Raw genomic sequence first — 45,575 nt, 5'->3', positions numbered from 1 at the left:
GGGGTGGCCGCGTGGGCGTTCGGCGCTGCCGGCCTGACCGCCGCCCAGGGCGTCGCCGCCGCCACCGTGTACGGGGTGCTGGCGCTGGTGGCGAGCCTGCCCGGTGCCGTGGTGCTGCTGGTCCGCCGGTTCCCGCCAGCCCCCTCCAGCGCCGGGGCCGCCGTGCCTGCGGCCCCCCGTGCCACCGCCCGGACCGCCTGGTGGGCGTCGCGCACCGGAGTGAGCGGTTGACCGTCCGACGAAGGAGATCGATGTCCGGAGCACTGCCCGTCGCGACCATCCGTACCGAGGTGCCGGTGCCGCTGCGCTTCCCCGACGGCTACACCACCACCGCCCGGGTGTTCTCGTTCCACGGGCTCGTCGACGGCCGGGAACACCTCGCGTTCGGGCTCGGCGACTGGTCGGTCGCGCTGGACCGGGCCGCCGTCGGCGGGCCGCCCCCGCTGGTCCGCCCGCACAGCGAGTGCCTGACCGGGGACGTGTTCGGCAGCCAGCGGTGCGACTGCGGGCCGCAACTGCGCGAGGCGGTCGAGCGGATCGCCGACGCCGGCGGGCTCCTGCTCTACCTGCGCCAGGAGGGACGCGGCATCGGCCTGTACGCCAAGCTCGACGCGTACGCCCTGCAGGACGCCGGGATGGACACCTACGAGGCGAACGAGGCGCTGGGCCGGGGTGCGGACGAGCGGGACTACACCGTCGCCGCGCAGATGCTGGTGGCTCTGGGCGCCGGCCGGGTGGCCCTGCTCAGCAACAACCCGGACAAGGCCGAGCAGCTACGCCGGCTCGGCGTCGAGGTGGCCGAGCGGGTGCCCACCGGGCTGCACCTGTCCGCGGCCAACGCCGGGTACCTCGCGGCCAAGGTGGACCGGGCCGCCCACACCATCGACCTTCCGTTCGTCCGGTGACCGCCCCGACTCCGTCGGACGCCGGACCGGTGCCCGGGCCCGAAGCCACCGCAGCGCCCGGCGGGCGACCGCCGCCGGAGCGGCCGTACGTGCTGCTCAGCTGCGCCATGTCCATCGACGGCTACATCGACGACGCCACCGACCAGCGGCTGCTGCTGTCCAACGAGGCGGACCTGGACCGGGTCGACGCCGTGCGGGCCGGCTGCGACGCGATCCTCGTCGGCGCGGCTACCGTCCGGGCCGACGACCCGCGCCTGGTGATCCGCTCACCGGAGCGCCGGCGGGAGCGAGCCGCTCGGGGTCTGCCGCCGTCGCCGACGAAGGTGACCGTCACCGGAAGCGGTGACCTCGACCCGGCGGCCCGGTTCTTCACCGTCGGTGACGCAGACCGGATCGTCTACTGCGCCACGTCGGTGCTGTCGGAGACCCGGCACCGGCTCGGCGCACTGGCCACGGTCGCCGACGGCGGCGAGCCGGTCGCCCCCCGCCGGGTGCTGGCCGACCTCGCCGCCCGGGGGGTGCGCCGGCTCATGGTGGAGGGCGGGGCGGCCGTGCACACCCTGTTCCTCGGCGCGGGCCTCGCTGACGAGCTGCACCTGGTGGTCGCCCCGTTCTTCGTCGGCGACCGCCGCGCGCCGCGCTTCCCCGGCGAGGGCCGGTTCCCGTGGCATCCCGGCCGCCGCGCCGGCCTCGCGGAGGTCCGCCAGATCGGCGACGTCGTCCTGCTGCGCTACGCGCTCTCCGGTCGCTGCCCCGACGCCTGATCCGGCCCGCGGGCGCGGCGGGCCCGCTCCGACACGGTGCACAGGCCCGGACGCTGGCGGCGCGCCGCACCGTCAGTCGGCCGGTGGGGACACGTGCTCCGCGAGTCGCACGGCGGCGGTGAGCATGGCCCGGCCCCGGTCGGCGAGCCGCCGCCGCCAGTTGTCCAGGGACGCGGCCAGCGGTTCGGTGCCGGCCGCGTCGCGGACCTGCCGCACGACCGTGGCGATGTGGTCCAGCTGGTAGCCGCCGCGCCGGAGCAGATGGGCCAGTTCGGCGTCGCGGACGTCGTCGGCTGAGTACAGCCGGTAGCCGGTGGCGGAGCTCCGGCGCGGCGCGAGGACGCCGGCCCGCTCCCACTTGCGCAGGGCCGCCGACGTCACGCCGATCCGGCGGGAGAGGCCCCCGATCGCCAGCGGACGGTCGGGTCGGCTCGCCGCTGGTGGCCCCGTGAGCAGGCCCACGGCCACTTCGACGGCGTCGAGCGTCTCGCGGTCGCGCAGTAGCTGGGCGTGGCTGCGGTCGATCGCCCGCAGCGCGGTGTCCAGGTCACCGGCGTTGACGGCGCGCATGATCTCGCCGCTGGTGGCGTACCCGTGCGCCGGGATCAGCGCCAGGTAGGCGCGAAGCGCGCTGGCGTGTGCGGTCGTGTAGACGCGGTAGCCGCTGGGCGTGCGCTGGGCCGGGGGCAGCACCCCGTCGCGCTCGTAGTTGCGGACGGACTGCGTCGAGATGCCGTGCTCCCGCGCGAGGTCGGCCGGCCGGTAGGAACTCCTGCCCACCTGTCCTCCCGCTGGATACTCAGCACCGGCAGCACCTCCCGGCTGCCAGCCACACCCTCGCCCGGGGTACGAACATACGGCAGAGGCCCACGGCTCGTTCTCCGCCTCTCAACGCCCGGGGCCGATGACCTGGGGGCCGGCTTCGAGGAAACTTGGCGTAGCCGCCCCGCGCTCAGCACACCGATGTCGCGGGTGGTGTTGTCACACGCGCCTACCACCGAACCTCGTCACCCGGGCCCGGTACGGGCGGCGGGTGAGCGTGGCGTGCAGCATGTTCGTGAGCGTGACGATGTCGAACACCGGCAGGCCGAGCCGGGCCTGGATGGTGTGCGCGAACGGCACCAGGTCGGTGCACTCGATCACCAGCGCCCCGAGGTCCGGATGCGCCTCGGCGAGCCGCTCGACCCGGTCGAGCACCTCCCGTTCGAGCCGGTCGGCGTCGAGGGCGTCGCGACGGCCCTCCAGCATCACCTCGCGGAACTCCGGCTGGCCGGCCATCCCGGTCACCCGTACCGGCACCTGTTCCGCGCCGATCGCGGCGAGGTGGCGCGGGGTGAGCGCGGCTTCGTCGGCGACGAGCAGCCCGACCGGCCGGCCGACCGTCCGGTGCGCCATCGGGAGCTGGAGCAGGCTGGACGACCACAGCGGCACCGACACGGCGGCGGCCAGTTCGGCCTGGAACAGCACCAGGAACCCGCACGCGCCGGTGATCCCGGCGACCCCGGCGGCCTCCAGGTCCCGCGCCGCCGCGACGAACGGCTCCAACAGCGTCGGGTCGGCCTTCCGGACCAGCCGTTGCGGCGTGGCCCCCTCGACCACCCGGTAGACGACGGGAAAGTCGAAGGTGGCCGGGTTGCGGATGTGCCCGGGGATCTTCTCGAAGGAGGTGTCCAGGCACAGCACGCCGATCGGGGCGTCGGTCATCGGGTCCTCCAGGGAGACGAGCGGCGCCGCCAGCGGTCCACGGCGAATCCAGCGAGGTCCAACTCCGGGCGTTCGCCGCCGACGAGCTGGGCGACCAGCCGGCCGCCGGCCGGGGCCAGGCCCATCCCGATGTGGCCGTGCCCGGTGGCGACGCACACGTTCCGGTACGCCCCGGCGCGGCCGATCAGCGGCAGGCTGTCCGGCGTGCAGGGACGCAGTCCGCTCCACACCTGCACCCGCCGGTCGGTGTCCAGCCCCGGCAGGTACGACCGGACGGTGCGCACGATGCCGTCGATGCGGCGCGGCGAGACACCGGTGTCCATCCCGACCAGCTCCAGGGTGCCGGCCAGCCGCAGCCGGTCGCCCAGCGGCATGACAGCCACCTTGCCCTCGCTGAGCAGGATCGGCAGCCGGGGCGGGTGCTCACCGGCGGCGACGGTCACCGCGTACCCCTTGGCGGGCTGGAGCATCAGGTCGACGCCGAGCCGGCGGGCGCAGGCGACCGACCAGACCCCGGCGGCGATCACCACCTCGGCGGGGTACAGGTCGCCGCCGCTGGTGCGCACGGCCCGCACCCGGTCGCCGGCCACCTCGAAGTCGCGTACCTCCGTGTGGGTGCGGATGTCCACCCCGGCGGCCCGCAGCGCGTCGGCGAACGCGACCAGGAACGCGGGGATGCGCAGCGCGGCCCCCTCGGCGTTGAGCAGCGCCCCGGCGACGTCGAACTCGACGCCCGGTTCGAGGGCGGCCAGCTCGCCGGGGTCGAGCACCCGCAGCGGCACGCCCCGGGCCACGGCCGCCGGCACCGAGGCGCGGGCCGCCGCGAAGCCCTCCGGGGTCTTGCAGGCCAGCAGCATCCCCTGTGCGGTGAGGGTGTCGGCGAGCGGGCCCGCCGCGCACACCTCGTGCAGGATGGCGAGGCTGCGCTGCTTGAGGGTGAGCAGGACGTCGAACGCCGCCCGGGCGTCGTGCTCGGTGCAGCGCCGGCGGAAGTGCCACAGCCAGGCGAGCAGGGCCGCGTCGAGGCGGGGCCGGACGTGGAACGGGCTCTCCGGGTTCAGCAGGTAGCGCAGCCCCTTGGCCGGCACGCCGGGCTCGGCCAGCGGCGCGGAGCCCTGCGTGCCGACGAAGCCGGTGTTCCCCGACGAGCAGGCCGCCGGGTCGCCGACCTCGCCCCGGTCGACGACGGTGACCCGGTGGCCGGCGCGGGCCAGGAACCAGGCGCAGAACAGGCCGACGACGCCCGCGCCGACGACCAGCACGTCGGGGTCGTCGCCGGGTGGGCGCGGCGCGGGCGTCGACATCGCGGGCGGCCTAGAGGCTGACCACGAAGAAGCAGGTGGGCAGGTTGAGCACCACCCGCTCGTAGATCTCGGCGGTCAGCGCCACCCCGGGCTCGGCGAACGTGCCGGGCGGTGGCTCGGCGAAGGAGATCATCGACCGGCCGGCGTCGAACAGCAGCGCGCCGTGGCCGAAGTCGCCGACGATCGCGGTGCCCGGGTCGACCAGCCGGGTCCGGACGATGAACACGCCGTTCTCCTCGACGTCGCGCATCAGCGTGCCGGAGCCGAGCAGCCGGTAGTAGTCCGCCGGGTTGATGATCAGGCCGTCGGCGGTGCTGCCGTTCTGCTCCACCTCGTTGCAGGCCGACAGGATGGTGGAGCCGAACGGGCCCGCGTCGGTGAGCCGGGCGATGTCCGGCATGGTCAGCAGCCCGCCCTCGCCGCGCAGGATGGTGACGTTCTCGGCGGTGGCGAGCCGCACCACGAGCCGGTAGTTGATGAACTCCGCGAAGCTGGTCGGGTCGTCCCACAGCCCGTCCGGCACCTGCACCCACGCCTTGGTGGTGTGAAGCGGCGGGATCGGGGAGCGGTGGAAGTGGTTGGCCGCCTCCCGCCGCAGGTCCGCGCCGTCGACGGCCGGGTCGTCCGGGCGGGCGGGGCTCTCGTGCCAGTAGAACTCCTGCGGGTCGCGGGACAGGTCCACCACCTTCAGCATGTTCCGCGACGGGTAGCGCGGCTTGCGCCGGGAACTGGTCAGCGAGTCGGTGATGGTGACGTCGTAGTCGACGCGGGTGTCGAAGCCCCGCTCGGCGAAGGCGTCGACGAAGACCTGCCCCGGCGAGAGCTGCTTCTTCCGGTCCTCGACGACCTCGGCGATCGTGCGCTTGATGACGTCGGTTCGTTGCATCGGGCTCACACCTTCCGGTCGGGTCGGGTCGTCACTGCGCGGCGGGCTTGCGGGCGACGAACATGCCCCAGCCGAACTCGCCCCGGTCGATGGCGGCCTGGATCTCGCCGCAGGACGCGGCGAAGCCGAGGATCCACTCCCGGGCGGCCGGGTCGTCGGTGGTGGCGGCCCGCTGCCGGGCGGTCTCGCCGAGCACCCGGTACGTCTGCCGGATGTGGGTGTCGAGGCTGCGGGCGGTCAGCACCTCGAAACCGGCGGTGGTGAGCGCCTCGGTGTACCCGTCGAGGGAGTAGCCGCCGCTCCACCGCACCCGGTCGTAGACGTGCCGGCGGGCGGCGTCGCCGATCTCGGTGGTGGGCTGGAGGAAGTCGGTGATCGCGAGGATCCCGCCGGGGGCGAGCACCCGGTGCATCTCGGCGTGGCTGCGCGGCTTGTCCGGCACCAGGAACAGCGCGTCCTGGCTGACCACGTGGCTGAAGCCGCCCGGGGCGTACGGCATGGTGGTGGCCGAGCCGTGCCGGAAGGTGACCCCCGGCGTGCCCCGCTCGGCGAGCTTGGCCTGGGCGAACCGGACCCGTTCGATGCTCAGGTCCAGCCCCTCGCCCCGGCAGCCGGTCTGCCCGGCGAGCCGGAGCAGGAAGTTGCCGCAACCGCAGCCGACGTCGAGCACCGTCGATCCGGCGTCGATGCCCGCCTCGGCGGCCAGCCGGTCGGAGGTCCGGTCGGCGGCGGCGTGGTAGTCGGTGTCGGCGTTGTCGGCGAAGTAGCCGGTGTGCAGCACGCCTTCGCTGTCCCAGAAGCTGAGGTACGTCTGGGTGGTCTGGTCGAAGAACTCGGAGACGTCCCGCTCGGTGAACGTGGGGCTGGTCGTGGACATCGCGCACTCCTTCGTGCTGTGCCGCCGGCCGGCGTCGGCCGCCGCCGGGGAGGGGGGACGGTCAAGGGATCAGGCGTAGGTGTCCCTGCGGACGCCGGTGAGGTGCGGCAGGTCCGGGCCGGTGGCGCTCGCGCCGCCGTCGACCAGGTGCAGCCCGGCGGTGACGAACGAGGCCCGCTCGCTGGCCAGGAACGCGGCCACGGCGGCGACCTCCTCGGGGCGGGCCAGCCGGCCCAGCGCGCTGTGGTGGCCCATGGCGGCGAGCTGCTTCTCGACGTCGCCGTCGCCGGCGAGCCGGGCGGCGGCCCGCTCCATCGGCGGGGTGCGCACCGAGCCGGGGGCGAGCACGTTGACGGTGATCTGGTCGCAGGCCACGTCGACGGCGAGGCCCTGGGCGAAGCGGACCAGGGCGGCCCGGGTCATCCCGGACAGCACCAGCGGGGCGATCGGCACGGCGGCGGTCTCCGAGGCGACGAAGATCAGCCGTCCCCAGCCGGCGGCGCGCAGGTGCGGCAGCGCCGCGAGGGCCAGCCCGACCGCCGGCAGCAGCACCCGGTCGACGGCGGCCCGGTAGTCGGCGGCCTCGAACAGCGCGGCCGGACCGACCGGCGGGCTGCCGCCGCTGGCCAGCAGGACGTGCGCCCCGCCGAGGTCGGCGGCCACCCCGTCCACCCAACGGCGGGCCGCGTCGGCGTCGGTGACGTCCACGGCGGTTGCGCTGACCCGGCCGGTGGCCACCCCGGCCAGTTCCCGCTCGGCGGCGGCGAGCCGGTCCGGGTCCCGGCCGCAGATCGCCACGTGCGCGCCCTCGGCGGCGAACTCCTTCGCGCAGGCCAGCCCGATGCCGCTGGACCCGCCCGCGACGAGCGCCACCCGTCCCTCGAGCCCGAGATCCACTTCTGCTACCTCCCGCTGGTCGGTGACGTCCGGGCCGCCCCGGACCGGGCCGACCGGTAGCCGTAGCGGGCGAACAGGGGCTGGGCCAGCGCCGTCGCGGCCAGCCGGTTGGCGGTCGACAGGGTGCGCCGCCAGGAGTCGTCGCTGTCGCGGATCACGGTCGGCCCGGTGCGGAACCGGTCCGGGTTGCCGGTCACCGTGTGGTTCGTGCCCAGCTCGACGGTCCGCCCGCGCACCGGGTTGCCTGCCGGGTCGGCGCCGCACAGCCGCAGCAGCGCGTCGACGGTGCCGGCCGGGTCGGCGGTGAACGTTTCGTAGCGCAGCAGCGTCGACCGCTGCGGGTGCCGCCGGGTGATCGCCGCCGAGGCCAGGTTGAACCCGTGCCAGTACGCGGTGCTGCGCGCCGCCGACATCGCGTACACGTACTGCTTCGGCTCCCGCCAGGAGTGCGCCACGGCGCGCGGATCGCGGACCAGGTGCACGTAGTACGGGGTGATCCCGGGCAGGTACGGCAGCAGCGCCGCCTCTCCGGGGATCTTCGTGGTGTCCACGATGGTGTGCGCGCCGGTGCGTTCGGCGATCGCCCGGTAGACCCGGCCCATCAGCTCGGCGTGGGCGCGCATCTCGGCGTCGTAAAGGCCCCGGTGCAGCACCCGCCAGGTGTGCCGGGTGCGGACCCGCGAGCGCTGGCGGTGGATCACCTGCTCGGCGTGCGCGTCGGGCGACATGCCGGCGGGCCGCCCGACGGGCAGCACCCGCGACCAGACGTCGCAGGCCGTCAGCGCCAGGCCGCAGCCGCACCGGTCGTTGACGCCCCGGCCGGTGGAGTTCTTCCACAGGAAGTGCAGCTCGCCGACGTGGAAGAAGCCGGGCACCTCGTTGAGGACGTTGCCGATGATGGTGCTGCCGTTGCGGCACCAACCGGTGACGCACAGGACCGTCAGGTCGCTCATGCCGCGCGGGCCTCCGTCCGTTCGCCGCCGGGCCCGCCGGTGCCGGCCGCCGGGCGGCCGATCCACGCCGCCGTGGCCGCCGCCGCGACGGCGCAGGCCGCGCCGACGCCGAACACGGCGGGATAGTCGAACCGCCCCGCGACCAGGCCGGTCACCGGCCCCCACACCGCCAGCCCCAGGTCCCAGAACGAGGTGTACGCCCCGATCGCCGCCCCCTGCCGGCCCGGGCCGGCCCGGTTCATCACCATCAGCGCCAGCGACGGGTGCAGCAGCGAGAAGCCGACGCCGGTGACCACCCCGCCGGCCACGGCGACGGGCAGGTTCGGCGCGAGGGCCACGATCGTCAGGCCGACCGCCTCGCCGGCCGCGGACCAGGCCGCCACCCGGCGGGGGCCCAGCCTGTCGGGCAGGTGCCCGATGACCAGGCGGGTGCCGGCGTACACGGCGCTGAAGCAGCTCAGCACCAGCACGCCGGAGCCGATCCCGCGCGCGTCCAGGTGCAGCACGACGAACGCGGCGAGGCCGGCGTACCCGGCGGCGCCGAGGGCGAGCGCGGTGCCGGGCAGCAGCGCCGGGCGCAGCAGCAGCCCGCCGCCGCCCTTGGCCGGGGCGGCCCCGGGCTCCCGGCGAGGCACCGGGACCAGGGCGATCAGGGCGGCGGCCAGCAGGGGAGCGGCGGCGGCGAGCGCCCAGACGGCGGGGTAGGAGACCTGTTGCAGGGTGGCGCCGAGGAACGTGCCGGCGGAGATGCCGCCCCACATGCTGACTCCGTACAAACCGATGAGCTGGCCCCGGCGGTGGTGCGGGGCCAGGGCCACCGTCCACACCGCCCCGGCGGTGAACAGGGCCGCCTCGCCCGCGCCGAGCAGCAGCCGCACCGCGACCAGCACCGGCACCGTGAGCGGCAGGAGGTAGAGCAGCCCGCCGAGGCCCACGACGAGCGCGCCGGTGAGCATCACGGCGCGGTGGCCGTACCGGTCGGCCAGCGCGCCGGCCACCGGCCGCACGAGCAGCGCGGTCACGGCCGTGACCGTGACGACCAGCCCGACGACCAGGTCCCCGGCGTCGTGCCGGTCGCGCAGGTACCCGGGCAGCACCGGGATCACGGCAGTGAGGCCCAGGTAGCCGGCGAACAGTCCGCCGAAGATGCCGACCAGGGCCAGGCGCGGCACGGCGCGGGTGGCGGTCTGCGTCATCGGCCCGCCGGCTCCCCCGCGCCGACCGGTGCCGACGTGGTGCCGGCCGGCGGCGCGGCGGCGGTCGGTGGGGGCGCGGCGGCGGCGACCTTGCGTACGGCCCGCACCAGGTCGTCGCAGTCGTTCAGGGTCAGGTTGGACGACAACGGCACGTCCACCGCCTCGCGCAGGTACCCGGTGGTGCGCGGCAGCATCGCCCGGATCGCGTCGACGTCGTCGGTGTCGTACACGAACCGCCAGTTCCAGAACGCGCGGACGTTGAGGTCGTCGTCGGCGCCGATGTTGCGCGCGTCGATGCCCTCTTGGCACAGCGCGCGGGCGAACCAGTCGGCGTCGCCGCCGGGCACCCGGAACACGAACGCCTCCCCGAGGTACGCGCCCGGGGCGACCGGCCGGCGGATCGCGATGCCCGGCAGGTCGGCCAGCGCGGCGGCGACGTGCCCGTAGTTGCGGTGGAACAACCGCAACCGCTGCGGCAGCCGGGTCATCTCGGCGCGCAGCAGCGCCGCCCGGATCTCGTCCATGCGCAGGCTGAGCAGGGGCAGGTCCAGGCCGGTCAGCGGCGGCTCGCCGTCGGGGAAGTGCCGTCGCAGCCGCCCCTCGTACGCTCCGGACAGCGCCACCGCGCGGGCGAACAGTTCCGTGTCGTCGGTGACCAGGAAGCCGCCCTCGCCGCAGTTGAGCGCCTTGTCCGACTGGGTGCTGAACGCCCCGGCGATCCCGAACGTGCCGAGCTTGCGGCCGTCCAGTTCCGCGCCGAGGGCGGGCACCGCGTCCTCGATCAGCGGCACGCCCATCTCGGCGGCGAACCCGGCGAGGGCCTCGGCGTCGGCGGCGAAGCCGCGCATGTGCACCACGAGGATCGCCCCGATCCCCGGGTGCCAGCGGCGGCGCAGGTCGTCGAGGTCCATCCGCAGGTCCTCGTCGACCTCCACCAGGAACGGCTGGCAGCCGGCCATGACGATCGCGCTCGGCGTGGCGACGAACGTGAACCCGGGGCAGGCCACCAGGGAGCCCGGGGGCACCCGCGCCGCCATGATGGCCAGGGCGAGGGCGGCGGTGCCGCTGGACACGGCGAGAGCGTGCCGAGTGCCGAAGAAGCGGCACAGTTCGTCCTCGAACCGGCCGCACTCGGTCTCGTGCTGCGGACGGTGGTCGTACCGGAAGTAGAGGTGGCTGCGCACGGCCCGGCAGGCGGCCTCCTCGTCCTCGGGGTGGACGAAGACGGCGCCCTTGTCGTATGTGGGCCAGGGGGTACGCCGGACGGGCGCGCCGCCGTGCAGGGCGAGGCGCTCCTCCGGTCGATCAGGGCGCGCCGCCGGCAGTGGCCGGGGCGGCGCGGGAGCTTCGTCGTTCCCGTTCACCGGCGGACTCCTCGCTCGTTCCTGACGGTGTTCCGGCGGCCTTTTCCAGGGCCCGCGGAACGGTGGCCGACACGCGTTGCACGGACCGCACGAATAGTCCCGCTGACGTGGGAAAAGCCGTCGATCCGGAATCGCGATAATCGCAACCCAGTGACAGTCATGATTGCCTTGGGGGTGCGGCCCGTCAACCCGTGACCGTGGTGCCCGGCGGTCCCGGTCGGGCGGCGAGGCGGGCCTCCGGTGACCCACGGTTTCCGTCCGTAGACACTCCGGGCGGCCGATGTGTCGCTGAGCTGTGTCGAAGGCCGGGTGTGCTCCCGGCTGTGGTCACCCTCGGTCAGCGCGACCCGTCGGCATCGGATGGCGTTCGGAATACTTGCCCCAATAATTGCAATTCCCCAGGGGCTGCGTAGCTGTAGCGCGGAATCGATCAGTTCGCCGTCTGGACGATGACGCCCCGGGGCTGGCCGGTCACCTCGGTCGGCAGCTCGGTCACCGGCGGGGGCAGCCGCCGGTGACGACCCGTCGGGGCCAGCGCCCGCGCCACCTCCCTCGCCTGCCTGCCTCGCGCCACCGGGTCGCCGATATCGCGGTGTCCGGCCGCTGGGGTACCGCCGTCGCCGCCCTGCGGGCGGCACAATGCCGGGGTGAGCGAGCGGCGGGTGAGCCTCGACGATGTCTCGGCAGGACCCGTCCCGCAGTCGTCGGCCCCCGTGCCGTCCGCACCGCGCGACGTGGCCGAATGGGTCCCGCAGCGTCCACCAGGGGCAGCTCCTCCCGCGCGCACCGCCTCCGCCCGCCGGTACCGAGCCGGGATGGCCGGCGCGGCGCGTACCCGAGATCGGAGATTCGTGCTGATCCACGTCGTCGTGGCCGAGAAGATGGGACTGCTGCGCAGCGCACTGCGCGCCGCGCTGTCGAGCGAGGAGGACATCGAGGTGATCGCCGACGCCGCCGGCATCGGCGAACTGTGGCCGGTGCTGCGCCGGGAAAGTCCCGACGTGTTGGTGCTGGAGCTGAAACCGGACGCGCCCGAGCCGGCGGCGGCGGTGGTGGCCAGGGTGGTCGCCGAGGCACCGGGGACGGCCGTGCTGGCGATGAGCCACCGCTGGAGCCCGCCGTTGGTCGAGGCGGCCCTGGCCGCCGGGGCACGCGGGCTGGTCAGCAAGGACGTCGCGTTGTCGGAGCTGGTCCGCGCCGTCCGCACCACCGCGGCCGGGGAACGGGTGATCGACCCGTCCGCCGCCGTGGCCGTGCTCAGCCCGCCGGCGAACCCGCTGACCCGGCGCGAGCGGGAGGTGCTGCGGGAGGCCGCCGAGGGCGTACCGCTGAAGGAGATCGCCCGTCGGCTCTTCCTGGCGCACGGGACGGTGCGCAACCACCTCTCGGCGGTCATGCACAAGACGGGGGCCCGCAACCGGATGGAGGCGGTCCGCCTGGCGCAGCACGAGGGGTGGTTGTAGTCGCGCACACGGGGCTGCGGCGAGGCAGGTCGGGGCCCGTCCGCTCGCCGGGCGGCGCAGTGGAATTCGTGTTTAGATGTTCACGATCTGTGATGTGCCGAGACGCCTGGGAGAGGTCCGACGTGATCCGTACCCTGCTTGCCCTGGACGGTGCCCTGGTCCGAGGCGCGTTGTCGCTCGTCCTCGCAGCCGAGGAGGATATCCACGTGGTGGCCGAGGTGGGCCGCGGCGACGCGGTCGACCAGGCCGTCCGCGCCGGTCAGCCGGACGTCGCGGTGGTGGATTTCGATCTGATCAATGGTGACCCGGAGGCGGTGGGGCCGGCGGCGATCCAGCGGTGCCCGCTGCTGGTGCTGGCCGACCCGCGCCGCGTCCGGGGTCTGCACAGCGTGTTCGCCCCGGGGCGGACCGTCGGCATCCTGGCCAGCGACGTGGCCCCGCAACGGGTGGTCGACGGGGTCCGCCGGCTCGCCCGGCGGGAATCGGTGGTCGACGCCGAACTCGTCATGGCGGCGCTCGCCGCCGACTGCCCGCTGACCGCCCGGGAGACCGAGGTGCTGCGGCTGACCGCCGCCGGTGCCCCGGTCGCCGAGGTGGCCGGGTCGCTGCGGCTGTCCTGCGGCACGGTCCGCAACCACCTCGGGCGGATCGCCCGCAAGACCGGGGCGCGCACCCGGATCGAGGCGGTCCGGCTCGCCCGCGAGTCCGGCTGGATCTGAGGCCGGTCGGGCTGCGCGCACGGGGCCGGTGGGATGGTCAGCCCCTCGTGACCGGGGCCGGTCGTCCCGCCGGCCGGTCGTCCCAGTGGCCGACCAGTTCCCGGTACGTCGCCGACCGGGCCAGCAACTCCTCGTGGGTGCCCGTGACCGGGCGCTCGCCGTCGAGCACCAGCACCCGGCGGGCCCGGACGGCCGAGCTGATCCGGTGGGCGATCACCACGAGCGTGCCGGGCCGGCGGGCGAAGGCGTCCTCGACCGTCGCCTCGGTCGCCGGGTCCAGGTGGCAGGTCGCCTCGTCGAGGAGCACCAGCGGGGCGGGGGAGAGGTACGCCCGCACCGCGGCGATCAACTGCCGTTCGCCGGCCGAGAGCGCCGCAGGCGTCACCTCCCCGGCCAGCCCGCCGAGCCGGGCGGCCAGCGGGCCTGCCCCGAGGGCGTCGAGGGCGGCCGTGACCGTGGCGTCGTCGGCCCCCGGCCGCAGGTAGCGCAGGTTGTCGGCGAGGGGGCCGGTGAAGACGTACGCCTCCTGGGGCACCAGCACCCGTAGGCGGGCCAGCGCCTCCGGCGGGGCGTCGGCGACCGGAACCCCGCCGAGGCGTACCGTGCCGGCCTGCGGCGCGAGCAGCCCGGACAGCAGCGCGGCCAGGGTGGACTTGCCCGCCCCGCTCGCCCCGACCACGGCGAGGTGCTGCCCGTCGCTTAGGGCCAGGGTGGCGTCCCGCAGCACCGGCCGGGCCGCGACGCCGTACCGGAAGGTCAGTCCCCGGGCCAGCACGGCCGGTGCGCCGACGGGCCGGGCGGAGGCGTTGTTGGCGTCGTGCCGTCCCGCCGCGTCGTCGCCCGTGTCGTGCCGTCCCGCCGCGCCCGCGTCGTCGCCCCGGTCGTCGCCCGCGTCGTCGGGGCAGGTCCGCAGAATGCGGTCCAGGGTGACCACGTAGCGCAGGCCGCCGCCCCCGATGCCCTGCACCAGCGCGTGCAGGGCGGGCTGGAGGCCCGTGGAGACGTACACCAGCGCGCCGAGCACCGCCCCGGCGGTGAGGCCCCGGTCGACCAGCCACGGCGCGGCGAGCAGCAGCACCGCCACCGGCAGCCAGCCGCCGAGACCGAGGCTTAGGCTGCGCACGGCGGACATCCGGGCCAGCGTCCGCTCGGCGGCGGCCTGGTCGGCCACCCGGACGCCCACGCCGGCGACGACGCGCCCGGCGGCGCCACAGGCCCGCACGTCCCGGTGCCCGGACAGTGTGGCCGCGGCGGCCCGGCCGAGCTCCTCGCCGGCGCGCACGTACCGGCGCTGTTGCCCGGCCATCGCCGGGAGCGCGGCCAGGAACACGACCAGCCCGGTGAGCAGGGGCACGGCGACCAGTGCCGTCACCATCGGGTCGAGGGCGAGCAGCCCGAGCAGGGCCGCGCCGGCGGTGAACAGGAACCCCCGGGTCACCATCAGCAGGCCGGCGAAGGTGTCCCGGACCAGCTCCACCTGGTGGGTCAGCCGGGCCGCCGCGGCGGTATCCGGGCGACCACCGCAGCGGGTGGCATCCCGCAGGGCGGCCCCGACCACCCGGGCGGCGAGGTCGTCGCGGAACGGCTCGACCACCGCGCCGAGGCTGCGGTACGTCCGGCCGGTCGCCACCGCGCCGACGAGCACCGCCGCGGCCAGCGCCGCCAGCCAGCCCAGCCCCGCGCCGAGCCGCCCGGCCAGGAAGCCCCCGTCGACGGCCCGCGCCACCAGGGCGCCGGAGAGCAGCGTGGGCAGGGCCTCCACGGCCGACCAGCCGGCGAGCCGCGCCACGGCCGACCGCCGGGCGCGCAGCGCCGTCCACGTCGCCCGCCCCACCCCGGGCGACGCCGCGCCGGCCCGCCCGGCGCGCTCACCCGGCGCGCTCACCCGGCCTCCCCGTCGGCGCGGAAGACCGCCCGGTACGCCGGGTCGGCCCAGAGCCGCGCGTGCGGGGCGAGGGCGCGCAGCCGCCCGCCGTCCAGCCAGGCCACCAGGTCGGCCGCCGCCGCCGTCGCGGCCCGGTGGGTGACCACGAGGCGGGTACGCTCGCCCGGCCGCCCCGCCACCGCCCGGGAGATCCGGTGCTCGGTGACGGTGTCCAGGCTGGACGTGGCGTCGTCGAGGATCAGCAGCCGCTGCGCCCCGGCGAACGCCCGGGCCAGCCCGAGCCGTTGCGCCTCGCCGCCGGAGAACGGCGCGTCGGCCAGCGGGGTGCGGAAGCCCTGCGGCAGCCGGGCGACGACGTCGTCCACCGCCGCCGCCTCGGCCGCCCGCCGCACGGCGAAGGTGGCAGGGGAGCCGTCGGCCGGCGGCGCGGCCTGCTGCGGGGGCAGCGCCAGGCCGATCGCGTCGTGCACGGTCGCGCCCACCAGGGCCGGTCGGTCGAAGGCGTACCCGACGGCCCGGCGCAGGTCGGCCGGGTCCAGCCGGGTCAGCGGCATCCCGTCGAGCCGCACTTGCCCGGCGTCGGGGTCGTGCAGCCGGCCGGCGACGGCGGCGAGGGTGGACTTGCCGGCGCCGGACGGCCCGACCACGGCCACCGTGGCGCCGGCCGGGACGGTCAGGTCGACGCCGTCGAGGACGGGCCGGCCGTCGTCGCCGTACACGCTCACGCCGTGCAGCCGCAGCGCCCCCCGGCCCGGCGGCAGCGGACGGTCGCCGTCGGCCGGCGCGGGCTGGCTCAGCAGCTCGGCGACCCGGGCGGCACCGGCGCGGCTGCGTACGAGACGGTTCAGGGTGGCCAGCACCGCGCCCAGCCCGGCGCCGGTCGCCGCGTAGCGGACCGCCGAGACGAGCTGGCCGGGGGTGAGCCAGCCGGCCGTCAGGGCGTACCCGCCGACGGCGATCACGGCCAGTTGCAGCAGCGGCGCGACGGCGGCCGTGCGGGCGCTGGCCCGGGCCAACAGCTCCCAGCCGCGCCGGCCGTGCCCGCCCAGCTCCGGCAGGCCCGCGAGCACCCGCGCCTGCTCCCGCCGCCGGGTCCCGGCGGCGGCGATGGTCCGCGCGCCCGCGAGGGACTCCAGCAGCCGGCCGGCGATCCGGTTCAGGGCCCTCTGGTAGCCGGCGGTGGCCGCCGACGCGTCGGTGACGAACGCGCGCATCAGGCCGGCGAGCAGCAGGAGACCGGCGAGCAGGGTGATCCCCAGCGCCGGCTCGATCAGGGTGAGCGCGACGACGCTGCCCAGCGGGGGCAGCAGGGCGATCGCGCCCAGCGCGATGGTGTTGCCGGCCTGGCCGGCGTCGGCGGCCTGCCCGACCAGCCGGCCCACGAGGTCGCCGACCGGGTACCGGCGGGCGGCGCGCACGTCGAGGGCGAACAGGTGCCGCAGCAGCCGGCCGCGCAGCCGGGCGGTGGCGCGGGCGGCACCGTACCCGCTGGCCAGGTCGCCGAGGGTGTCGGTGGCCACGAGGACGGCGACCAGGGCGCAGACGGCCACCGGCCACCAGCGGGTCCCGCCGGTCAGGGCCGCGTCGACGGCCAGGCCGAGCGCCGCGGGCAGCAGCAGCTCGGCGACGGCGCCGGTCAGGGTGACCGCGCCCAGCGCCCAGGTCCACCCCCCGGCGTCGCGGGCGGCCTGCCGGAACAGCCCGTCGCGGTTGCGCATCGGCCCTCCCCGGAAACGGCGGGCGGCCCCGGGTGGACACGTCTGTCCACCCGGGGCCCCGCTGGAACGACCTGGGTCAGTTGCAGGTGGTGACGGAGAGTCCGCTGTCGCCGCAGAGCAGCAGGCTCGCGTTGGAGCCGCCGCCGTTGCGGTCGGCCGGGGCCATCTCGAGGCCCTGCAGGTCGAGGAGCGCCATGTCGGATCACGTCCTTTCGAAGTGGTGCGATGGATGGGGTCAGTTGCAGGTGGTGACGGAGAGTCCGCTGTCGCCGCAGAGCAGCAGGCTCGCGCTGGAGCCGCTGGTGCGGTCGGCCGGGGCCATCTCGAGGCCCTGGAGGTCCAGGAGCGCCATGTCGAATCACCTCCCCCCGTGGGGTAGCGGGTCGTGGTCGCCCCCGCGGCTGCGGGGGAGTTCGGGCGCGCCGGCCAGCGGCGCGAGGAAGGGCAGGGTCGCCGGCTCGTCGTGTCGCGCGCAGGCCAGCGCGAGCAGCACCCCGGCGGTGCCGGTGCCCAGGTCCATGGAGAGCCGCAGGAGCTGCTCGCCGGGGAAGGCGATCCCGCCGCCGTACGGCAGCGCGTGCCAGCCGAGCCGGCGCAGCTGCGCGTCCAGTTCGTGGCGGCCGTCGGCGTCGGGGAACGTGGCCAGGTACGCGATGATCCCGGCCCGGCCGGCGAAGAGGCCGGACTGGGCGTAGAACGGGGACCGGGCGGCCCGGCGCACCCCGGCGCTGGCCTCGGCGAAGCGCTCGTCGGCGCGGTGGCGCAGGTACTGGTCGAGCACCAGGCCGATGCCGACGCTGCCCTGCCCGAGGTACGGCATGGTGCGCCAGCCCTCGTTGACCTCCAGCGCCCCGTTCGGGCGGACCACGCACCGGCGCAGGTCCTGCCGCAGCGCGGTGGCGGCGTGCTCCAGCAGCGCCGGGTCGCCGGTCAGCTCGTGCATCCGCACCAGCAGCAGCGCCGCTCCGGTGCGCCCGCGCAGCAACCCGGCGTACGGGTGCCGGCCGCCGCTGACGTCCGGGCCGGGGTCGTCGGCGAGCCGGTCGACCACGGCGGCGGTGGTCTTGTCGGCGGCGTCGCGCAGCGCGGTCTCCCCGGTGCGCCCGGCCAGCTCGGCGAGGTTGAGGGCGATGCCGGACAGCCCGTTGGCCAGGCTCAGGTCCAGCTCGGTCCAGGACTCCCGCAGGCAGATGTCGAGCACGTCGAGGGCGTCGGAGCGGCGGCCCAGGTGCTCCAGCGCGTACGCCACCCCGTGCAGGCCGTCGTAGAAGCCCAGCCGGGTGCCCGACGCGCGGGCGGTGGCCCGCCGGGCCAGCCACTGTTCGTGCTCGGGGAACCGGCCCGCGCCGCTGACGGCGAGGGCGTGCAGCACCCCGGCCGCGCCGTGGGCGAGGTTGAGCCCGCCGCTGCGGAACTGCTCGATGTCGCCGGGGAAGAGCCGGTCGTCGCGGTGCGGGGTGGCGCTGGCGAGGATCGCGGTGCGGATTCCTCCCCGCACTCCGGGCCAGTCGCCGGTCACGTCGACGGTGTCGCCGCCGCCCGTGCCGCCGTCTGCGTCCTGGCGCTGGGCGCCGGTGATCTCGGTGACCGCCTCGGCCAGCCAGTCGCTGGGGACCGGGAAGTTCTCGGCGACGATGTCGGCGAGGTGGGCGACCTTGTCCGGGGAGAGCCGGACGAGCTGGGTCAGCGGGAGGAACAGCGCCAGGCGCAGGCAGGCCAGCGCGTACCGGTCGACGGCCGGGCCGGTCCGGTCGCCGGGTGCGGCGAACCCCTGGTTGCGCAGGCCGGGCCGGCGGTGCCCCTCGATCGGGGCGGCGACCTCGAAGTCGACAAGCGCCACCCGGTCGTCGGGGCGGACCATGATGTTGAACAGGTGCAGGTCGCCGTAGACCAGCCCGCGCTCGTGGACCGCCGCGACGATCGACTCGACCTGTGCCAGGACGTCACGCGCCCAGCGGGCGTACTCGGCCCGGTCGGCGTCGGTGGCGTCGGCGTCGATCAGCGGGTACCGGTCGACGACCACCTTGTTCAGCGACCGGCCCTCGATGAACTCCAGGGCCAGGAACCGGTGCTCGCCGATGGCGAACTCGTCGTGCACCGCGGGCACCTGGGGCAGGTCGGCGAGGCGGCGCAGGGCGGTGGCCTCCCGGTCCAGCCGGGCCACCGCGTCGGTGCCGTCGGCGTCCAGGCCGGCGTGCGGGCGGGCCTCCTTGAGCACGACCTCGGTGCCGGTGCGCAGGTCCCGGCCCACGTACAGGCCGCCGCCGTTGGAGAAGTGGATGACCTTCTCGATCTTGTACGGGACCTCGGTGGTGCTGGTGGCGTTGCGGGCGGCCAGGTGCGGGGCGAGGAAGTCCGGCAGGGGCACCCACTGCGGCAGGTGGAACACCGGGTCGCGGCGGTCGGGCACCAGCGTGCCGGAGTCGTCGGCGATCGCGGGGACGACCTGCCCGTCCGGGGAGAGGCAGTAGCGGCGGGCGAATCCGCCGTAGCGCACGTGCACCGGCCCCGCGCCGTAGCGCAGGTCGGTGAGGATGTACGGCCCGGCCTCGCCGGCGAGCAGCGCGTCGAGTTCCTTGCAGGCCAGCTCCAGCTCGTCGGTGTCCTGGGGGTAGATGGTGACGAACTTGCCGCTGGCCGAGCGCGAGGCGTACTTGGAGTTGCGCAGCAGCAGGGTGCGCGGCCCGCGCAGGAACTTGAACGACAGCCCGCGCGGCACGCAGTAGTCCCACACCGCGTCGAGCACCCGCTCGGCGTTGGCGAGGGTGGCCGACACGTGGATCTTCCAGCCCTGCTGGGGCAGCGAGCCGCCGTCCGGGGCGTGGATCAGCCAGTCGTCGAGCGGCTCACGACGCCAGCCCGCCGGCACGTCCCGCTCGGCGGCGGCGAACGCCGGCTGGGCCACCGCGCTGCCCAGCGAGTCGTAGAAGAGCCGGTCCGCGGCGCAGTAGTTGTCGTAGCGCTCGTCCACCGTGACCCCCTCCGCGATCTCGGCCGGTTCCGTTGCCCGGCGACGGATACGAGTCTCGTGCGCCGAACCCGTCCGTCCCCAGTGCAGTTAGTCATGACAGCGGATGCGTGCCGCACGGATCCCGATGACAAAAGTCACCGGCGACCCGTGGTAGCTCCAAAAAAAACCGGCCGGCGCCGCGAGGGCGCCGGCCGGTTCCGTGGACCGGGTGCCGGTCAGTCGGTGGCGCGCCGCTGCGCCCGGTACCGGGCGATCAGGGCGCGGGTCGAGGAGTCCAGCCCGGACAGGTCGGCCTCGTCGCCGGCGAGCAGCGGCGCGAGCTGGTTGGCCATCACCTTGCCCAGCTCCACGCCCCACTGGTCGAACGGGTTGATGTCCCAGATCGCGCCCTCGGTGAACACGATGTGCTCGTACAGCGCGATGAGCTGGCCGAGCACGGCCGGGGTCAGCTCCGCGGCGACGATCGAGGTGGTCGGGTGGTTGCCCGGCATCACCTTGTGCTCCGCCAGCTCCGCCGGGGTGCCCTCGGCCTCGACCTGTTCCCGGGTGCGGCCGAACGCCAGCGCGGCGGTCTGCGCGAAGAAGTTCGACATGAACAGGTCGTGCATGTCGCCCAGGTCGTGCGTGGGCCGGCTGAACCCGATGAAGTCCGCCGGGACCAGCCGGGTCCCCTGGTGGATGAGCTGGTAGAAGGCGTGCTGGCCGTTGGTGCCCGGCTCGCCCCAGAAGATCTCCCCGGTGTCGTACGACACCCGCGTGCCGTCCAGCGTCACCGACTTGCCGTTGCTCTCCATCGTGAGCTGTTGCAGGTACGCCGGGAACCGGTGCAGGTACTGCGAGTACGGCAGCACCGCGTGGGTCTGCGCGCCGAGGAAGTTGGTGTACCAGACGTTGAGCAGCCCGAGCAGCGCCGGCACGTTGCGCTCCACCGGCGTGGTGCGGAAGTGCTCGTCGACGGCGTGGTACCCGGCCAGCAGCTCCCGGAACCGCGCCGGTCCGACCGCCAGCATCACCGACAGCCCGACGGCCGAGGGCAGCGAGTACCGCCCGCCCACCCAGTCCCAGAAGCCGAACATGTTCGCCGGGTCGATGCCGAAGTCCCGTACCCGCTGCTCGTTGGTGCTGACCGCGACGAAGTGCCGGGCCACCGCCGAGGCGTCGCCACCGAGGCCGGCGAGCAGCCAGTCGCGGGCCTGCCGCGCGTTGGCCAGCGTCTCCTGGGTGGAGAACGTCTTCGACACCACCACGAACAGGGTGCTCGCCGGGTCCAGGTCGGCGGTCGCCTCGGCGATGTCCGTGGGGTCGATGTTGGAGACGAACCGGCAGACGATCCCGGCGTCCCGGTACGCCCGCAGCGCCTCGTACGCCATCACCGGCCCCAGGTCGGAGCCGCCGATGCCGATGTTGACCACCGTGCGGATCCGCTCGCCGGTGTGCCCGACCCACTCGCCGGAGCGGACCCGCTCGGCGAACGCCGCCATCCGGTCGAGCACGGCGTGCACGTCGGCCACCACGTCCCGGCCGTCCACGGTCAGCGTCGCACCCGCCGGCTCGCGCAGCGCGGTGTGCAGCACCGCCCGGTCCTCCGTGGTGTTGATGTGCGCGCCGGAGAACATCGCCGCGATCCGCTCGGTCAGCCGGGCCCGGCCCGCCAGGGCGGCGAGCAGGGTCAACGTCTCGTCGGTGACCAGGTTCTTGCTGTAGTCGACGTGCAGGTCCGCCAGCTCACCGGCCAGCCGCTCACCGCGGTCCGGGTCGGCGGCGAACAGATCGCGCAGGTGCGCGTCCCGCAGCTTCTCCGCGTGCGCCGCCAGCGCCCGCCACTCGTCGGTGGTGGTGATGTCCTCGGCCATTCCCGGCTCTCCTCCCGCACCTGCTCACAAACCGTTGCGCGCCGTAACCGTACTGCGCGGGCCCGGCCGCCCGGGCCAGACTGCCATCAGCCGGGACGTGTCGCACCCCGGCGCGCGCACGTCACCCGGGGGTAGGCACGCCGCTGTTGACGCGGCCGGTCACTCTTCGTCCGGGCGGCCGAGTCTCCAGTAGCCCATGAACGCCACCGACCGTCGGTCGATCCCGCATTCAGACACCAACAGCCGTCGCAGCGTGCGTATGACGCCGGCTTCACCGGCGAGCCAGGCGTACAGAGGCGCTGCGGCCCTGGCAGTGGGTACTTCCCACAGGATGCCGGTGTCGACGTCGACGTCGTCCAGTGGTGCCGCGGGTGCCGTCGGCCGGGTGAGCGGTCGGGTCGCCGCGGCGGTCACGGCCGGTACGAGGCGGCTTCCGTGGGTACCGGCGTCCCGGACCAGCCACGTCACGCAGATGCCTGGTGGCGCCTGCGTCGGCAGAACGTCGGCGCGGTCCGGGACCTCCAGGAAGGCCTCGCCGTAGGCGTTGCGGGGTAGCCGTTCGAGGATGGCGCCGATGGCCGGTACAGCCGTCTCGTCGCCGGCGATCAGCAGCGACCCGACGTGCTTAGGCGGGCGGAACTCCACACCGCCGTGGTCGCCGTCGTAGCCGGCGTCGGGGCCGAGGATCGCCAGCACGTCGCGGGGTCGCGCCCGCAGCGCCCACCGCGACGCGGGACCACTGTCACCGTGGACGGCGAAGTCGACATCGACCTCGTTGAGGTGGGGGCGGACCGCACGGGCGGTGTAGGTCCGGATCGGGTTGCGGGTCGTTTCGGGCAGTGACCGCCACCGCTGGTACCAACCTTCGCCGGTGGGCAGCCCGGCGAATCCGGAGCCGGGCAGGGGGAAGACGAGCTTTACGCGTTGGTCGTAACCGTTGTCGCAGAAGCGGTCGAGGTCGGGACCGGTGAACGTGACACGTACGAAAGACGGGCTGAGTCGGCGAACCGTTCGCACGTCCACCGTGAACAGCCGCCACGGGGCGACGGTGAGGGTTGCCATGTTTTGCAGTCCTTCCTGTCGCGACTCCGGCGTGACCGCCCGGCCGGCGAGGCCCGCTGGCCCGCCGGCCGGGCGGCACGGTCAGCGCAGCGGTTCGACGCCGGCGGCCTTGGCGATGTCGTCGAGGATGAGGTGGGCGCCCTGGATGCCGATGCCGGTCATCCAGGTGTCGTCGCTGACGTTGGTGACGCGGTTGTTCTTGACCGCGGTCAAGTTGGCCCACAGCGGGCTGGCGAGGAATGCCTTCTGCTGGGTGGTGGCGGGGTCGCCGTAGGTGCAGACGAAGACGTAGTCACCCTCGGCGCGGTCGATCAGCTCCGGTCCGATCTCGGTGATGACCTCTTTGGGGTCCTGCTGAGAGGCGGGGCGGGGCAGGCCGGTGTCGGCTACGACGACACCGCTGAAGCTGCTGGGCTGGTAGAGGCGGGTCGGTCCGTCGACGAACCGGACGACGGAGATCGTGGGCGCCTTGCCACCGTTCTTGGCGGTGATCGCCGCACCGATCTTCTTGGCCCGCTCCTGGTACGCGGCGATCGCCGTCTCGGCTTCCTTGTCCTTGCCGAGGGCCTTGGCGAAGAGGGCGACGTTCTCCTTCCAGCCGTCACCGGGGGCCTCGGCGAAGACGGTGGGGGCGATCTGGCTGAGCCGGTCGTAGATCTTCTCGTGGCGGATCTTGGAGGACAGGATCAGATCCGGCTTCAGCGACAAGATCTTGTCGATGTTGGGTTCCTCCAGCGGCCCGACGTCCGGCACCCCGGTCAGGTCCTTCTGCAGGTGGACCGGGTAGGTCTTGGCGACCGGGTCGACGGAGACGGCGGCGATCGGCTTCACGCCGACGAGCAGCGCCGCTCCAGCTTCCGGTGTGTCGAGCACGACGACGCGCTGCGGCTGCTTGTCGATGGTGGTGGTGCCCATGGCGTGCGTGATGGTGCGCGGGAACGTCCCGGCGCTGGACGCGCTCGCGGCCGGCGCGTCCTTCGAGGTGCCACCGCATGCGGCCGTCAGCGCGGTGAGCGCCATCAGGCCGGCGACCGCGGTGACGCGGCGGAGGGTGAACGAACTTCTCATGGTGGTCCTCTCGAATTTCATGATCTGACCGAGTCGGCGACGTCGCCGACGGCGGACGGGGATGCCGCCGACCGCTCGCGGCGGTCGTGCGGCACCACGAGGGGGGTACCAGTGACCGGGTCGTCGATGACCAGGCACGGCAGGTCGAACACGTCGTGGACGAGATCGGCGGTGAGGATCTCGGTGGGCGCTCCGGCGGCGACCAGCCGGCCGTCCTTCATGACGAGCAGATGGTCGGCGTATCGGCAGGCCTGGTTGAGGTCGTGCAGCACCGCAACCACCGTGCGGCCGTCGTGGGTGAGGCCCGCGAGCAGGTCCAGCACGTCCAACTGATGACGCAGGTCGAGGTACGTGGTGGGTTCGTCGAGCAGCAGCAGCGGTGTGTCCTGGGCGAGGGCCAGGGCGATCCAGGCCCGCTGGCGCTGGCCGCCGGACAGCTCGTCGACCATCCGGGTACGCAGGTGCAGCAGCTCGGTGCGGCCCAGGGCGGCCTCGACAGCGTCGGAGTCGCCGCTGCTCCAGCCGCGCAGCAGCCCGTGGTGCGGGAAGCGGCCCCGGCGTACGAGCGCCTCCACGGTGATCCCGGCGGGGGTCACCGGGGCCTGGGGCAGCAGGCCGAGGCGGCGTGCGACCTGCTTCGTCGGGGTCCGGGCGATGTCGGCGCCGTCGAGCAGGACGGTGCCCCGCCGGGGGGCGAGCAGCCGCGCCAGTCCGCGCAGGAGGGTCGACTTGCCGCACGCGTTCGGGCCGACGATGACGGTGTAGCCGCCGGTCGGGACGTTGACGTCGAGTCCGTCGATGATCACTTTGCCGTCGTAGGCGAGGGTGAGGTCGCGCGCCGAAAGACTTGTCATGTCCGTGCCTTTCCGCGGTGGTGCCGCCAGAGCAGCCAGAAGAACAGCGGTGCGCCGACGGAGGCGGTGACCACGCCGGCCGGCAGGGCGGTGGGCAGCGCATGCTGGGCCGTCACGTCGGCGCCGAGCAGCACCGCCGCGCCGAGGACGAGCGCCAGCACGAACGTGCGCGGGGAGAGCGGACCGGCGATCAGCCGGGCGAGGAAGGGCACCGCGAGCGCGATGAACGGCAGCGGTCCGCCGAGCCCGACGCCGACCGCGGCGAACGCCACGGCAGCGGCGACAATCCCGAGTCGCACCAGTCGCACCCGCAGGCCGAGGCCGGCGGCGAGGTCGTCGCCGAGGTCCAGCACGGCGAGCAGGCGGAGCAGGACCAGCGCCGTCGGCGTCAGCACTGCGACGGCGACCGCGGCGACGGCGACCTCGGTCCAGGTGCGGTTGTACAGGGTCCCGACGGTCCACAACACCGCGGACTGCACCAGGTCGTCGGGGAACCGCAGCACCAGGAAGGTCTTCACCGCGTACAGGGCGGTGTGCAGGCCGATCCCGACGAGTACCAGGCGGTCGGCGCCGATGCCGTTGCGCCAGGCGAGGCCGACGAGCAGGGCCGCCGCGGCGACGGCGCCGAGCAGCGCTCCGCCGGGTACCAGGACCCCCGGTACGCCGATGATGATGGCGGCGACCGCGACCGCCGTCGCGCCCATGTTGACGCCGATGACGTCGGGCGACGCGAGCGGGTTGCGCAGCAACGCCTGCAGCAGCGCCCCGCTGGCGGCGAACGCCGCGCCAGCGAGTACTGCGGCCAGCACCCGGGGCAGCCGCCACTGTTGGACCACCAGGAGATCGGCGCGATGCCCGTCGCCGACGACGGCGCGGGCGGCGTCCAGCATGCTGATCGGATAGTCGCCCAACGTCAACGCCCACAGGCCGAACACGACGGTGCCGGCCAGTGTCACGGTGGTCCACAGCGCAGCCCACAGCACGGGCCGCTTCGCGGGACGTGGTGACGCGTCGACCAGGAGGGGGGTGGCCCGATCGGTGACGCTCATCCGCTCACCAGCCGGACACGACGGACAAGGATGATCAAAACGGGGGCGCCGAGCAGCGCGGTGACGATGCCGGCTTCGAGTTCGAGGGGGAACAGCACGACCCGGCCGATGACGTCGGCGAGCAACAGCAGTGCCGGGCCGAGGATGGCGCAGGCGGGCAGCAGGACGCGGTGCTCCGGCCCGCAGAGCTGGCGCGCCAGGTGCGGTGCGGCGAGGCCGATGAAGGCCAGCGGTCCGGCGGCGGCGACCGCGCCCCCGGCGAGCAACGTGACGGCGACGGCGCCGAGCAGGCGATGCCGCAGCGGGTCGAAGCCGAGGGCCACGGCGGCGTCGTCGCCCAGGGCGAGGGCGTCGAGCGCCCGGACCAGGACGATCGCGAGGACCGCGCCGACGACGAGGAACGGCAGCACCGCGGTCAGCACACCGATCGGTCGGCCGGCGATGGACCCGGCGATCCAGAACCGCGCCTCGTCGAGGGTACGCCGGTCCAGGGCCATCACGGTCTGCGTCCACGACAACGCCGCCGTCGCCAGTACCGTGCCGGAAATGGCCAGCCGGATGGGGGTAGCGCTCCGTGAGCCCGCACCGGCGAGTACGTACACCACGACGGCGGAGACAGCGGCCCCGAGTAGAGCGAACCACACGTACCCCTGCGGGCTTTCGACGCCGGCGAAGTAGATCGCAAGGACGATGGCGAACGAGGCGCCGTGCCCGATGCCGAGCAGTTCCGGTGAGGCGAGCGGATTGCGGGTCAAGCCCTGCATGAGGCAACCGGCCACGGCGAGGGCTGCGCCGACGGCGATGGCGAGCAGCGTCCGCGGCAGGCGGATCTCCCGGACGATGATGTGGTCGCGCTCGCCGCCGCCACCGACAAGGGCGTCGAACGTCACCAGTGGACTGATCGTGCGGGCGCCGACGAACAGGCTCAACGCGATCGCCACCAGCAGCAACCCGCCGCCGGCCAGCAGCCACGGGAAGCGGACCCCCGGCGTGGCGCGCAGGGACGGGCTGGTCATGGACGATGGCTCCGGGGTGTCGGGGGCGTCGAGACGATCACGCGTAGCGTATAAGGTGAGCCTAACCTTGGTCAAAAGGAGCCCCCATGGATCTGCCACCGTCCGCCGCCGGCGCGCCGGCCCTCGCCGCCGACTCGTTGCCGCCGGCCGTGGTTGCCGCGCTTGTGGACCAGGCCGCCGACCGGTCGGATCCCCTCAGCGGGTACCTCTACAGCCCGGCCGTCGCGGTCGCGCGGGCCGACGCACTGCGCGCGGCGCTGCCGGACTGGGCCAAGGTCTGCTACGCGGTCAAGGCCAACTCGTACCGCCCGGTCGTCGCCGCTCTCGCCGGGCACGTGGACGGGTTCGAGGTCGCCTCGGCCGCCGAGGCGACCCTGGCGCGCAGTGTCCGGCCGGACGGGCTCCTCGTCGCCGCGGGCCCGGCCAAGAGCGACACGTTGCTGCGCCACCTCATCGCGCACGGCGTCGACGTGATCAACGTGGAGAGCCTGCACGAGCTGCGCCGCGTCGACCGGATCGCCGCCGAGCTCGACCAACCGGTGGCGGTGACCCTGCGGGTGAATCCGCGCCGCGTCGCGGTCGCGGGCGCGCTGGCGATGGGCGGCAAGGCCACCCAGTTCGGCATCCCCGAGGCCGACGTGCCCGAGGTGCTTGAGCAGGCGCGCGCGCTGCGCCGCACCGACGTCGTCGGCTTCCACCTGCACGTGGTCGGCAACAACCTGGACGCCGCCACGCACGTCGCGTACCTGCGATGGTGCCTGCGGTTCGCGCAGGACACGGCGGCGCGGCACGGCGTGCGGCTACGCGTCGTCGACATCGGCGGCGGCATCGGCGTCTCGTTCGGCCGGGGACCGCACTTCGACGTACGCCGCTTCGGCGAGCTGGTCGCCGACGTCCGGCCGCCCGCCGACTGCCAGGTCGTCTTGGAACCGGGCCGGTACCTGGTGACGGGCTGCGGATGGTACGCCGCCGAGGTGCTCGACGTCAAGCACGCCTACGGCACCTGGTTCGTGGTGCTGCGCGGCGGCATCAACCACTTCGCGCTGCCGGTGTCCTGGGACATCCTGCACCCGTTCACGGTGGTCCCGGTCGCGTGGTGGCCGTACCCGTGGCCGCGGCCGGAGGTCCGCGACGCACCGGTCACCGTGGTCGGTGAACTCTGCACCACCGAGGACACGCTCGTGCGTGACATGACCGTCGACCGGGTGCGCGCCGGCGACCTGGTGGTCTTCCCCGACGCGGGCTCGTACGGGTGGGAGTTCGCGCTGCCTGAGTTCCTCGGTCATCCCCGCGCCGAACGTTGGACGCTGGACTCCCCGGCGGGCGCCGATGCGCTCACAGCCGTTCGAACCCTCGCCTCCGTTCCCAGTCCGTGACGGTCGCGGCGAACGCGTCGAGCTCGGCGCGCGCCGCCGCGGCGTAGTGCGCCACCACGTCGGAGCCGAACCCCATGTGCGCGGCCTCACTGGCCTCCCACAGGGACACCGCCTCGGCGAGTGAGGCGGGCAGCCGGGGTCGGTCGGTGGTGCCGAACGCGTCACCGACCAGGGCGGGCTCCAGGGGGAGCTTGTGCTCGATGCCGTGCAGGCCGGCGGCGATGACGGCGGCGACGGCCGTGTACGGGTTGGCGTCGCCGCCGGGCACCCGGTGCTCGATGCGTAGCGAGTCACCCTCCCCCACCACGCGGATCGGGCACATGCGGTTGTCGCGGCCCCACGCCACTGCCGTAGGGGCGAACGAGCCCGGCGCGAGCCGCTTGTACGAGTTGACGTTCGGCGCCTGCAGCAGGGTGAAGTCGCGCAGGCAGGCGAGCTGCCCGGCGACGAAGTGCGCCATCGTCGGCGACATCCCGGCCAGGTCCGGCCGGTCCGGCGAGCCACCGCCGGCGAAGACCGGGGTGCCGTCCACGTGACGCAGCGACAGGTGAACGTGGCACGAGTTGCCCTCGCCGGCGTCGTACTTCGCCATGAACGTCACCGACAGGCCCTCCTGGGTGACGATCTGGCGTACCCCCGTCTTGTAGACGGCGTGGTTGTCGCAGGTGGTCAGGGCGTCGGCGTAGCGGAACACCATCTCGTACTGGCCGGGGTGGCACTCGCCGCGCGCCGACTCCATCCGCAGCCCGGCCTGCCGCATCTCCCGCCGGATGCGGCGCACCACCGGGTCGATCTCGGTCACGCCGGCGACCGAATAGTCCACGTTGTGCCGGGTCGCTGTGACCAGGCCGCGGTAGTCGCGCTCGTGCGCCTGCCGGAACGTGTCGGTGAACAGCAGGAACTCCAGCTCCGTACCGGCGAAGGCGAGCAGGCCCCGGTCGGCGAGGCGATCCAGCTGGGTACGCAGCACCTGCCGCGGCGCGAACGGCACCGGGGTGCCGTCGGGCCAGCGGGCGTCGGCGAGCACCAGCGCGGTGTCCTCGTCCCACGGCAGCCGGCGCAGGGTGGCGACGTCGGGCACCAGCAGCAGGTCGCCGAAGCCGGCCCGCGCGGCGTCGAGCGCGTAACCCGGGCCGGTGTTCATCTCGACGTCGGTAGCCAGCAGGTACACGCAGGCGGGGAAGCCCACGCGCAGCGTGTCGTCGAGGAAGTGGTGGCCGTCCAGGCGGCTGCCCTGCAACCGGCCCTGCAGATCCGGTACGACGACGATGACGTTGTCGACCGCCCCGGCGGACACGTCTTCGCGAAGCTGCTCGACGGTGATCACAGTGGGTCCTTCTCGTCGTGCAGCGGATTGGGGACGGGGTCCGCGTCGAGGCGGAACGAGGCGTCGCGCTCGGCGCGGTCGTGGTAGCCGCCGGGCAGCAGCCGCTCCCGGTTGAGGCAGGTCCGCGGGAACGCCGGCTTGCCGAGATCGAACAGGGCGAACCGGTCGGCCAGCTCGGCGAACCGTTCCTGGTAGCGGCGCACCTCGTCGCGTACCAGCGTCCAGAAGGTGGCCTCCGGCACCGTCAGCTGCTCCTCGCACAGCGGGGCGAGGAACCGGAAGTGACAGGTCAGCAGCGACTTGACGATCGAGCCGGCCAGCTCGTCGGGGCCGCACCGCATCAGTACGCCACCCGCCTCCGCCGGCAGGTCCGCGTACTCGGGCAGGTCGGTGTGGAGCAGCTTCATGTCGTCCACGAAGTCCTTGACGGCCAGCCGGGTCGGCACGTCGGCACCGTCGTAGACGACGACCGTGTTCTCGCCGTGCGGGTTGAACGCGATGCCGTAGCGGTGCATCAGGTGCAGCAGCGGCGGCAGCACGGCGGCGAACAGCCGGCGCAGCCAGCCGGTCGGCGTCAGGCCCGAGCGGGCCACCAGCTCGGCCACGAACGCCCGCCCGGCGGGATCGACGTGCAGCAGCGCCGCAAGCGTGCGGGCCCGCTCTCCCGGCTCCAGACAGGCGGCGACCGGCTCGCGCCAGATCACGCCGAGCAGTTGCCGGTACCGGTACGGCGCCTGCGGCAGCTGCTCGAACACCGGATGGTGCACGGCCACGGCGGCGACCTCACCGGGCAGGATGACCCGGCACTCGTCGCGCAGGAACGGATCGCCGTCACGCAGCGCGTGCACCCAGGCGGTGCTGTGCGGGGCGGCCCGGACCAGCTCGGTGGGGATGCCGCGGTACACCATCGTGTTGAGGATCGACAGCGGCAGCTTGACGTCGAACCGGTCCGGCCGGTCCACATTGACGAACGTACGGATCGACTGCTGCGCCCGGTACTCGTCGGTCGACTCGCCCAGCGGCACGATCCGGCCGGTCGCCAGCTGCGCGGCGAACAGCGGCACCACCACCTCGTCCCACTGCCAGTCGTGTACGGGCAGCCACACGTAGTCGGTGGGCACCAGCCCCCGGCCGGTGAGCACCGCAGTGAACGCGTCGCGCGTGTCAGGGTCGAGTTCGCGCCCGATGAGGGCGGGCCCGTCGAGTCCGGGCAGGCCGTGGTGCTCGGCGATGTCCCGGTGCGCGGCCATCCACCGCAGCCGGGTGCGGCGGCGCGCCTCCGGGGCGTGCGCGTGCCTGTCCGGGCCGGAGAAGCCGACCCGGCCCTTGTTCGCGAAGATCCACGGGTGGCCGGTCTGGTGTCCCTCCAGCTCGGCGTGCGACAGCTCGGCGAGCTCCGCGACGGGCCGGCCGGTGGCCAGCAGATGGGCGTCGGCCGACAGCGTCGCGGCCAACTCGGACACCGTCAGCGCGGTCACCGCCGGGTCCAGGTCCCAGGCGGCGTGCAGGTCGAGAAGCAGCCGGTACGGGTCGACAGGCTCCCCGTCCGACGCCGCGCGCATTACGGAGGCCGGCTCGATCCGCCAGGAGTCCATCGCGACAGCTCGACCGGTGAACTCGTAGGCGACGGCATCGGTGACGTGCACCCGGTACCGGCCTTCGCCCAGCGGTTGCGGCTGGAGCGCCTGCTCGAACGACAGCTCGGCGATCATCTTGGCGGTCAGCGCCGCCGCGGCCCGCCGCCAGGTGTCGTCGGTCAGCTCAGGAGGGTCGAACACGGGTGGTCTCCGTCAGGGTCGGTGCGGCAGGCTCGGGTCGGTACAGCGGGTTGGCCACGCTGCCGTGCATCAGGTCGAAGTCGGCGTCGCGCTCGGCGCGTTCGTGGAAACCCCCGCCCGTCAGCTGCTCGCGGTTGAGCGCCACCTTGGCGAAACGGGGACCGAGCAGGTCGAACGCGGCGATCCGGTCGGCCAGCTCGGGGAAGCGGGCGTGGTACTCGTCGATCGGTTCGCGTACCAGCGACCAGAACAGCTCCTCCGGCACGCCGAGGTGTCGTTCGACGACGTCGGCGAAGAAACGGAAGTGCCCGGCGCAGATCGCGGACTGGATGGAGTGGGCCAGATCCGTCGCGGGCCAGCGGTGCAGCTTCGCGAACACCTCCGGCGGCAGTAGCGCGTACTCCGGCAGGTCGTCCGGCAGGATCTCCACGTCGGAGCTGAAGTCCTTGAGGGCGATCCGGGCCGGCCGCTCGGCGGCGTCGCTGATCAGCACGACGTTCTCGCCGTGCGGGGTGAACGATGTGCCGTACCGGTAGAGGTAGTGCAGCAACGGCGGCAGCAGTGCCCGCAGGAACGCCCGCAGCCAGCTGACCGGGTCCAGACCCGAACGCTGCACCAGCTCCGCCACCACCGCCCGCCCGTCGGACCCCTCCAGCAGCAACGTCGCCATCGTCCGGGCCCGCTCGCCGGGCTCCAGGTAGCTGTGCACCGGCTGCCGCCAGATGGCGCCGAGCAGCTCGTGGAAGCGGTACGGCGCGTCGGGCAGCTGCGCGAAGGTCGGATGCGCGACGCTGACCGACGCCACCTCACCGAGGACCACGACGCGGCACTCGTCGCGCAGGAACTCGTCGCCGTCCCGCAGGCCCTGCAGCCAGGTGGTCATCGGCGGCGCGCAACCGGTCTGCGCCTCGCAGAGCCCACGCCAGATCAACGTGTTGCGGATCATGAGCGGGACCTTGACGTTGCGTCGCCCCGGACGGTCCAGGTTGGTCAACGTACGGACCGACTGCAGCGGGCGGTAGCGGTCCGGCGCCGCACCGAGCATGATCATGCTGCCGTCGGCCAGTTGTGGGGCGAACAGCGGCATCACGATCTCGTCGGCCTGGAACGGATGCACCGGCAACCAGACGTAGGCGTCGGGCTCGCCGCCGCGCTCGCGGATCCGGGCGGCGAAGTCGGCCCTCGTCACGGCGTCCAGTTCGTCGGCGAGCAGCGCGTCGGCGGTCAGTCCCGGCACGGCGGTGTACCGGGCCAGCTCCGGCGCGACGGCGAACCAGATCAACTGCAGCTCACCGGCGGCCTCCGGGGTGTACCGGGCGGCGTCGGCGGCGGAGAAGCCCAGCCGACCCTTGTTCAGGATCAGGCACGGGTGGCCGGTCTGGTGCGCCTCCAGGTCCTCGTGCGACAGATCGGCGAGTTCCTTCGCGGGGCGGGCGTTGGCCAGCAGTCGCACGTCGGCGACGTGTGTGGCGGTCAGGTCGCGTACCAGCTCGGCCAGCACCGCGCCGGACAGCCCGAGCACCGGATGGGCGTCGAGAATGAACCTGACCGGATCGGCGGCTTCGTCAGCGGTTCCGGCCGCGTGCCGGGTGATGCTCTCCGGTGCGATGCGCCACGCGTCGAACGTGGCGCGCCGCGCCCGGAAGGCGTACCGGACGTCGCCGGGCAGGATGACCGTCCACCGGTCCTCGGCACCGTCGGCGACGGGAACGACCAGGTCTTCGTAGGCCAGCTCGGCGATGGTGCGAGCCAGCAGGACGCGCCCGGCCGCGCGCCACATCCGCAGGTCTGCGGCCGGCTCGATCGCCTCAACGGACGGGTTCGGGGGCACTGGTCTCCTCCAGGACGACGGGTGCGATGACGGGTGCGATGACGGGTGTGGCGACGGGTGCGGTGGCGGGTGCGGTGGCGGGTCCGGCGACGACGACGGCACGGCGGCGACGCACGGCCACCAGCACGGCGAGGACCGCGAAGACGGCGGCGCCGACGAACAGCGGCCCGGGCAACGCCACCGCCACGGCGGCGGTGGCGACGATCGGGCTGGCAAGCAGGGCGACCGTGCTGACGGTCTCCACCGCCGCGAACGCCGGGCCGCGGACACCGGTGGCGGCGAAGATCCGCAGGTCCAGCGCGATCTGACCGAAGCCGAGACCGACGCCGAAGACGAGCCGGCCGGCCGCCACCGCGGCCGGGTGCACGGAGACGGCCTGCATCAGCAGGCCGGCGGCGGCGACGGCGCAGGCGGCCGGCAGCAGTGCCCGGCCGAGCCGACGCCGGGCCACCTCGGCGGCGGGCAGCACCGCCAGGGCCGCGAGGCTGGGCAGCAGGAACAGCCCGGCGGCGAGCATCGGGCCCGCGCCAGCTGCGTCCACGTACGCGGTGAAGAACGGCCGGACGACGTTGCGCCCGACCTCCACGACGAACACGATCGCCGCGACCAGCGCCACGCCCGCCCACACCGCACGCCGGGCGAGGGCCGGTTCGGCGGCCGGGGCATCGACCGGCGCCGCCGTCACGACTGTCTTCCGGCCGAGCACGCGGTGGCAGGCGAACGCGAGGATCACGTCGAACACGGCGAACGCGGCCAGGCCCACCCGCGGCTCCGGCAACGCCATGATTCCCGCCCCGAGCAGGGTCGCGGCCACCGTCGCCGCGTGGGTGACGACGGCGAACGCCCGCACCTGCGGCAGCCTGTCGTCGCTGTCGCCGAGCGCGACCAGCGCCGGATACGCCAACGCCAGCGACATGGTCGCCGCCACCAACGCCACCGACACCACGGTGAACATCGCGAACGTCGGCGTGACGGCCAGCGTCAGGTCCAGCACCGCCGCCGCGACGAGACCGGCCACCGCCAGCCGGTGCGCGGGCCAGCGGCGCGCCGCCAGGCCCCACAACGGCAGGGACACCACGGCGGCGGCCCGGCACGCCCACACGTACGTGCCGGTCGCCGTCAGGTCGGTCACCCCGAACAGCTCCCGGAACAGCTGCGGGTAGAACGGGCTCAGCGCACTGTCGGCGATCATGTGCAGGGCCACGACGCCGAGCAGCACCAACCGGCCTGCTCGCCGGTTCACGTCGCGGTCCGTCGGTGCACGCGCGGCACGCCCGCGCTCACGCCTCGATCCCGAAACTGGTGTACGCCGTGCGCTCCGGCAGCCGGTACGCCTTGCCCCCGGTCAGCGCGTTCAGGATCGTGGCGCTGCGCCACGCCCCCAGGCCCAGATCCGGGGCGCCGACGCCGTGGGTGTGCGCCTCGGCGTTCTGCACGAACAGCGAGCCGGTGACGGCGGGACCGAGCGCGACGCGGTAGTCGCTGTCCACCCGGTACCGTCCGCGCTCGTCGAGGTCGAGCAGGTCGGCGAGCGGGTCAAGCAGCGCCGGGCGCCGCGCCGCGTACCCGGTCGCGAGCACGACACGGTCGGTACGGACCTCGAACGTCCGGTCCTGCTGGGTCTGACGACAGGTCAGTGCGTACCCACCGGCGTCGACGCCCGCGCCTTCGACGGCGACGTTGGCCATCAACGTCGCCGGCACGGTGCGACCGCCGATGCTGCGCTCGTAGAGCACATCATGGATCTCGGCGATGGTCTCGGCGCTGATCGCCTTGTACAGCTGCCACTGCGCGGGCAGCAGCCGGTCGCGGACCGGCTGGGACAACTGCCGGAAGTAGCGGGTGTAGTCCGGGGTGAAGTGTTCGAGGCCGAGCTTGGAGTACTCCATCGGGGCGAACGCCGGCGACCGGGTCAGCCACCGCACGTGCCAGCCGGTGTCGTCCGTGCGGCGCAGCAGGTCGAGGAAGACCTCGGCCCCCGACTGCCCGGACCCGATCACCGTCACGTCCCGCGCGCCGGCCAGCGCCGGCGCGTGCTCCAGGTACCGCCCGGCATGGAACACGTGCGCGCCGAGCAACGGCTCCACCGACGGCGGTACGACCGGCTCGGTGCCGACGCCGAGCACCACGTTGCGGGCCGCCACCACGCGCGGCGCTCCGGTCGCGACGTCGCACAGCTCCACCAGGAACCGGCCGGCGTCCCACCGCACCGCCTGCACCCGGGTGCCGAACCGGCACGACGGCAACGACTCGGCCACCCACCGGCAGTAGTCGTCATACTCGCGGCGGGGGATCTGGAAGCGCTCGGCGAAGTAGAACGGGAACAGCCGATCGTGCTTGCGCAGATAGGCCAGGAACGACCAGCGGCTCGTCGGGTCCACCAGCGACACGAGGTCGGCCAGGAACGGCACCTGCAGGCGGGCACCTTCGAGCAGCAGACCGGGATGCCAGCTGAACGCCTCTCGCCCGTCGACGAAGAGGGCGCGCACGTCATCCAGGGGTTCCGCGAGGGCGGCGAGGCCCAGGTTGAACGGTCCCAGGCCGACACCGACCAGGTCGTACTCGTCGATCATGCGGTTGTCTCCGTGACGGCGTCACCGGCGGCGCGGACGAGGTCCAACAGCGCGTCGACGTCCGCAGTGGTGGCGTGGGGGTTGAGCAGGGTCAGCTTGAGCCAGACGGCCCCGTCGATCTCGGTGCGACCGATGACGGCGGCGCCGCCGCGCAGCAGCCGGCGGCGCAGTTCCGCGTTCACCTTGTCGACCCGTGCCGCGTCGGTGCGGTACCGGAAGACGACCGTGGTGAGCACCGGCGGCACGGCGAGTTCGAGCCGGTCGTCGGCGTCGACCCGGGCGGCGGCGTGCCCTGCCAGGTCGTGGCAGGCGTCGACGAGCCGGCCGATGCCATGGCGACCGAGTGCCCGGAATGTCACGGCCACCTTCAACGCGTCGACCCGCCGCGTGGTGCGCAGCGAATGCCCGAGCAGGCTCGGATAGCCGGCCGCCTCGTCGTCGGCCGGGTTGAGGTACGCCACGCGGCGCGCCAGCGGGCGCAGCGCCTGCGCGGCGCCAGCCAGGAAGACCCCGGCGGCGACCGGCTGCCAGCCGAGCTTGTGCAGGTCCAGCGCGACTGAGTCGGCGCGGGAGAGGCCGTCGAGCAGACCGGCGAGCCGGTCGGAGAAGAGCGCACCGCCGCCGAATGCCGCGTCCACGTGCGACCACGCGCCGTACCGGTGCGCCACCGCCGCCACGTCGCGCAGCGGATCGATGCTGCCGAAGTCCGTGGTGCCGGCCGTGGCGACGACCGCCGCCGGGACCAGGCCGTCACGCACGGTCGCGGCGAGCTGATCGGCGAGGGCGCCGGGGTCCATCCGGTACGCCGCGTCGGCGGCGACCGCGACGACCGAATCCTCGCCCAGCCCGAGCAGGGCGGCGTTGCGGCGCACCGAGAAGTGCGCCACTTCGCTGCAGAAGATCCGCAGTCGGCGACCCGCGGCGCCCACGCCGTGCGCGGCGGCCGACCGCCCGGTCAGCTTCTCCACTGCGGCGTCACGCGCGAGCAGCAGGCCCATCAGGTTGGATTCGGTGCCACCGGAGGTCAGCACACCGGCTGCGTCGGCCGGGTAGCCGACGAGACCCGCGAGGGACCGGATCACCCACGGCTCCAGGGCGGTGGCCGAAGGCCCCTGGTCCCACGAGTCGAGCGACGGATTGAGGGCTCCGGCGACCACCTCGGCGGCCACCGCCACCGCCAGCGGCGGGCAGTGCAGGTGCCCGGCGCACCGCGGGTCGGCCGGATCGGCGGTACCGGCGGTCAGCACACCGGCCACGGCAGTGATCGCCTCCGCCGCGCCCACCCCGTACTCGGGCAGCGGGTCGCCGTCGAGTGCGGCGGCGACGGCAGCGGCGACACCGGCGGCCCCGCCGGCCGGCAGCGGGCCGCCGCGTCGCTCGGCGCCAGCCGCCATGGCGCGCAGCGCCACGGCGAGCAGCGGCGCGAGGGCGGCCGGTCCACCAGCTCCACCTGCCAGGCTGTCGGCACCCACGCCGACAGTGTCACGGGCGTCGGCGGCCAGGACGGAGTTCATGCCGGCACTCCGGCGTAGTCACGCTCGGCCGCCACGATCGCCTCGGCGAGCCGCTCCACGACCGTGGTCGCCTCGTCGTCGGTGATGGTCAACGGCGGGAGCAGCCGCACCACGGCGTCGTTGCGTCCACCCAGCTCCACGAGGAGATCCCGCCGCAGGCACTGACTGCGGATCTCGCGCGCGATGTCCGGGGCGGCAGGTCGGGCGCCGCGGGCGTCGGATTCGGCGTCCGGTCGGACGATCTCGACACCGATCATGAGGCCGCGTCCGCGAACCTGCCCGATGCAGGGCTGCCGGGTCTGCACGGTCCGCAACTCACGCATGATGCGATCGCCGACCTCGGCTGCGCGCTGCACAAGACCCGCCTCGGCGACGTACCGCAGCGTCGCCGTGCCGGCGGCCATCGCCAGTTGGTTGCCGCGGAACGTTCCGGTGTGCGCCCCGGGCGCCCAGCTGTCCAACTCCTCGCGGTAGACGATGACCGCCAGCGGCAGACTGCCGCCGATGGCCTTGGACAGCACCATCACGTCCGGGATCACGTCACTGTGCTCAACGGCCCAGAATGCGCCGGTACGGCCGACGCCCGTCTGGACCTCGTCGATGATCAGCGGAATGCCGTGGGTGGCGGTGAGTTGCCGCATCCGCCGCAGCCAGCTGTCGGGCGCCGGAATGGTCCCACCTTCGCCCTGCACCGGTTCGACGATCATGGCAGCGGGAGGGAGCATCCCGGAGTGCGAGTCGGTCAGCAACGTCTCCAAATACCGCACACCGATGTCGGTGCCCATGTCGCCGCCGATCCCGAAAGGACACCGGTAGTCGTACGGATACGGCAGGCGGGTGACGTCGAGGCCGGTTGTCCCGAGCGGAGCCTTGACCTCCACGTTGGCGCTGACGGCGAGAGCGCCGGCGGTCATCCCGTGGTAGGCGCCGGTGAACGTGAGGACGTTGCGCCGCCCGGTGACGGTCCTGGTCAACTTGAGCGCCGCCTCGACGGCGTCAGTGCCGGCGGGCCCGCAGAAGTGCACACGCCAGCCACTCGGCCCGCCCGGCATCGTCTCCAGCAACACACTGGTGAACTCGTCCTTTTCGGACGTGCCCAGGTCGAGTACGTGCAGCGGGGCCCCGGAGTCCAGCACCCGACGGATGGCCTCGACGACCACGGGATGGTTGTGGCCGAGCGCCAGGGTGCCGGCGCCGGACAGGCAGTCGAGGTAGTGCCGCCCGTCCGCACCCTCGATCGTCATCCCACGCGCCCGGACCGGCACGATGGGGAACGACCGGGCATAGGTGCGTGCGGCGGACTCACGACGCCGCTGCCGCTCCAGAACGGCAACAGGGGACGGGTCGTCAGACCATGCAGAGGCGAGAGCCATAAGACCTCCTAGGTTAGGCTCACCTAACCATAGGGGTCAACGGCTGCGCTATCTGCCCCCGGCCCCCACGCCGGTGCAGCTGTCCCGGGCAGTCCCACAGGTGGTCGTCGCTGCCGCTACAGCCACAGGTACGAGCCAGCGCACCTGGAGGCGGTCAGGCCGCCCGGTGGGCGGCCAGGAAGTCGGCCAGCACCCGGGTGTGGGTGGAGAAGGCCAGCTCAACGGGCTCGGTGAGCACCAGCCACTCGGTCGCCTCCTCAGTGGGCGCCGACGGCGGCAGCTCGCCGACCGCTCGCTCGGGCAGCGTCCCGAACACCATCATGGTGCCGCCGGCCGGCGCCCCGTGCACCGCCAACAACTCCGCGTCCTCGGCGGACGCCACCAGCCCCGTCTCCTCCCACAGCTCCCGGACCAGGGCCTCCTGCCACGCCTCGCCGTACTCGATGAAGCCGCCGGGCAGGGCGAGCAGCCCGCGCGCGGGCTCGATGTCCCGGCGGACCACGACCACGCCGAGGCCGACGTCGGTGCGCACCGGCAACACCGCGACAGCGACCGGCGTCGGGTTGCGCCACACGGTCTGGCCGCAGGCCACGCACACCCGGGGCCAGCCGGCTTCCGGCGGGTAGCCCGTGCCGCAGTAGGAACAGTGGGAGTATGATGCGCCGGTCACGCGGGGCACGTTACCGCGTCGGCCACGCGCCGCCGGCAGGGGTGGCCGGCACGAGCCGGCGCTCGCCGCCCGGGCGCGGTCGACCGCCGTGCCCGCGCCTCCCCGCCCGCGCCGCCTGCCGCCTGCGCCGCCCGGAACCGCCCCGATCGTGGACAGTTGTTGTTCGCCGGCCAACAGTGCCCAGACGACGACAGTTGTCCACATCGGCCGGTGGTTGATGGCGCTCCGGGTGGTCGCCCTCGGCACTTAGCCGGCCGGGGCCCCCGTGTACGCGTCCGTGGTTCGCTGCGCCGCCGCGGCCGCCTGGGCCGGATCGGTGCCGGCCGCCGCGCTCGCCTCGCCCCAGAGCGTGCTGACCGTCGCCAGGAACTCCCGGCCCTCGGCCGACGCCGCCCACTCGGCGCCCTGCGCGGCGGGGTCGTCGTCGCCGCCGTCCCCGGCGCGCAGGTAGGTGGCCAGCCCGACCAGCCCCATGTCCCAGCCGACCCCGACCGCGCCGGGCCCGAACTGGTCCCAGATCGCGTCGTCGACGTGCGCGACGTGCTCCAGCGTGAACCGGGTCCGGTCGCCGGGCTCCGGGGACAGGCGCACCTCGATCCAGCTCACCTGGTCACCCATCTCCCAGGTGGCGGCGAAGCTCTCCGGCGGGTCGCAGCGTTGCACCTCGCCGCCCGCGTTGCCCTCGAACTGGTACCGGCCGTGCAGGCGCAGTTCGCCGCTTATGGGCAGGAACCAGCGCGGGATGCGCTCGATGTTGGTGCAGGCGTCCCAGACGTCCTCGACCGGTGCGTCGTACGTCTGGCTGATGGTCATCACCCGGGCCTGCCCGGCGGGCAGCACGCGGCTGCCCACCCGGCGCTCCACGCCGCTGACCTGGTGCGTGGCGTCGATCATTCTGGTCTCCTCTTCTCGGGTTCCTCGGCCTCCGTGGCCAGCCGGCGTTCCCGGCGGCCCCGCGCGAGCTCGGTGGCCAGGGCGTGCAGGGGCGGGGTCCAGAACCGGCGGAAGTGGCCGAGCCAGTCGTCGACCTCGCGCAGTGGCTCGGGGTTCACCGCGTACAGCCGGCGGGCCCCCTGCGGGCGCACCGTGGCGAAACCGCTGTCGCGCAGCACCCTCAGGTGTTGGGACACGGCCGGCTGGGAGATGCCGAACTCCGTTCGGATCACCTCGCAGACGGACCCGGCGCTCCGCTCACCCTCGGCGAGCAGTTCGAGGATCCGCCTGCGCACGGGCTCGCCCAGCACGTCGAAGGCATGCACCCCGTATTTATATCAGACCAGCCTTATATAAGGTACTGCCGTTATCCGGTCGGGTGGTGCGTCGAAATCCCCGGTGGGGCGGCGTGCTCGGTGATGGCCCGTTGCTGCCGGGCTCAACCCGTGAGCCAGTCCGGCACCTGCAACAGCAGGCCGGCGGCAAGGAGGGCTGCACCGCCGATGGCGACGCCGCGGGTGATCTTCCGAATGTCCCTCGCGTGGTGCAGCGCACTGGTGCGCAGCTTGTCGAGCGGCGGGCCGGCCACGCCGCAGATGCCCCAGGCCGTGGTCAGCGCCACCCCGTCCGCGCCGCGGCAGGGCCGGCCGAGCACGGTGATTGCCTGGTCCGCCGAGATCCGGTACTCACTGATCTCGCAGACGTCCTTGCGGTGGCCGGGTACCAGGAAGCCGTACCGTTTCAACCGGTCCCGGACGTCGGGCTGCGGGCCGGCATCGAGGGCGGTGATCTCCACCAGCGCGACCGGGAGATCGTGATAGAGGTCGTCCTCGAACAGGTACCTGTCGGCAAGCCTGGGGGCCACCTCGACCGCGCCGGTGGAATCGGCCACGGTGAACGGCTCCGATGAGCGGTAGACGCTGCGTTGCCGGAAGCTCGATGCGGGACCGCCGCTCGTCAACACGACCCGGTACCAGACACACTCCTCGCCGGAGATCGGGGCCCGCAGCGGCCCAGCGGAAGCCGGCCCCGTCCGGCCCACGACGATCGCGCGTCGCGGCGGGTCCGCAGCCTGGGCCAGCTCGGCGCAGACAAGCACGGGAGTCGTGGACAGGGCGCGGCCCAAGCCGTCGCGGTGTCGGGTGATCAGGAAGGTGATCGCACCCAACGCCAGAGCCAGCAGGCCGAGCCGGGCGGCAACTGAACCGACACCCGAGACTATGTCCACCTCCGACATGGTAGGAGCCAGGGCAAGCGGGGCGGCCACCGCGCTGCGGGCGACGCGGGGCCTCCAGCGGTGGCCGCTGACCTGTAGCGGAGCCGCCGGCCTGGGTGTGGGGCGGTGGTCAGTCGCGCAGGGTGCGCAGGATGCGGGCCAGGTGGGCCCGATCGGTCGGGTGGAGCCCGCCGAAGAGGCGTTCGGCCTCGGCGTGCCGGGCGGTGCGGATCGCCGCGCCGACACGTACCCCCTCGTCGTTGGGGTGACCAGGGTGGCCCGCCGGTCGGCCGGGTCGGGGCGGCGGGCGACCAGGCCGCGCTCCTGGAGGCCGTCGACCACCTCGGTGGCGGAACGCGGCGCGATGCGCAGGTGCTCGGCCAGCGTGCTGAGCCGCATGGCGCCGTGTCGGGTGAGTATGCCCAGCGCGCGGGCGTGCCCGGGGTTGATCTCCCACGGTGCGAGGGTCTGCCGGGACAGGTGCCGCAGCCACCGGGCGACGGCCCAGAAGCTCTCGGCCAGGCCCTCCTCGTCGGGGCTCGCCGGAGTGTCAGGGCTCACCGGAATGTCGGCACTCACCGGCCTTGGACACACCCCCCACCCACCGCGAGCGTTGCTGGCCCGGCTGGTCCTCGGCATGGTCGCCGTCGCCGTCGTGACCGCCCGCACCCTGCTGCGCGACCCCCGGGTGCTGGTCCTCGACGAGGCCACCAGCGCGCCGGACACCGAGACGGAGCGCGCGGTGCAGCGGGCGTTCGACGAGCTGGCCCGGGGACGCACCACGATCACCATCGCCCACCGGCTCTCCACCGTGCGCGACGCCGACCAGATCGCTGTGCTCGACCACGGCCGGATCGTCGAGTCCGGCACGCACGCCAGCCTGCTCGACCGCGCCGGCCGGTACGCCACCCTCGCCGCCTGACAGCCCGCCCGATTCCATCTGACAGCCCGCCTGATTCATTTCGGCCACGGCCCGGCGGTTCTGGCAGGCATGTCGATCCGCGCCTACCATCGAGCGACCGGTTGTTCTTTGCGCGGCACAACGGGGTGTTTCTCTCGCTGAGACGGCGGGTCCGACGAATTCGCGGACCGTTCGGCGGTTCTGGGAATGGGGGCACATGGCCGGCGAGAGGTTTCCCGAGCAGGACCGGCGGGCGTACGCCGAGTTCCACCGGCTGGTGGAGCTGGTCGAGTCCATGGTGCTGCGACCCAGGCGCGGCGGCTGGCGGCTGCCGCTGCTGTGCCTGGTCTCCCGGCCCCAGACGGCGTCGCCGCTGGCCATGATGGCGCACGTGTTCGCCGGCGAGGAGCGCCGGGTGCCGCACGTGCGCATCGACGCCACCGGCCGGGACGTGCGCGCGCTGCTGCACGAGGCGTACACGGGGCTGGCGGCCGGGAACTTCGGGGGCGCGGACCGGCTGGGGTTCCGCCACTACGCGCTGGCCGACGGGCTCATGCAGGTGGACCTGTCCGGCGTGCCGACCAACCGGCGACGCCGGGAGCTGGCCCAGCAACTGCGCGAGCGGATCTCGCAGCGGGCGGCCTGGGACGGGCAGCAGGCGCCACCGGACCTCGGCGGGTGGCCCGGCCTGCTGCTGTGGCTGACCCTGCGGGTCCTGCCCGGTCTGATGTTCCGGCTGCTGACCACCGGCTGGCTGTTCGGCGCGGGCCGCCGGTTCCGCTGGTTCATGCGTCAGCAGTATCTTGCGCCCGAACTCGCGGCGGGCGACTTCTTCGCCTTCGCCAGCCGGCTCACCGTCCCGTCCCGGGAGACGGAGGACCAGGAGCAGATCGACCTGCTGTTGGTGCACGCGTTCCTGCAGGACCTGCGCGTGGAGTACCGCCGCCGGCCGTGGCGGCTCAAGCCGTGGCGGCGCACCGCCTGCCCGGTGATCCTGCTGGACGGCCTCGCGGCGGGCAACGGCGGGTACGCCCTGGTCAAGCTCATCAACGCGGTCCGCGACGAGACGGGGCGCTCCGACCCCCTGCTGGTCATCACGAACGGCCACGACGTGCCGCCGGACGGGCTGTCGCCGACCGACCCGGCCGTCGCCGGCCAGCTCGTGCCGCTCGACGGGGTGGAGGGGGCGTACCGGGCGTGGCGCAGCGGCCTGCCCCGGGCGCGGCGGGCCCGGGAGGACAATGCCTGGTACCTCCAGGTGGAGATGCCCCCGGCAGACCTGACGCCCTTCCGCAACCGGCTGACCCGGATCGTGCCGCCGCGCTCGCCGTGGCTGGCCCGGCCGGTCGCGCTGGCCGCGCTGACCGCCGTGGTGCTGACCACCTTCGGCGTGTGGCAGATCCCCGGGCAGGTGCAGCGGTGGCGGGCGGACTGCGAGTGGCCGCCGTCGGCCGCGGACGGGCTGGTACGCACGACGGTGCGCGACGGCCAGTGCGTCGGCTACAGCGACCACGGGCGGCAAGTGTTCAGCCGGGACGAGTCGCTGCTCGCCGTGCAGCGGCAGATCTTCGACCAGAACCGGGAGGTGGAGGCGGCGTGGGCCGTCCGCCGGGACCGCCCCCGGGTCACGCTTGTCTACTTCGGTTCGCTGACCAAGCCCGACGCGCTGCCGGGGGAGGAGACCTTCGCCGGTGAGCGGGAGGAGTTGCAGGGCATGGCGGCGGCCCAGCGCCGGGCGTACCTGGAGGCCAACGAGAGCCGGGCCAATCCGTACCTGCGGATCGTGATCGCGAACGCGGGCCAGGAGATGCGGTACTCCGCCGACGTGGTGGGGATGCTGGCCGACCTGGCCCGCGACGATCCGACGGTGCTCGGCGTGGTCGGGCTGGTGGAGAGCCGTAAGGCGGTGCAGGACGCGATCAAGGCGCTGGGCGACCTCAACCTGCCCGTCCTCGCGCCGACGCTGTCGGCCGACCGGATCGCCGACGCCTCCAGCCGGTACCTGCAGATCTCCGCGCCCAACCTCGACGAGGCCACCCTCGTGCACGACCACGTCACCGAGGTACTGAAGAAGAAGAGGATCTTCAACTTCTACACCTACGGCAACGTCGACCCGGACGAGGGCGCGCGCAACGACCTCTACGTCAACACGCTGCGCGACGGGCTGCGGGTCCGGTTCGGCAACGACGCCTACCAGGAGACGTACTGGCGGCAGGGGGTCGACCTCACGCCGGTCTGCGCCGACCGCTTCGGCGACGGCGTGGTCTTCTTCGGCGGGCGGTACACGGAGTTCGGCGCGTTCGCCAGCAGGCTGGCGGAGAACTGCAGCGGCCGGGTGCCGCTGCTGATCGGCGACGACTCGGTCAACCGGTACCTGGCGAACACCGCCGCCCGCCGGCCCGCGCCGGAAAGCCTGCCCCTGGCGTACGTGGTCAAGGGCGAACTGGCGTACTGCAACCGGATCATCGGCGCGACCGACATCGAGCGCAAGCTCTTCCTCAACGACGTGCGGACGGTGCTGTCGCTGTGCCAGTCCAACTCGCACATCGGGGAACGGGTCGGGCTGGCCTACGACGCGACCCGGCTGCACCTGCGGGCGGTGCAGAACATCGCCGGCAACCTCTCCGCCCCCGCCGGCCGGGAGTGGAACCCCCGGGAGATCACCCCGACGACGGTGTACGTCAACATCCGCGACGTCGCCGACCCCGCGTACCGGGGGGTGACCGGGCTGATCCGGTTCGACGCCAACGGCATCGCGGTCGGCAAGCGGCTCACGCTGCTCTGCGTGCCGAACATCCGCAAGGCGTTCGACTCGCCGTCGGACGTGCCGAGGGAAATCGACCGGCACCCGATCGACCCGGCGGAGAACGAGCTGTACGGCACCCCGCCGCCCACCCGCCGGGCGTGCACCACCCAGGGCTGAGCGTGGCCCCGCCGGGCTCGCGGGGAGGAGGGCGATTGGGGGCCGCAGCGCCGTCGCAGTCACCCGACCGCCAGCGCGCCCGGTGGTCAGCCCGCCCGCGCGGCGCGTCGTGCCGTCCGGGGGAGCTGCTGCGGTGGCGGCGGCACGGCGGGGCGGAGCCCGGCGAGCTGGACGTAGCTCTCGCGCTTGGCGGTGGCCAGGTTGCGCCGGTCGAGCACGTAGCCGCTCAGCCAGATCCAGCCGTGGTACGTCGGCAGGTCGGGCACCGACGCCACGCGGAAGGTGAGAGTCCGGTCCCCGGCGAACTGCACCGAGGCCCGGCCGTCGACGATCAGCAGGTCACCGGGGGCCGGGCGCACCGCTACCAGCGACCCTGGTTGGGCGGAGTCTGTTCCGGCGGGACGCATTCCCGCGCGTGTATGACCTGCCAGTCGCGCAGCGCCCGCTTCAGCCGGTCGTTCTCCTGCACCAGCAGCCGCACCTCCTCGTGCAACCGGGCCAGCTCGTCGGCCAGCCGGGACTGGAACTCGCGTACCTGATCGGCGTCGACGCCCCGCCGACGCGGGTCGAACGCCCAGGTGCGCACCTCGTGCGGGGTCAGCCGGTCGGGGCGGCCCGTTCCGTAGAGCTGGCCACCTCGATACACGTGGGC

The 45,575-nt window shown here is 73.9% G+C and carries 40 protein-coding genes and 2 pseudogenes; 8 read left to right on the top strand and 34 right to left on the bottom strand.

The genetic code is table 11. The features are described 5' to 3' along the window. The 3 genes and pseudogenes from E1258_RS34255 to E1258_RS02300 form a co-directional block, all read left to right on the top strand. Positions 1–231 (top strand): annotated as a pseudogene (locus tag E1258_RS34255) (hypothetical protein); the annotation flags it as partial. 20 nt (positions 232–251) lie between these two features. Beyond that, positions 252–905: a GTP cyclohydrolase II gene (ribA, locus tag E1258_RS02305; protein ID WP_132396353.1), complete on the top strand. Its 654-nt coding sequence runs from the start codon at positions 252–254 to the stop codon at positions 903–905. An 89-nt stretch (positions 906–994) separates the two neighbouring features. Beyond that, a complete protein-coding gene (locus E1258_RS02300; RefSeq protein WP_256370950.1) occupies positions 995–1,669 on the top strand; it encodes a dihydrofolate reductase family protein in 675 nt (224 codons plus the stop codon). Between the two features lie 72 nt (positions 1,670–1,741). Here the strand turns inward: E1258_RS02300 and E1258_RS02295 are convergent, their stop codons facing one another. The 10 genes from E1258_RS02295 to E1258_RS33005 all read right to left on the bottom strand — a co-directional run bounded on the left by E1258_RS02295 (position 1,742) and on the right by E1258_RS33005 (position 11,424). Next, positions 1,742–2,449 (bottom strand): MerR family transcriptional regulator, encoded by a 708-nt coding sequence (locus tag E1258_RS02295; RefSeq protein ID WP_132396351.1) that lies wholly within the window; start codon positions 2,447–2,449, stop codon positions 1,742–1,744. 201 nt (positions 2,450–2,650) lie between these two features. Further along, positions 2,651–3,373, bottom strand: a complete 723-nt coding sequence (locus tag E1258_RS02290; protein WP_132396349.1) for an aspartate/glutamate racemase family protein — start codon at positions 3,371–3,373, stop codon at positions 2,651–2,653. Beyond that, positions 3,370–4,677, bottom strand: coding sequence for an FAD-binding oxidoreductase (locus E1258_RS02285; protein WP_132396347.1), 1,308 nt, complete (start codon positions 4,675–4,677; stop codon positions 3,370–3,372). Before E1258_RS02285 ends, E1258_RS02290 begins: the two co-directional genes overlap by 4 nt. A 10-nt stretch (positions 4,678–4,687) precedes the next feature. Then, positions 4,688–5,563, bottom strand: a complete 876-nt coding sequence (locus tag E1258_RS02280; RefSeq protein WP_132396345.1) for a family 3 encapsulin nanocompartment shell protein — start codon at positions 5,561–5,563, stop codon at positions 4,688–4,690. 31 nt (positions 5,564–5,594) lie between these two features. Beyond that, the gene (locus E1258_RS02275) at positions 5,595–6,440 is read right to left on the bottom strand and encodes a class I SAM-dependent methyltransferase (protein ID WP_132396343.1); all 846 of its coding nucleotides are present in this window, start codon (positions 6,438–6,440) and stop codon (positions 5,595–5,597) included. Between the two features lie 69 nt (positions 6,441–6,509). Continuing rightward, positions 6,510–7,337 carry an SDR family NAD(P)-dependent oxidoreductase gene (locus E1258_RS02270; RefSeq protein ID WP_132396341.1) on the bottom strand — a complete coding sequence of 276 codons (828 nt, stop codon included), beginning with the start codon at positions 7,335–7,337 and terminating at the stop codon, positions 6,510–6,512. A 5-nt stretch (positions 7,338–7,342) separates the two neighbouring features. Next, positions 7,343–8,290, bottom strand: coding sequence for a sulfotransferase (locus tag E1258_RS02265; protein ID WP_132396339.1), 948 nt, complete (start codon positions 8,288–8,290; stop codon positions 7,343–7,345). Continuing rightward, entirely contained in the window at positions 8,287–9,486 is a 1,200-nt protein-coding gene (locus tag E1258_RS02260) for an MFS transporter (RefSeq protein WP_132396337.1), read from the bottom strand. Before E1258_RS02260 ends, E1258_RS02265 begins: the two co-directional genes overlap by 4 nt. Further along, complete coding sequence (locus E1258_RS02255; protein ID WP_132396335.1) at positions 9,483–10,850, bottom strand: DegT/DnrJ/EryC1/StrS aminotransferase family protein; 1,368 nt, start codon at positions 10,848–10,850, stop codon at positions 9,483–9,485. The genes E1258_RS02260 and E1258_RS02255 overlap by 4 nt, the downstream gene beginning before the upstream one ends. A 430-nt stretch (positions 10,851–11,280) precedes the next feature. Continuing rightward, on the bottom strand, positions 11,281–11,424 hold the full coding sequence (locus tag E1258_RS33005) for a hypothetical protein (RefSeq protein ID WP_165949607.1): 144 nt from the start codon (positions 11,422–11,424) through the stop codon (positions 11,281–11,283). A 73-nt stretch (positions 11,425–11,497) separates the two neighbouring features. On the opposite strand from E1258_RS33005, the gene E1258_RS02250 reads away from it, so the two are divergent. Together E1258_RS02250 and E1258_RS02245 are read left to right on the top strand one after the other, a co-directional pair. Beyond that, positions 11,498–12,313, top strand: a complete 816-nt coding sequence (locus tag E1258_RS02250; protein WP_243715125.1) for a response regulator transcription factor — start codon at positions 11,498–11,500, stop codon at positions 12,311–12,313. Between the two features lie 122 nt (positions 12,314–12,435). Further along, the gene (locus tag E1258_RS02245; protein WP_132396333.1) at positions 12,436–13,032 is read left to right on the top strand and encodes a response regulator transcription factor; all 597 of its coding nucleotides are present in this window, start codon (positions 12,436–12,438) and stop codon (positions 13,030–13,032) included. 37 nt (positions 13,033–13,069) lie between these two features. Here E1258_RS02245 and E1258_RS02240 read toward each other — a convergent pair whose 3' ends face one another. The 11 genes from E1258_RS02240 to E1258_RS02190 form a co-directional block, all read right to left on the bottom strand. After that, on the bottom strand, positions 13,070–14,917 hold the full coding sequence (locus E1258_RS02240; RefSeq protein WP_132396331.1) for an ABC transporter ATP-binding protein: 1,848 nt from the start codon (positions 14,915–14,917) through the stop codon (positions 13,070–13,072). Further along, on the bottom strand, positions 14,914–16,635 hold the full coding sequence (locus tag E1258_RS02235) for an ABC transporter ATP-binding protein (RefSeq protein ID WP_132396329.1): 1,722 nt from the start codon (positions 16,633–16,635) through the stop codon (positions 14,914–14,916). The genes E1258_RS02240 and E1258_RS02235 overlap by 4 nt, the downstream gene beginning before the upstream one ends. Before the next feature lie 76 nt (positions 16,636–16,711). Continuing rightward, positions 16,712–16,831: a SapB/AmfS family lanthipeptide gene (locus E1258_RS02230; protein ID WP_132396327.1), complete on the bottom strand. Its 120-nt coding sequence runs from the start codon at positions 16,829–16,831 to the stop codon at positions 16,712–16,714. 39 nt (positions 16,832–16,870) lie between these two features. Beyond that, positions 16,871–16,987 (bottom strand): SapB/AmfS family lanthipeptide, encoded by a 117-nt coding sequence (locus E1258_RS02225; protein ID WP_132396325.1) that lies wholly within the window; start codon positions 16,985–16,987, stop codon positions 16,871–16,873. Between the two features lie 6 nt (positions 16,988–16,993). Further along, a complete protein-coding gene (lanKC, locus tag E1258_RS02220) occupies positions 16,994–19,606 on the bottom strand; it encodes a class III lanthionine synthetase LanKC (RefSeq protein ID WP_132396323.1) in 2,613 nt (870 codons plus the stop codon). Between the two features lie 215 nt (positions 19,607–19,821). After that, positions 19,822–21,459, bottom strand: a complete 1,638-nt coding sequence (gene pgi / locus E1258_RS02215) for a glucose-6-phosphate isomerase (protein ID WP_132396321.1) — start codon at positions 21,457–21,459, stop codon at positions 19,822–19,824. Positions 21,460–21,618: 159 nt separating this feature from the next. Continuing rightward, positions 21,619–22,521 carry a siderophore-interacting protein gene (locus E1258_RS02210; protein WP_132396319.1) on the bottom strand — a complete coding sequence of 301 codons (903 nt, stop codon included), beginning with the start codon at positions 22,519–22,521 and terminating at the stop codon, positions 21,619–21,621. An 81-nt stretch (positions 22,522–22,602) separates the two neighbouring features. Continuing rightward, a complete protein-coding gene (locus E1258_RS02205) occupies positions 22,603–23,589 on the bottom strand; it encodes an ABC transporter substrate-binding protein (protein ID WP_243715124.1) in 987 nt (328 codons plus the stop codon). Positions 23,590–23,606: 17 nt separating this feature from the next. Continuing rightward, positions 23,607–24,443 (bottom strand): ABC transporter ATP-binding protein, encoded by an 837-nt coding sequence (locus tag E1258_RS02200; protein ID WP_132396315.1) that lies wholly within the window; start codon positions 24,441–24,443, stop codon positions 23,607–23,609. Beyond that, a complete protein-coding gene (locus E1258_RS02195) occupies positions 24,440–25,492 on the bottom strand; it encodes an iron chelate uptake ABC transporter family permease subunit (protein ID WP_132396313.1) in 1,053 nt (350 codons plus the stop codon). Before E1258_RS02195 ends, E1258_RS02200 begins: the two co-directional genes overlap by 4 nt. Beyond that, positions 25,489–26,508 (bottom strand): iron ABC transporter permease, encoded by a 1,020-nt coding sequence (locus tag E1258_RS02190; RefSeq protein WP_165949606.1) that lies wholly within the window; start codon positions 26,506–26,508, stop codon positions 25,489–25,491. Before E1258_RS02190 ends, E1258_RS02195 begins: the two co-directional genes overlap by 4 nt. An 86-nt stretch (positions 26,509–26,594) precedes the next feature. Here E1258_RS02190 and E1258_RS02185 point away from each other — a divergent pair, with 86 nt between their 5' ends. Then, positions 26,595–27,884, top strand: coding sequence for an alanine racemase (locus tag E1258_RS02185; RefSeq protein ID WP_132396309.1), 1,290 nt, complete (start codon positions 26,595–26,597; stop codon positions 27,882–27,884). Here E1258_RS02185 and E1258_RS02180 read toward each other — a convergent pair. The 11 genes from E1258_RS02180 to E1258_RS35635 form a co-directional block, all read right to left on the bottom strand. Continuing rightward, complete coding sequence (locus E1258_RS02180) at positions 27,844–29,211, bottom strand: glutamine synthetase family protein (RefSeq protein ID WP_132396307.1); 1,368 nt, start codon at positions 29,209–29,211, stop codon at positions 27,844–27,846. The genes E1258_RS02185 and E1258_RS02180 overlap by 41 nt on opposite strands. Beyond that, positions 29,208–30,989 carry an IucA/IucC family siderophore biosynthesis protein gene (locus tag E1258_RS02175; RefSeq protein ID WP_207919369.1) on the bottom strand — a complete coding sequence of 594 codons (1,782 nt, stop codon included), beginning with the start codon at positions 30,987–30,989 and terminating at the stop codon, positions 29,208–29,210. Before E1258_RS02175 ends, E1258_RS02180 begins: the two co-directional genes overlap by 4 nt. Continuing rightward, positions 30,973–32,820, bottom strand: a complete 1,848-nt coding sequence (locus tag E1258_RS02170) for an IucA/IucC family siderophore biosynthesis protein (RefSeq protein WP_243715123.1) — start codon at positions 32,818–32,820, stop codon at positions 30,973–30,975. Before E1258_RS02170 ends, E1258_RS02175 begins: the two co-directional genes overlap by 17 nt. Further along, a complete protein-coding gene (locus E1258_RS34250) occupies positions 32,798–34,063 on the bottom strand; it encodes an MFS transporter (protein ID WP_243715122.1) in 1,266 nt (421 codons plus the stop codon). The genes E1258_RS02170 and E1258_RS34250 overlap by 23 nt, the downstream gene beginning before the upstream one ends. A 37-nt stretch (positions 34,064–34,100) precedes the next feature. Further along, on the bottom strand, positions 34,101–35,393 hold the full coding sequence (locus E1258_RS02165) for a lysine N(6)-hydroxylase/L-ornithine N(5)-oxygenase family protein (protein ID WP_132396303.1): 1,293 nt from the start codon (positions 35,391–35,393) through the stop codon (positions 34,101–34,103). Beyond that, the gene (locus tag E1258_RS02160) at positions 35,390–36,907 is read right to left on the bottom strand and encodes a pyridoxal-dependent decarboxylase (RefSeq protein ID WP_165949605.1); all 1,518 of its coding nucleotides are present in this window, start codon (positions 36,905–36,907) and stop codon (positions 35,390–35,392) included. The genes E1258_RS02165 and E1258_RS02160 overlap by 4 nt, the downstream gene beginning before the upstream one ends. Continuing rightward, entirely contained in the window at positions 36,904–38,280 is a 1,377-nt protein-coding gene (locus tag E1258_RS02155) for a diaminobutyrate--2-oxoglutarate transaminase family protein (RefSeq protein WP_132396301.1), read from the bottom strand. The genes E1258_RS02160 and E1258_RS02155 overlap by 4 nt, the downstream gene beginning before the upstream one ends. 154 nt (positions 38,281–38,434) lie before the next feature. After that, positions 38,435–38,950, bottom strand: coding sequence for an NUDIX domain-containing protein (locus tag E1258_RS02150; protein WP_132396299.1), 516 nt, complete (start codon positions 38,948–38,950; stop codon positions 38,435–38,437). A 246-nt stretch (positions 38,951–39,196) separates the two neighbouring features. Next, a complete protein-coding gene (locus E1258_RS02145) occupies positions 39,197–39,844 on the bottom strand; it encodes an SRPBCC family protein (RefSeq protein ID WP_132396297.1) in 648 nt (215 codons plus the stop codon). Continuing rightward, positions 39,841–40,209, bottom strand: a complete 369-nt coding sequence (locus tag E1258_RS02140; RefSeq protein ID WP_132396295.1) for a helix-turn-helix transcriptional regulator — start codon at positions 40,207–40,209, stop codon at positions 39,841–39,843. The genes E1258_RS02145 and E1258_RS02140 overlap by 4 nt, the downstream gene beginning before the upstream one ends. 113 nt (positions 40,210–40,322) lie before the next feature. Continuing rightward, positions 40,323–41,660 (bottom strand): MarR family transcriptional regulator, encoded by a 1,338-nt coding sequence (locus E1258_RS35635; protein ID WP_371688552.1) that lies wholly within the window; start codon positions 41,658–41,660, stop codon positions 40,323–40,325. Between the two features lie 100 nt (positions 41,661–41,760). Here E1258_RS35635 and E1258_RS02125 point away from each other — a divergent pair. Then, positions 41,761–42,021: pseudogene (locus tag E1258_RS02125) on the top strand (ABC transporter ATP-binding protein); the annotation flags it as partial. 196 nt (positions 42,022–42,217) lie between these two features. Continuing rightward, positions 42,218–44,923 carry a hypothetical protein gene (locus tag E1258_RS02120; protein WP_132396291.1) on the top strand — a complete coding sequence of 902 codons (2,706 nt, stop codon included), beginning with the start codon at positions 42,218–42,220 and terminating at the stop codon, positions 44,921–44,923. A gap of 86 nt (positions 44,924–45,009) precedes the next feature. Here E1258_RS02120 and E1258_RS02115 read toward each other — a convergent pair whose 3' ends face one another. Beyond that, a complete protein-coding gene (locus tag E1258_RS02115) occupies positions 45,010–45,282 on the bottom strand; it encodes a hypothetical protein (RefSeq protein ID WP_243715121.1) in 273 nt (90 codons plus the stop codon). A gap of 2 nt (positions 45,283–45,284) precedes the next feature. Beyond that, on the bottom strand, positions 45,285–45,569 hold the full coding sequence (locus E1258_RS02110) for a DivIVA domain-containing protein (protein WP_132396355.1): 285 nt from the start codon (positions 45,567–45,569) through the stop codon (positions 45,285–45,287). Between the last annotated feature and the right edge of the window lie 6 nt (positions 45,570–45,575).

Source organism: Micromonospora sp. KC207, assembly GCF_004348615.1.
Lineage (GTDB): Bacteria > Actinomycetota > Actinomycetes > Mycobacteriales > Micromonosporaceae > Micromonospora.
This window is presented reverse-complemented; position numbering and strand designations above follow the sequence as displayed.

Bases quoted from the DNA above. Each gene is read 5' to 3' on its own strand.
- ribA (WP_132396353.1), top strand. From the start codon at position 252: ATGTCCGGAGCACTGCCCGTCGCGACCATCCGTACCGAGGTGCCGGTG.
- E1258_RS02290 (WP_132396349.1), bottom strand. From the start codon at position 3,373: ATGACCGACGCCCCGATCGGCGTGCTGTGCCTGGACACCTCCTTCGAG.
- E1258_RS02285 (WP_132396347.1), bottom strand. From the start codon at position 4,677: ATGTCGACGCCCGCGCCGCGCCCACCCGGCGACGACCCCGACGTGCTG.
- E1258_RS02280 (WP_132396345.1), bottom strand. From the start codon at position 5,563: ATGCAACGAACCGACGTCATCAAGCGCACGATCGCCGAGGTCGTCGAG.
- E1258_RS02275 (WP_132396343.1), bottom strand. From the start codon at position 6,440: ATGTCCACGACCAGCCCCACGTTCACCGAGCGGGACGTCTCCGAGTTC.
- E1258_RS02265 (WP_132396339.1), bottom strand. From the start codon at position 8,290: ATGAGCGACCTGACGGTCCTGTGCGTCACCGGTTGGTGCCGCAACGGC.
- E1258_RS02260 (WP_132396337.1), bottom strand. From the start codon at position 9,486: ATGACGCAGACCGCCACCCGCGCCGTGCCGCGCCTGGCCCTGGTCGGC.
- E1258_RS02235 (WP_132396329.1), bottom strand. From the start codon at position 16,635: ATGCGCAACCGCGACGGGCTGTTCCGGCAGGCCGCCCGCGACGCCGGG.
- E1258_RS02230 (WP_132396327.1), bottom strand. From the start codon at position 16,831: ATGGCGCTCCTCGACCTGCAGGGCCTCGAGATGGCCCCGGCCGACCGC.
- E1258_RS02225 (WP_132396325.1), bottom strand. From the start codon at position 16,987: ATGGCGCTCCTGGACCTCCAGGGCCTCGAGATGGCCCCGGCCGACCGC.
- pgi (WP_132396321.1), bottom strand. From the start codon at position 21,459: ATGGCCGAGGACATCACCACCACCGACGAGTGGCGGGCGCTGGCGGCG.
- E1258_RS02210 (WP_132396319.1), bottom strand. From the start codon at position 22,521: ATGGCAACCCTCACCGTCGCCCCGTGGCGGCTGTTCACGGTGGACGTG.
- E1258_RS02205 (WP_243715124.1), bottom strand. From the start codon at position 23,589: ATGAGAAGTTCGTTCACCCTCCGCCGCGTCACCGCGGTCGCCGGCCTG.
- E1258_RS02200 (WP_132396315.1), bottom strand. From the start codon at position 24,443: ATGACAAGTCTTTCGGCGCGCGACCTCACCCTCGCCTACGACGGCAAA.
- E1258_RS02195 (WP_132396313.1), bottom strand. From the start codon at position 25,492: ATGAGCGTCACCGATCGGGCCACCCCCCTCCTGGTCGACGCGTCACCA.
- E1258_RS02190 (WP_165949606.1), bottom strand. From the start codon at position 26,508: ATGACCAGCCCGTCCCTGCGCGCCACGCCGGGGGTCCGCTTCCCGTGG.
- E1258_RS02185 (WP_132396309.1), top strand. From the start codon at position 26,595: ATGGATCTGCCACCGTCCGCCGCCGGCGCGCCGGCCCTCGCCGCCGAC.
- E1258_RS02165 (WP_132396303.1), bottom strand. From the start codon at position 35,393: ATGATCGACGAGTACGACCTGGTCGGTGTCGGCCTGGGACCGTTCAAC.
- E1258_RS02160 (WP_165949605.1), bottom strand. From the start codon at position 36,907: ATGAACTCCGTCCTGGCCGCCGACGCCCGTGACACTGTCGGCGTGGGT.
- E1258_RS02155 (WP_132396301.1), bottom strand. From the start codon at position 38,280: ATGGCTCTCGCCTCTGCATGGTCTGACGACCCGTCCCCTGTTGCCGTT.
- E1258_RS02145 (WP_132396297.1), bottom strand. From the start codon at position 39,844: ATGATCGACGCCACGCACCAGGTCAGCGGCGTGGAGCGCCGGGTGGGC.
- E1258_RS02120 (WP_132396291.1), top strand. From the start codon at position 42,218: ATGGCCGGCGAGAGGTTTCCCGAGCAGGACCGGCGGGCGTACGCCGAG.